The following is a 55,943-nucleotide window of genomic DNA, read 5'->3' as shown; positions in this document are numbered from 1 at the left end:
CCGATTCCAAGCGCACTGACTTCGCTCTCGCCGCCTGAGGCGAGTACCGCGAAGGGTCGGCCTGGGAGCGCCTCCGTCCCAGTCACCGGCCTCAGCTAGGAGGCTTGCTCTGTTAGTCCGGTCGCGGGACTGACAGGGGACATTCACAGCGACTGAGCCTGTCGACGACGTGTTCGTCCGAGCGTCGGGGCTGAGAACACGACATGACGAACTGCGCTCGGAGAAGTCCTGGTCCTGCGCTGGAGGACGCGGGTTCGATTCCCGCCAGCTCCACCATCCGCCGTCGTTCGCGACGGTGCCCCGCACGGTCGACGACGGCCGGTCCGGCTCCCGCCGGGCCGGCCGTCGTCGTGCTCGGGCGAGCGCGGACCGGGGCGAGCATGCCCGCAGCGAGGTCGGCCGAGACACGGCGGTCGCGGTCCTGCGGTGCCTTGACAGCGATCTCTCCTGCTCCCAGAATTGAGCGAGCGCTCAGTCAATCCACCAGAGAGGCCCCCGCCATGCGCCGTGCCGTGATCGTCGACGTCGTCCGAACCGCCTCCGGCAAGGGCAAGCCCGGCGGCGCCCTGTCCGGGGTGCATCCCGCCGAGCTGCTCGCCACCACGCTCACCGCGCTGATCGAGCGCACCGGCGTCGAGGCAGGGAAGGTCGACGACGTGATCGCCGGCTGCGTCGACCAGGCCGGCGACCAGGCACTCAACATCGGCCGCACGGCCCTGCTGACGGCGGGCTTCCCCGAGACCGTCCCCGCGACGACGATCGACCGGCAGTGCGGCTCCAGCCAGCAGGCCGTGCACTTCGCCGCGCAGGGCATCATGGCCGGCGCGTACGACGTGGCCATCGCCTGCGGCGTGGAGTCGATGAGCCGGGTGCCCATGGGCACGCCGACCATGGACGGAGACCCGTTCGGGCCGCTCGCCCAACGTTTCGCCAGCCTGCCCCCGCAGGGGATCGGCGCCGAGCTGATCGCGTCGCGGTGGAAGCTCTCGCGCGGAGAGGTCGACGCCTACGCCGCGCGTTCGCACCGGCTCGCCGCGGAGCACACGACGAGCGGGAGGTTCGCCGACGAGATCGTGCCGGTCACGCTGCCGGACGGCACCGTGCACGCCGCCGACGAGACGGTGCGGGCGAGCACGACGGCCGAGGGCCTCGGCGGCCTGCGTCCCGCGTTCGCGAACGACCGCTACTCCGAGCAGTATCCGGAGATCGACTGGGTGATCACGCCGGGCAACTCCTCGCCGCTGACCGACGGCGCATCGGCCGCGCTGCTGATGGGCGAGGACACGGCCGCGGCCCTCGGGCTGACCCCGCGCGCCGCGCTGCACAGCTTCGCGGTGTGCGGATCGGACCCCGAGATCATGCTCACCGGGCCGATCCCGGCGACCCAGAAGGTGCTCGAGCGGGCCGGGCTGGCGATCGACGACATCGACGCGTACGAGGTGAACGAGGCGTTCGCGCCGGTGCCGCTGGCGTGGGCCCAGGAGCTCAACGCCGACCCGGAGAAGCTGAACCCCCGCGGTGGCGCGATCGCGCTCGGCCACCCGCTCGGGGCCTCGGGGACGCGCCTGCTGGCCACCCTGGTGAACCACCTCGAGGCGACCGGCGGGCGCTACGGTCTCCAGACGATGTGCGAGGGCGGCGGCATGGCCAACGCGACCGTCGTCGAGCGCCTCTGAGGCGCAGCGCCGAGCGAAAGGACACGTCCGCGTACCCCGGCGCGTACCTCGAGACCAATCCTGACCGGCCGCGGCGTGGTTCAAGGACTCCGAGGGGAACGTGCTCTGCCTGCACTCGGTCGGCTGAGAGTCGGCAGCGGCGCGCGGCGAGGCGAGGCGACCCACCGCCCACGGCGCGCCTCACCCGAGGGCGACCGCGAGGGCTCAGCCCGGGTGCCTGGGCTCAGGGGCGAGTCGAGGGCAACGGGTCAGTCGTGGGGCGGGTCGTCGGGCAGGTGTGTTGCTTCGTCCCATGCCGCTCTGGCGTCGGCGTTCTCGTGATCGAGGCGTGCTTGACGGACCATCGAGCACAGCCGTCGCTCGAGCGGTGAGGTCGGGGGTCTTGTCACGATCATCGTTGGTCCGTGACCGTGTGGACCGGGTCGCGTCGAGGTGTAGCGGTGTCCGGTGGGGGTCGTCCAGGTGACCACGCGTGGGGCGTCGGCGACCCCGCCGTGCAGGGAGTCTCGCCTGTTCGGGTCTGGTCTGCTCGGGGCTGGCGTGCTCGGGTCTGGTCTGTTCGGGGCTGGCGTGCTCGGGTCTGGTCTCTTCGGGGTTGGCTTGTCGGGGGTTGGCTGGTCGGGTGGTGGGCCACTGGTCTCGCCGGTGACGCGCCAGCCGTGCGCTTCCTTGGTCTGGTTGCTGCCGCGGCAGGCCGGGTCGGCGTTCGCTCCTGTCGACGGGCCGCCTCGATGGTGGGGCAGGCGGTGGTCGATGTCACGGGCCCGGCAGTCGCACCAGGGCCGCAGGCACTCGGCGTCGACCGAGCGGACGAGCCGTGCGACCGCGGGTGGGAACCGGCGACGTCGTGGATCCGCGTGCGACAGCCGCTGCCCGTCGGCGCGGGTGAACAGGCGGCGGATCCAGGCCGTGGCTCCCGCGTCGGTGACCAGCTCACGGGCCAGCTCGGCCGGGACGGCTCCGTAGCCGTCCAGGACCGCCGGTGTGTCCTCGGTGCCGAAGAGCGTCTCGGGTCGCATGAGGAGGCTGATCTCGGTGCGGATCGGCGCCCGGCCGTCGGTGTCGACCGCGGCACCGGTGAGCCGCTCGAGCGCGGTGTCGGCGAGCAGCTGCGACACGGTGCGGGGATCCCCGTCGGCCCGTCGGGCGCTCGCGTGGTCGTCGAGGGCGTGGTAGGCCGCTGCGAGCTGCTCGGCCGGGCCGTAGACCCGCAGCGTCGCCATCGTGTCGAGCTCGCGGGTCAGGCTCACCTGCCGCTCGCCCCGTGCCCGCATGGTCCGGACGTAGCCCGCGTGCGGATCGAGGGCAAGGGTCAGCCGCCGGGCTGCCTTGCCCGCGCGCTTCGGGGTCAGGGACCCGAGGCTCTCGGCGAGCTCGGAGTCGAGACGCGCACGGTGCTCGGCGGAGAGGAACTGCACCTCACGGCACACCTCCCGCACCACACCGACAGAGATCGCACCCTGCTCGAACAGCGCGGCCGTCGACGGCAGCTCCTGCAGCATCCGCGACTCGAACAGCGACTGGCCCGACGCCGACGCCGAGACCTGGCGTGCCATCGCCACCTCGGTGCGCAGCGACCGCTCGATCGTCTCCTCGTGCTGCGGCACATGCGTGACCGCACGCCGCCGCGCCTCGAGCGCCGCGACCGCGGTCGTCTGCGTCGCCTGCGTCACCCGCACCAGCCGCTCGCACAGCGCGACCACCTCGACCTCCGCGGCCCCCATCGCGACATCACCCGGGTCGAGCGCGGCGATCTGCTCGAGCACCCCGTCGACGGCGTCGACCACCCGGCTGCGCAGAGCCTCCACAACCGTCGAAGGCGACACCGATTCGAACATGTGTACAGACTACGGCGGGACACCGACAGTCTGGATCTGTGATGTCTCGGGACATCAGACCGACAGCTCGGCTCTTCGCGTCGTTCGCCTCCATCGCGCGGGGCGCTTCCTGGACCGCGGCGGGATCGACCACCGAGCCGTCGGGCCGAGCCGCCGGGCCGAGCCGAGCCGAGCCGTCGGGCTCAGCCGCCGTGGCCGACGGTGGCGAGGGACAGCGGCACGTAGCGGGCGGCGATCTCCTCGCCGCTGAGCGTGCCGTCGTCACGGAACCACCGCGCGATCGACTGCCACATCCCGAGCAGGGCCCGAGCCGCCTCGTGCACGTCGGTCGGGTGGAACTGCCCGCTCTCCACCCCGTCGGCAACGACCCGGTCGACCAGCGCGTCGATGCGCCGGCGCGGGGCCGCGTACCGGGCGCGGCTCTCCTGCCCGAGGTAGCGCGCCTCCAGGTCGAGCGCCGCGAGCTTGTGGCGCGTGGTCATGTGCAGCACCACCACCTCGGTCAGGTTGGACAGCGCCTGCACCGCGTCGTCGGCGTCCGCGACTGCAGCCTCGGCACGGTCGGCGACGTCGTCGGTCCCGAGCAGGAGGAGCGTGACGAACAGCGCCTCCTTGCTCGGGTGGTGGTAGTAGAGCGCCGGGACGGTCACGCCGACACGTCGCGCGATGTCGCGGACGGTCGTGCCGTGGTATCCGTGCTCGTAGAACGCCTCCAGGGCACCGGCGAGGATCGGGGTCAACGGCACGGGCTCGAACGTGCGCCAGTCGCGCGACGTCCCTGCTGCGGTCGCGCTCCGGTCCGTCGTCATCCCGCCTCCCTCGGCCTGGCCACATCATAGGGCGCGGGCAGCCGCCGGCCGCGGTGCCCGGCGCCCGCCCCGGTCATCCCGGCTGCGCGGTGTGCGCGGGGTTGGCCACCGCGAGCCGGTCCCGCACGCTCTCCCGCACGACCTCGGCGACCGCCTCCCAGCGGTCGTCGAGCGACCCCGTCACGATGGCGCGGCTCAGCTCGTCGTCGTCGGCGACGCCGAGCCGGTCCAGGCGTACGCGGTGGCGCGCGCGGTGCTCCTCGCCGAGCCGTGCCTCGCGGCGGACGGTGCGCGCCAGGTTCGTGGCGACACGGGCCTGGAAGCCGACGCTCCCGCCCGCCGGCACCACCTCCGTACCGAGGAAGTGGAGCAGCCCGTCGAGCAGGTCGTCGCTCGTCGGGCTCCCGTACGGCCCGGTGGCGGCGGGCGGCGCGTCGTCGAGGACCTCGCGCGTCTCGTGGGGGTGGTCGAGGCCGAGCCCGAGCAGCACGTCGAACTCCTGCTCCGCGGACCGGCGCCCGATCGCGACCATCTCCATCGACCGCTCGGCACCGCTGAGGTGTCGGTCTGCCTGGACGCGGCACATCAGCCCCCACCGCACCGTCGCGTAGCGCTCCCACCACGCCAGCCGCGCGTCGGACGGGCGCCACCCGGCGACCTCGGCGTACGCGTCGAGGAGCTCGTCGCGTGTCCCCAGACCGCCGGCCGGGTGCGGCGAACCGAAGCGCCAGACCTTCGCGCACAACCAGCCGAGATCCTCGACCGGGTCGCCGCGGTGCACCAGCTCCCAGTCGAGCACCGCGCGCAGGCCGTCGGGGCCGACCATCAGGTTGCCCAGGCGGAAGTCGCCGTGCACGAGGCACTCTGCGCCCGGCTCGGGACGCTCGTCGTGCAGAGCGCGCAGGCCGAGTGCGAGCCCCGGCGCTGGTGGGCGAGCCCCGGCGAGGTCGTCGAGCGCGGCGAGCGGCTCCGGCGCAGGAGCGAGCAGGTCGTCACCGACCTCGATCGTGTGCAGGCGGGCGAGGGTGGCGCCGAGCTCACCGACCAGCCCTGTGCGGGCCGCCGCGAAGCGGTCGTCGCGCAGGATGCGGCGTGCGATCGTCTCGCCGTCGATGCGGTCCATCAGCATGTACGCGGCGCCGAGGGCGGGGTCCGTCCCGACGGCGTGGACCCTCGGGACCGCGACCCCGGCGTCGTCGGCGGCACGCATCGCGGCGGCCTCGACCTGCAGGCTGACGCCTCCGAGCCCGCCGGTCTCGTCGATCCGCAGGACGAGCTGCTGCTCGTCGCCGTCGCCCGTGGTCACGGCGAGCGTCTCCCGGCTCGCGCCTCCGGTCAGGCGCTCCAGCAGCACGGGTCCGGCCGTCCCCGTCGCGTCGCGGACGAGCTGCTGGAGGCGCTGCGCACGTTCGTGTGCGGGGTCGCTCGGCGTCGCGGTGCTCATCGTCCGCGCGCTCACAGGTATCCGAACAGGTGACCGGCGACCCGACGCATCTGGATCTCGTCCGACCCTTCGGTGATCCGGTAGCGGCGGTGGTGGCGGTAGATGTGCTCGAACGGCAGGTGGCGGGTGTATCCGAGTCCGCCGTGCACCTGGATCGCGCGGTCGGCGGCATCGCAGACGAGTCGGTTGCCTCGGTAGTTGCACATCGACACGAGGTGGCCGATCTGCACGAGCGGCTCGTCGGCTTCCTTGAGCGCGTCCATCTGCGCGGACACCGAGCGGACGAGCGTGCGGACCATCGCGGCCTCGGTGTGCAGCTCGACCAAGGGCCACTGGATCGCCTGGTTGCGTGCGAGCGACCGCCCGAAGACGGTCCGCTCCTTCGCGTACGCCACCGAGCGGTCGATGCAGTACTGCGCGGCGCCGACGCCCGAGGCGGCCTGGCGGATGCGGTTCTCGTGCACGAACGTCTGGGCGACGGCGAGCCCTTCGCCCTCGGCCCCGAGGATCGACGAGGACGGGACGCGGACGTCGTCCAACCTGAGCTCGACGTGGTCGCTCGGCATGTTGAACGTCCACCAGCGCATCGGGACGTCCAGCCCGGGAGCGTCCATCGGCACGATGAACGCCGTGATGCCGGTGGCGTCGCCGTCGTCACCGGACGTGCGGGCGAAGACCACGTCGTGGGTCGTGCTCGGCCCGAGCGTGTTGAACCGCTTCGCGCCCGAGATCAGCCAGTCGCTGCCGGCGCGCACGGCACGCGTCGTCATCCAGGTCGCGTCGGAGCCGTGGTCGGGCTCGGTGAGCGCGAAGGCGAGGCCGGCCTCGCCGCGGATCGACGGCTCGACGAGCTGCTCGCGCTGCTCGGGCGTCCCGAACCGGTGCAGGAGCTCGACGAAGACGAGGTTGCCGACGATCGAGTGCTCGTTCTGCAGGTCGTTGTGCAGCCCGAGCCCCCGGGCCGCGAGGTGCTCGCGGATGATCGCCATGTCGAGGTTCGTGCCGTCGCGGCCGCCCAGCTCGGACGGGATCCCGTACCGGTAGAAGCCCGCTGCATCGGCCCGCCGGCACGCCTCGGCCAGGAGGTCGAGCCAGTCCTGGCTCGGCGCGCCGTCGCGCTCGAGGTCGGTGCGGGCGAACTCCCGCCGGTGGTCGAAGAACCGGAGGTTGTCGTCGGCTTCCTCGAGCGGGCGGATGTCCTCGTCGATGAACGCGTCCAGCGCGGCGAGCAGGTCCGTCACCCGGCTCGGGGTCTCGTGGTCGGTCACGGACCACATCCTGCTGCTGAGCGAGCGATCAGTCAACGGCGCCGGAGGGGCGACGACGACGGCGGCGCCGGTGCCCGAGCACCGACGCCGCCGTCGATCGTCCGCGTCCGCGTCTGCTAGCGCTTGACGCGCTTCGTCTTCGCGCTGGTCCGCTTCGCCGTCGTGTACGAGGCCTTGCGGCCCGTCACGCTCACCCGGATCTTCTTGCCGACGTCGCGCTTGGTCACCTTGTACTTCGCGCGGGTGGCCTTCTTGATCGCCTTGCCGTTGCGGGTCCAGCGGTACGAGAGCTTCACCGCGCCCGGTCCCCAGGAACCGGCCTTGGCGCGCAGCGTCCTGCCCTTCTTGGCCTTGCCCTTGATCCGCGGCTTGCTGGACTTCAGCGTGCCGACGACCTTGCCGGTCGCCCGCGAGGTCCGCGCGTACCACTGGCGACCCTCGGAGTCCTTCGCGGTCTGGGTGACGCTGATCCGCTTGCCCGCCTGAGCGTTGCTCACCGTGAACGAGCGCTTCGTGGCTCCGGTGATCGCCCGGCCGTCCGCCTTCCAGCGGTACGAGACCGACAGGCCGGCCTTCGACCAGGCGCCGGCGCTCGCCGTGAGCGTGCGGCCGTTGCGCACGGTGCCGGACACGCTCGGCGCGGCCCCGCTCCTCAGACGGACGGTGTGCTTCGCGTGGGTGCCGCCCGTGACGGTGAACGGCGTCGCCTCGCTCGGCTTCGAGCCGGACTGCCAGCAGGTCAGGACCGCAGTCGGCCCGGAGTAGCCGGACGGGACGCCGAAGCAGGCGCGGTACTTCTCGAAGTAGGTGCTCTCGGTGAACCGGTAGCGGCCGTTGCGGTCGGTCTCGTTCGGGCCGTACTGCGGCAGGTCCCACACGCCGTTGCGGAGGACCTCGAAGATCACGGGCGCGCGCACGAGCCTGCGTCCGTCGGGACCGAGCACGGTGAAGTCGGCGGTGGCGAGCTCGGTGAGCGTGAAGTTCTTCGTGTTCGTGCCGGAGGCGAGCGACACCGCCGTGTCGACGTAGCGGTACGGCCAGCCGTTGTTGGTGTGCTCCTCGTCGACGGACACGCTGATCCAGTGCGTCCCGGTGGAGAGGTCCGAGGTCTGGGGCCACGCGCTGCTGTCGTAGCGCCCGTTCGCGTCGGTGTAGATGAACTGGCCGCCGTCGGTCTGGTTCTTGCGGATCAGGACGTTGGCGTGTGCGACGGGGCGTCCGGCTCCGTCGGTGATCGTGCCCACCACGGTCACGCCGGCGGCCTGGGCCGGCGCGGCGACGAGGGTGGAGAGGAGGATCGCGAGGACGGCCGTGAGGCCGATCAGCAGGCGACCGCGCGCACGCGGCCGCGGCGTCGTCGAGGACGTCATGGTCATGCTCCCGGGGGGTGTCCGGGTGCCCGTTGCCCCCGGATGGCGAATTCAGTGTAAGGGGTGCGATCGCGGGCCTCGCCGCGCCCGCGGGGGCTCGTGCGTGCACGTGGTGCCCGGTGACCAGCCCCAGGCTCTAGGGTCGTGCCGTGAACGCGCTCGTCGGCCGGGTGGCCGAACGTGAACGCCTGGCAGCGGTCGCCGCATCGGCGGCCGAGGGCTTCGGCGAGGTCCTGGTCGTCCGGGGTGACCCGGGAGTCGGCAAGACGGCACTGCTGGACGATCTGGCCGACGGTGTCGACGGGCTCCAGGTGGTGCGCCTCCTCGGTGTCGAGACCGAGGCCGGACTCGCCTTCGCCGGACTTCAGCGGCTCCTCCTGAGGTACCGCGCGCTCGGTTCGGCGATGCCGGAGATCCAGCGCGCCGCGCTGCGGGTCGCGCTCGGGCTCGAGGCGGGCCCGCCGCCCGATCGCCACCTGGTCGGCCTGGCGACCCTGACGCTGCTCGCCGAGGCCGGGCACGACCGGCCGATCGTCTGTGTCGTCGACGACGTCCAGTGGCTCGACCAGGAGTCGCTCGACGCGCTCACGTTCGTCGCCCGCCGCATCCACGCCGACCGGGTCTCGATGGTGCTGGCAGCCCGCACGTCGATCGCGGTGGCGGCGCTGGCCGGCCTGCCGGAGCTGCGTCTGGAGGGTCTCGAGCACGCCGCGGCCCACGAGCTCCTGTCGCGCTCGGTCGCCGGCGACCTCGACCCGGTGATCGCCGGCCGCATCGTGGAGGCGACCCGCGGCGTACCGCTGGCGATCCTCGACCTCGGGGACGAGCTCGGCGGTGACCAGCTCTCCGGCGGTGCCACGCTCCCGGACCCGCTGCCGCTCGGGGGCCGGCTGGAGTCGCACTACCTGGAGCGGGTCGGCGAGCTGGGCACGGGCAGCCGGACCTGGCTGCTGCTGGCCGCGGCCGAGCCGAGCGGTGACCTCGCCCGGGTCAGCGCCGCCGCGTCCGCCCTCGGCATCGATCCGTCGGACGTGCGTGCGGCCGAGGAGACCGGCCTGGTCCGCACCCGGGGCCGGGTGCGGTTCCGCCACCCTCTGGTCCGCTCCGCCGTGTACGGCGCCGCCGACACCGAGGACCGGCGTCGGGTCCACGACGCGCTCGCCGCCGTGACCACCGACCCGGTCGACGAGGACAGCAGGGCCTGGCACCTCGGCGCCAGCCGGGTCGAGCCGGACGAGCACGTGGCCGGCGTCCTCGCGCGGGCGGCCGACCGGGCGCGCGACCGGGGCGGCTACTCCGCGCGGGTGTCCTTCCTGGTCCGGGCCGTCGAGCTCACCCCGGCGGGGCCGGCGAGGATCGACCGTACGCTCGCGGCCGCCGAGGCGGCGGCGATCGGTGGGGCGCCGGTGCAGGCGAGCCGGCTGCTCGCGTCGCTCGAGGAGACGGAGCTCGACCCGGTCGGGCTGGGCCGCAGCCTCATGGTCCGCGCTGCCGTGCACGTCTACTCCGGACTCGCGGACGCCAGCGCCGACGTGCCCGCGATGTACCTGCGCGCCGCGCGGGCGTTCGAGGCCTCCGACCCGGTACGGGCACGGGAGGCGCTCGTGCGCTGCGCGTCGAACCTCGGCGGCGCCGAGTGGATGATGCGCGGCTGCTCCGTCGAGGAGGCCGCGACGACGATCCGCGAGATCGTCGGCGAGGAGCCGAGGGACGTCGCGGGGACGGCGCTGGCTGCGCTCGCGTCCTTCGCGCTCGACCCGTACGAGGTCGCAGCACCGCAGATGCGCGCGGCGGTCGACGCGATCGCGTCGGATCGGGTGAGCCCCACCGAGCTGCTCGAGCTCGGCATGCTCGGGATGGTGCTCGCGACCGGGCTGCTCGACGACGACGCGCGGACGACGATCCTGACCCGCAGCGCCGAGGTGGCGCGGGCGGCCGGTGCGCTCTACCCGCTCGACGTCTTCCTGTGGGTGCGCTCCCTGACCGAGGCCGACATCGGGCAGCTGGAGTCGGCCGGGCGTCTGCTCGCCGAGGTCGGCCAGGTCCGCGACGCGATCGGCCTGACCCCCGACCAGCAGGAGATGTTCAAGAACGTCGAGTACCTCGCCTGGTGCGGCCGCGGACCCGATCTCGAGGCTCAGATCGAACGATCCGGGCAGGCGGCGGTGGCGCTCGGCCTCGGCGGGGCGGAGACGATGGCGCGGGCCGCGTCCGCGCTGCTCGCCTCGTGCGCTGGTGACTACGAGACCTCGTACCGCCTGTCCGCCGGCATCGTCGAGCAGAACCATCTCCAGGTCGCGCAGCGCGCCCTCGTGAACCTGGTCGAGGCCGCGGTCTTCACCGGGCGCGACGAGGAGGCCCGGCGCGCGCTCGTGCGGCTCGAGTCCATCGCCGCCGCCTCGCCGACCACCTGGGCCCGCGGGCTCGCCGCGGTCGGTCGGGCGCTGGTCGCGACCGACGACGAGACCGAGGTCGCCTTCCGCGAGGCGGTCCAGATCCTCGAGCCCACGCGGAACCTCGCCGCCCTCGGCCGTGCGAGGCTGCTGTACGGCGAGTGGCTCCTGCGGCGGCGTCGGCGCGCCGACGCCCGGTTCCAGCTACGGGGAGCGCTGGGGGTCTTCGAGCGGATGGGCGCGGTGCGCTTCGCGGAGCGTGCCCGCCGCGAGCTGCTCGCCAGCGGCGGCACCGAGGGCCCGGGAGACGCAGCCGGGCCCACCCGGACCTCGGACCTGACGGCACGGGAGGCCACCGTCGCGGCGATGGCGGCGGCGGGGTCGACCAACGCCGAGATCGCGGCGGCCCTGCTCCTGAGCCCGCACACGGTGGACTTCCACCTGCGCAAGGTCTTCCGCAAGCTCGGCGTCACCAGCCGGCGCGAGCTCGCCGGGACGCTCGACGCGGCCGAGCGGATCTCGTAGCCGCGGACGCAGAGACTACGTGCCGCACGTGATTCCACGGCCGCGTCCGGGCTCCAGACTCGGAACGGGGTGGTTCCGATGGGCACGGTGGTCGCCGACGACGGCGCCGAGATCTCCTACACGGAGCAGGGCGACGGCCGCCCCGTCGTGCTCTCGTACGGGTGGCCGCTGGACGCGGGCCCGTGGGCGGTGCAGCAGCGCGCGCTCGCCGCGCGTGGCTACCGTGCCGTCGCGCACGACCACCGCCGTCCCCGGTCGCGCGCGCCCGGCGCGGCCGGCACCGTCCACGACACCGTCGTGGACGGCCTCGCCCGCCTGATCGGGCTCCTCGACCTGCGCGACGCCACCCTCGTCGGGTACGCCACCGGCGGTGGGGAGGTCGCGCGGCACGTTCGGCGGCACGGCACCGACAGACTCGCCCAGATCGTGCTCGTCTCGGCCGTCCTCTCCTCCCTGGCCGACCTCGATCGTTTCGACGTGCCGACGCTCGTCGTGCACGGCACCGACGACGAGGTGGTGCCGCTCGCGCTCGGCGGCGCGCAGTACGCCGAGCGGATCCCGCGTGCCCGCCTGCTGGTGTACGCCGGCGCGTCGCACCGCCTGCCCGAGACCCATGCCTCCCGCCTCACCACCGACCTGCTCGCGTTTCTCGCCACCTGAGCCGTACGACCGGTACGGCCGACCACGAAGGAGACCGTCATGACCGATCCGACCACCGAACCGCCGACCCCGCTCAGTCCCGACACCGTCGTCCTCGTCCACGGACTGTGGATGACGCCGCGCAGCTGGGAGCACTGGGTGACGCACTACGAGGCGCAGGGGTACCGCGTCCTGACACCCGGCTACCCGGGATTCGAGATCGAGGTCGAGGCGCTGCGGGAGAACCCCGACGTGATCGCCGAGCAGAAGGTGCCCGCGATTGTCGACCACATCGCCGCCATGATCGCCGAGCTCGACGCACCGCCGATCATCATGGGCCACTCGTTCGGCGGCACGCTGACGCAGCTGCTGCTCGCTCGGGGGCTCGGGTGCTCCGCGGTCGTGATCGACTCCGCGCCGACCGAGGGTGTGCGGGTCAACCCGCCGTCGCAGGCCAAGTCGCTGTTCCCGATCCTGAAGAACCCCGCGACCCGGCACCGGGCGGCGGGGTTCACGCCCGCACAGTTCCACTACGCGTTCACGAACACGCTGAGCCGAGAGGAGTCGGACGCGGTCTACGAGCGCTACCACATCCCGGCTCCGGGATCGTTCGTGTGGGACTACGGGCTCTTCGCGAACCTCAAGCCGGGTCACCAGGAGACCTGGGTCGACTACGCGAACGACGACCGGGCGCCGCTGCTGTTCATCGCGGGCGGTCGCGACCACATCATGCCGGCCTCGGTGAACAAGTCGAACGCGAAGCACTACCGCAAGTCCGACGCGGTGACGGAGTTCCACGTGTTCCCCGAGCGGTCGCACTGGACCTGCGGGGAGCCGGGGTGGGAGGAGGTCGCCGACATGGCGCTCTCCTGGGCGGTCGTGCACGCGCGTCGACCTGACGAGACGTGATCGCGAGCGCCGAGGCGTACGGCGCCGAGCCGGGTCAGGAGGACTGGAGCGCGGCGACGAGCGCGCCCTTGTTCATCCGCGAGTAGTTCTTGACGCCCTGCGCCCGTGCGGCCTTGCGCAGCTCGGCGACGGTCATGTCGCCGTACGCGGAGGTCGCCCTGCTGGGCGGCGCCGTCTTGGTCGGTGACGCCTTCTTGGTCGGTGACGCCTTCTTGGTCGGTGACGCCTTCTTGGTCGCGGACGCCTTCTTGGTCGGTGCGGCCTCCGTGGGGGCGGACGCCGTCGCGCTCGCCTCGCTCGCGGCCTGCCTGGCCGAGTCCGCTCGCCGGACCGCTGTCTCGGCCAGCTTGGCGAGCTCGGCGCGGGCCGCCTCGGCGGAGTCCACGATCCGCTTCTGTGCGGACTTCGCGGTCTTGCGGATCGCCTTCTCGGCGTCGGCGCGCGCTGCCTCGGCGTCCTTGCGTGCCTTCTTGAGCCGGCGGGTGGTGTCGTCGAGCGCCTTCTCCAGCTCGGCGATCCGCTCCCGCAGCGCCTCCTCGACCTTGTCGGCAGCGGACTTCTTGGTCTTCTTCGCCTGCTTCTGCTTCTTCGCCACGTGTCCTCCCGGGCGTCGGCTGGTCGTACGGCCCAGCGTACGGCCGCGCGACCGGTCTCGTGGGTCGGCCGCGTCAGTCCCGTGGTGGGGCGGGATCACCCGAGCGGTCACCGGACCGGCGGCGCTCGCGCAGCCACGACCGCAGCTCGTCGGTGATCTCGTCGGCTCCGCCCTCGTCGGTGGGAGCACCGTCGGCCGCTGACGTGCTCGCGGCGTTCGTGGTGCTCGCGTCGGTCGCGTCGGTCGTGTCGTTCGCGTCGGTCGCCAGCCTCCAGCCGCTCCCGGTGGCGCCGTCTCCGGCGATGCTCGAGGCGAACGCGCCCAGGTCGGTGATGGCCTGGTGCCCGGGGTCGCGCGGTGCGCCGGAGGCCCTGACCTGCTCGCGCTCCTGGGCACCCTTGCCGCGGAACACACCCATGGTCGCCTCCTCGCTCGCGCCCGACGCGTCTGCGTACCCTCCAGCGTAGGCGGCGGCGGAACCCGCCACAGCAGGCGGATCGGCCGGTACGCTTCCGGCCCAGGACTCCCGATGCTCGTCCCGGCGGCGCCCGACCGAGAGGACACCCGATGCGGATCACCCCCGGCCCGGTCGCTGCGATCGTGACCTTCGTCCTGTACCTCGCGGTGTTCTACGGGATCTGGATCCTGAACGAGATCGACTACGACCGGATCGGTGAGTCCACCGAGACCGCCCTGGCGTGGTACGTCGCCCCGCTGACCGGGGGAGCGGTGCTGCTGGTCGTCGCCGTCACCGTGCTCGGCTGGTGGCGACCGGTGCTGTTCGAGGCGCAGCGACTGAGGTCGCCGTGGTGGTTGTGGATCGCGCCGGCGGTGATGCTCGCGATCACCGCGGTCTTCCTGCTCACCGAGGACGTCGGTGACGCGACGACCACCTTCGTGCTCGTGGTGGCGCTGGGGAGCCTGGGGGTCGGCTTCTGCGAGGAGGTGGCGACACGGGGGGTCCTGCTCACCGGCTTCCGTGCGCGTCTGACCGAGCCGACGGCGTGGTTCCTCAGCACGCTGCTGTTCGGGCTCCTGCACCTGCCGAACTGGTGGTTCGGCGCCGGTCCCGCCGCGGCCGGCCAGGTGGCGCTCGCCTTCATGACCGGTTCCGTGCTGTACCTGGCGCGCCGGCTGTCTGGCTCGTTGTTCCTCGCGATGGCGCTCCACGGGGTCTGGGACTTCGCGGCGTTCGTCGGCGACGTCCCGACCGCGGTGGGTCTCCTGGTCGTCGTGAACGGTGTGGTCGGGCTGGTGCTCACGATCCTCCTGGTGCGCCGCGAGCGCGGTCGACGCACGGTGCTGGCGGGGTTCGCCCCTCGGGCCTGAGCGTCGGAGCGGCGTTCCGACCCCGTCGACCCCACCCGGAGGGCTAGCCTGAGCCCGTGCTCGCCACCTTGATCAGCCTCGCCGGCCTGGGGCTCGTGATGAGCTTCAGCCCGACCCTGTACGCGCTCGAGGTGACCGTGCTGACCCGCGCCGACCACCCCGTACGCCTGAGTCACGTGATCGTGGCCGGGGTGCTGACGGGCGCGGCCGGGATGGTGCTGCTCCTGCAGGTGTTCAACCCCGACGCGTGGGCCCAGCTGCTCAGCGGGAGGGTCCAGGCGGTCCTGCTCCAGCGGGGGTTCGACATCGTGGTGGGATCGGCGTTCGTGCTCGTCGGGGTGCGGCTGATCGCCCGCCGCCGCGAACCCCGCCCGGAGCGCTCGAAGCCGCGCGGCCGCATCCTCGAGAGCGCGCGAACGCTGTTCGCCTTCACCTCCCTCAACACGCTCGCGAGCGTCGGCGGCGCGGCGAGCACGTACGTGGCGCTGCGACTCATCCGCGAGGCCGACGGGGACCTCCTCCTGCACACCGTGGCGTTCGCCGTGTTCTTCGCTGCGATCATCGCTCCGTACGTCCTCCTGCTGTGGGGCGCGGACCGCCTGCCGTCGCTGCGTGCACGCTCGGAGCCCGCTGCCGAGTGGCTGCGCGCGCAGCCGTGGCACCGGATCGGCGGGATCGCCCTGATCGCCGTCGGCGGCGTGCTGGTCGGGGCCGCGCTCACGGACTGGTACGGCGCCGCCTGAGGCGACGGCGCGACGCTTGCGGTTGCGGGCCCGGTCGGTCGCCGCGAAGGTGGATGCCGATGGCGACGATCGGCGGCGACACGTGGCGCGGAGCCTCCGCGCCCGACCCGCCACGGTCGCGGTCGATGGCTGAGCTGCGCATCGATCCTGCGTACGACGGGCGTCGCCTGGTCGTGTTCTTCGGCGTCACGACGCTGGCGGCGATGTTCGCGGTGTTCGCCACCTCGCCGCAGATCGACGTCGAGCCTCCGCCCGACCTGCTGCTGATGCTGCTCTACGCGCCGGCGGTCGGGGCGGTGGTCGTGGCGTACATCGGTCCGGCGGTGGTGCGGGTCGGCTGGCCCAGCGGATGGGTGCTGGCCGGGCTGGTCCCGCCGGCGGCAGCCTTGATGGTGACGACGATGGCCGGGCTGCTCGGAGTCGTCGGGTTCCATTCCGAGCACCTCGGGCGGATGCTCGCGTACGCCGTGCCGTTCACGTTGATCGGGGCCGCGCTGGCCTTCGGCGAGGAGGTCGGGTGGCGCGGTTTCCTGTGGCCGCTGCTGCGGCGACGCACGAGCTTCTGGATCAGCGCGCTCGTCCTCGCCCCGGCGTGGTGGGCGACCCATGCGCTCCTCGTCCTGGTCGGGTGGTACGGGTCGGTCGACGGGCTGCCGGCCTACACGGTCGGGCTGGTCGGGTTCGTCCTGTTCGCCGGGGTCCTCACCGACCGGTCCCGCTCGATCTGGCCGGCCGTGGTCGCCCACGGCGCGTGGAACGGGACGGTGGCGCTCTCCTTCAGCGCGACCGGTGACGAGGAGAATCTCGTCTTCTCCGGCAGCGACGCCCTGCTGGGCGCGTTCGGGTGGCTCGCCGCCACCAGCATGCTGCTCGTCGGACTGGCATACGCCGGCTGGCACGTCTACGGCCCGGATCCGCGAGGTGGCCGCGAGGAGACCGGACCGCGCTGATCAGGCGCAGGCGACGCAGGTGGTCGCGGACGGACGCACCTCGAGCCGCTCGGTCGGGATCGCGGACCCGCAGCGCTCGCACCGGCCGTACGACCCGTCGCGTGCGCGTCCGAGGGCGGAGCGCAGGGCCTCGCGCTCGGCCTCCGACCGGGCGATCAGGGCGGCGGTGTGCTCGCGCTCCCAGGCCAGCGTCGCGCCCTCCGGGTCGTGCTCGTCGTCGCCGTTGTCGCCCTCGGCCGCCGAGACCAGGTCGGCGTGATCGCGCCGCAGCGCCGCCAGCAGGTCCTCGACCCGGGTCAGGCGTCCCGCGATCCGTTCGACGGCGTCGGTCATGGGGCGTGCAACGTTCACGTGGTGCGGGGCATTCCGCCCGTCCGGCGCGACACCCGCGACGCTCGACGCCGGCCCGAGCACAGTCAGGATCGTGCGGCCTTGAGCCGCAGGATCCGGCCCGCGGACTCGCGCACCCGCGTCCGGAACGCAGGATCGCGCCGGGCCTCGCGCAGCACGGCGGAGGTCATCGCGTCCATCTGGCCGGGATCGATCGCGAGGACGAGGTCGCCACCGGCGCGCACGAACCGCACCGCCCGCTCGGCCGGAGACCAGCGGTCGACCTGCGCGGCCGCCGACATGTCGTCGGAGATCACGACGCCGTCGAAGCCGAGGTCGCCGCGCAGCATCCCGGTGACGATCCGGGGGGAGAACGCCGCCGGCCGGCGTGGGTCGATCCGGTCGTAGACGGCGGAGGACATCATCACCAGCGGTGCGCCGGCGTCGATCGAGGCCGCGAACGGGCGCAGCGACGGGTCGTCGCGGGTCGTGACGGTGTCGCGCACCGACGCCGAGGTGTCGGTGTTGCCGCGGACCCGCCCCAGCCCGGGGAAGTGCTTCGGGACGACGAGGATCCCGGCGCGGGCCATCCCGCGCTGGAACGCCAGTCCGGAACGCGTCACGGCCGCCGGCGTGGACCCGTACTGGCGCCCGAACGCGCCGATCGGCTCGTTCGCGGCGGCGTTGCCCTCCGGGACCGTGTCCAGGACCGGTGCGAGGTTCACGTCGACGCCGGCGTCGACCAGCTCCTGGCCCCACGTGCGCGCGCTGCGCGTCAGCCGCGCGGGGCGGAGCTCGGCCTGCTGGGTCGCGCGGGGGATCGTGGAGAACCCGGGGCCGCTGAGGACCTGGACCAGGCCGCCTTCCTGGTCGGTGGCGACCAGGAGGGCGGTGCCGCCGGTCGAGGCGCGGTCGACCGTCCCGCGCAGGGTGTCGACCACGCGCGCCGTGGCGCCGACGCCCGCGTCGCTGCGGCCGCGCAGCATCACGTTGCCGACGTGGTGGCGGCGGATCGCGTCGATCGTCGCCCGGTCCGCGTTCGCCGCCTCGGTGCCGGTCATGAAGAGCTGGCCGACCTGCTGCGGAAGGCTGAGCCGGTCCACGCGCGCGGCAGGGGTCGGCGTCCCGGACCCTCCGGGTGGTGCGGTCGCCTCGGGGGCGGTGGCGTCGGGTGCCGGACCTGCGCTCGGCGCCGTGGAAGGACCGGACGATTCGCCGGGGGTAGAGGTCGGGGCCGTCCCGGCCGTAGGATCGGCCGCATCCTGGCCGGAGCCGCACGCCACGGTGGCGGCGCCGGCGAGGGCGACGACGAGTCGGATCCGCCAACGGCGCCCGGGTGCTCGGAGGGAGGCGTCCATCGCGCTCAGGGTAGTCCGTGGGGTGAAGCACGCCTGGTCGCGGCCGTACCTGCGATCGGGTCTCAACCGGCCCTGATGGGACAAATCGGGGTGAGTACGGCCCTCGGCGCGCGCATACTGCTGAGGTGCGACGGCGAGGGGCCCGCCTGGTCGCTGGACGAGGGGAGAACGAGGTGACGATCTCGATTCCTCCTGCGCACGCGGGCCGGATCACGACCGCGCTCGCCCTGGTCCGCACCGGTGCGCCGGACGAGGCCGTCGCGTCGCTGAAGGCGCTGCTGCGCGACCTCGGTCGCGCCCCGTCCCACGTGCGCGCGGCGACCGAGTACGTGCTCGCCTACGCGGCGACCGAGGACGGCTCGACCGGTCAGGCGACCCGTGCCGCGGCGGCGTGCCAGGCGATCGGGACGGCCCTCGAGGAACCGGGTTGGGTGGCGCTCGGCTGCGCCGCCCGCGCCACCGCTCTGCTGGGCGACGGTCGCCCGGCGGAGGCCGTCGGGGACCTGGTGCGTGCCGAGTACGAGCTCGAGCAGGCCACGGACGGTCTGCGCTCCTGGGGGCACGGTCACCTCGGCCGCGCCTACGAGCTGTTCGGCCTGTTCGAGCTCGCGGTCCCCCACTACGAGGAGACCCTCGCGTTCACCGAGGACCCGCTGCCGCTGCCCGGGTCGCGCGCCCACGACGCACTCAATCTGGCGCGGGTCAGCTACCACTGGGTCAAGGAGCTCGAGATGGTCGGCGACCCGGCCTGCGACGACGACCTCGTCGAGCGCCGCGGCGCCGTCGTCAGCTGGGCGGAGCGGGCGATGGGGCTCGCCGACGGCGACCCGAGCGCAGCCGGTGCGCAGGCCCTGGCGCGCTACCTGCGCGCCGCGGCGGCCTGGCCGGCCGACCCGGCGCGCTGGATCGGCGAGCTCCACCGCTGCCGCTCCACCCTCGGCTCGTACGGGTACGAGACCTTCGAGCGCGAGGCGACCGCGCTGCTGGCGGTGGCCCACGTGGAGGTCGGAGAGACCGCCGAGGCGCAGCGGGCCGCGCGGCTCGCGCTGATCTCGCTGTCCGAGAACGGCGACCTCAACACGCAGCGGTACGTCCGGTGGGCCACGCTGCGCGTCGCCGAGGCGATGGGGTACCCGTCGGCCAGCGCCGGTCTCGGCTACGGCCGCAGCATCGCGTGGGCGTGGCGCGACCAGCACCGCAGCGACCTCGCGATGATGCGTGCGGCGATCGGGGGGTACGAACGCTCCCGCGCGCACGACGACGCGGTCCGGGCGGCGCGCGAGGATCCGCTCACCGGTCTGGGGAACCGCCGCGCCTTCGACGAGTGGATCCAGAGTGCGGGGGACGAGGCGCTCAACCTCATCCTCGTCGACGTCGACGAGCTCAAGCGGCTCAACGACACGCACGGGCACGTGCTCGGCGACCGCGCGCTCCAGCTCGTCGGTGTGCTGATCGAGCAGAACATCCGCTCGGGAGACCGGGCCGCCCGGGTCGGCGGCGACGAGTTCGCCGTCGTGCTCGCCACGGAGGACACCGCCGAGGTCGAGCTCGTGATGGACCGGCTCCAGCTCGCGGCCGCGGCCGCCGTCGTACCTGGTGATGCCGTGGACTGCCGGGTGGGCCTGAGCGTCGGGATGGCATCGACTACCGAGGGGCTCGCGGCCGACGAGCTCCTGGCCGTCGCGGACCGTCGGATGTACGTCGACAAGCGCAGCGGGCGCGGACCCGAGCCGACCGGCGGCGCCGTCGTCGCCTGATCCGATCCGAGCCCGGCTCGCGGTCGTCGTCCGCGGCCGGGAGGACCCCGCGCTGGTGAGTAAGGGTCGTCATGACTATTATGTGTTCTAGTCATCCCGACACTTACTCATGGGGGTCCGATGGGCGACATCGAGGTCGCCGTCTCGACGGTCATCTTCGCGCTCCGACCTGACCGGTGCGCCCGCGGGACCGCGCTGTGGCTCCCGCTCGTGCGCCGGATCAAGGAGCCGTACGCAGGCCGCTGGGCGCTGCCCGGAGGGCCGGTCCGGCGCGACGAGGACGTCGAGCAGGCTGCGCGCCGGACCCTCCTGGAGACCACCGCGCTCGCCCCGAAGTACCTCGAGCAGCTCTACACCTTCGGACAGGTGGAGCGCGCCGCCGAGCCGGTCCCGGGGCCGCGGGTGATCTCGGTCGTCTACTGGGCCCTGGTCCGCCCGGAGGAGGCCGAGCACGGGATCGAGGACGAGAACGTCGGCTGGCACCTCGCCGACGCTCCGCCGGGCCTCGCCTTCGACCACGCCACGATCGTGCGGTACGCGCTGTGGCGGCTGCGGACCAAGATGGAGTACTCCCGGGTCGCCCAGGCCTTCCTGGGGGACACGTTCACCCTCGCCCAGCTGCGCGAGGTCTACGAGGTCGTGCTCGAACGCACCCTCGACCCGGCGAACTTCCGCCGCCAGATGGAGAGCAGCGGCGCCGTCGAGCCGACCGGCGACTACCTGGTCGGCGGCCGGCATCGTCCGCCGAGGCTCTACCGCCACCGCGAGACGCGTGATCTCGCCGACAACGGACCCCTCACCCGCCGACAGGACGTCGTCGGCTCCCGGCCGACGTCCACGAACCCGACGCCCACGAACCCGACGTCAGGAAGCAGGCAGACACCATGACCTCCGTCGACAGCATCGTCCAGGCAGCACCCGCTGCGACCTGCACCCCGGACCTCGCCGACGGCCCGTGGACCTTCGATCTCCAGCCGCCCGGGTACGGGCCCGGTGCGTCGATGGGCGACACGATCCCCGACGCCGCGCCGCGCCAGGGCGTCCTGCCCGAGGCGTACACCCGGATGAGTCCCGAGGAGCTGGACGCCCGGATCGTCGCCGCGAAACGGACGCTCGGCGACCGGCTCGTCGTGCTGGGGCACTTCTACCAGCGTGACGAGGTCGTCAAGCACGCGGACTTCGTCGGAGACTCCTTCCAGCTCGCGAACGCAGCACTGACGAGACCCGACGCCGAGGCGATCGTGTTCTGCGGCGTGCACTTCATGGCGGAGACCGCCGACATCCTGTCGCGCGACGAGCAGGCCGTGATCCTGCCCAACCTCGCGGCCGGCTGCTCGATGGCCGACATGGCCGACATCGACTCGGTCGAGCAGTGCTGGGCCGAGCTGGAGGCGATCTACGGCACCGAGCCGGACGCGGACGGGCGGGTCCCGGTGATCCCGGTGACCTACATGAACTCCTCGGCCGCGCTCAAGGCGTTCTGCGGGGACCACGGCGGCATCGTCTGCACGTCGTCGAACGCCGCGACCGTGCTCGAGTGGGCCTTCGAGCGGGGGCAGCGGGTGCTGTTCTTCCCCGACCAGCACCTCGGCCGCAACACCGCCAAGGCCATGGGCATCGGGCTGGACGCGATGCCGATGTGGAACCCGCGCAAGCCGCTCGGCGGCAACGACGAGGCGAGCCTGCGCGACGCGAGGGTGCTGCTGTGGCACGGGTTCTGCTCGGTGCACCGCCGCTTCACCGTCGCGCAGGTCGAGCAGGCCCGGGCCGAGCACCCGGACGTCCGCGTCATCGTCCACCCGGAGTGCCCGATGCCGGTCGTCGACGCCGCGGACGAGTCGGGCTCGACCGACTACATCCGCAAGGCGGTCGAGGCGGCGCCCGCCGGCACGACGTTCGCGATCGGGACGGAGATCAACCTGGTCCAGCGGCTCGCCGAGGAGCACCCCGAGCACACGATCTTCTGCCTGGACCCCGTCGTCTGCCCCTGCTCGACGATGTACCGGATCCACCCCGGCTACCTCGCGTGGGTGCTCGACGGACTGCTCGAGGGCCGCGTCGAGAACCGGATCGAGGTCGCACCGGAGGTGGCAGGCTCCGCCCGGGTGGCGCTCGAACGCATGCTGGCGGCGAAGCCATGACCAGGCCCCGGCTGCTCGTCGTCGGCAGCGGCATCGCCGGACTCGTCACGGCGATCGAGGCCGCGGCGACCCACGAGGTCGTGCTGGTGACGAAGGGGACGCTCGGCGACGGATCCACCCGGTACGCCCAGGGCGGCATCGCCGTCGTGCTCGACGAGGCCGCCCGGCACGGGGTCGCGGACTCCGTCGACGCGCACGTCGCGGACACGCTCGCGGCCGGCGCCGGGCTGGTCGACGAGGCGGCTGCACGCGTGGTCTGCGGCGAGGGGCCGGACGCGGTCGCGGCTCTGATGCGCTGGGGGACGCGGTTCGACCGCACCGACGGGCGCCTGGCGCTGGGGCGCGAGGCGGCGCACTCCGCCCACCGGATCCTGCACGCGCAGGGCGACGCGACGGGTGCCGAGATCGTCCGGGCCCTGGTCGCGCGGCTGGCCGACGCCGGCGTGGAGGTGGCCGAGCACAGTCTGGTCACCGAGCTCGTGGTCACCGACGACGCGGTCGTCGGCGCCCGGTGCGTGGACGTCCCGACCGGCCGCCGGTCCGTGGTCGAGGCGGACGCGGTCGTGCTCGCGACCGGGGGCGCCGGGCACCTCTACGCGCACACCACGAACCCGTCGTCGGCGACCGGCGACGGTCTCGCGCTCGCGCTCCGTGCGGGAGCCGTGGTCACGGACGCGGAGATGTACCAGTTCCACCCGACCCGGCTCGCCGTCCCCGGCGGCGGCCTGATCTCCGAGGCCGTCCGCGGGGAGGGAGCCGTACTGCGCGACCGTCGCGGCCGGCGCTTCATGCTCCGCGTCCACCCCGACGCCGAGCTGGCGCCGAGGGACGTCGTCGCCCGCGAGATCGCCCGGGTGATGCTCGAGCAGGACGGCGAGCCGGTGCTGCTCGACACGACCGCGCTCGGGGCCGACTTCCTCCGGCGCCGCTTCCCCGGCCTGGACCGACGGTGCCGCGCGCACGGCATCGCCTGGGACCGCGAGCCGGTGCCGGTCACGCCGGCGGCCCACTACGCGATGGGCGGCGTGCGCACCGATCTCGACGGTCGGACCAGCCTGCCGGGGCTGTGGGCGGTCGGAGAGGTCGCGTGCACGGGTCTGCACGGCGCGAACCGCCTCGCGTCGAACTCCCTGCTCGAGGCCGCGGTGCTCGCGCGGCGCTGCGCCGGTTCGCTGGCGCGACCCGGCGCCGCCGTGCACGCGGGGGAGCCGGTGCCGTTCGCGCCGGAGCTGACCGAGCCGGCCCGGACCGTACGGCGCGAGGACCTCCAGACCACGATGTGGACCGCGGCCGGCCTGGTGCGCGACCGCAGCACGCTCGAGGAGGCGGCGGCGACGCTGGCCGCCTGGCGCTGCCCGGTCGACCAGACCACGCAGCGGTACGAGGACGCGAACCTGCTCGAGGTCGCTCGCCTCGTGGTGGCGGCCGCGCTGGCGCGGGCCGAGTCCCGTGGCGCGCACCACCGCAGCGACGCGCCCGCGACCGACCCGCGGCTGCAGCGGCACCTCAGCTGGGTGCGCAAGGAGGGGTCGACGTGCTGACGCGCGACACGGTCGCAGCCGGCGTCCGCGCCGCGCTGGCCGAGGACGCCCCCTGGGGCGACGTCACGGCCGATGCGCTGCTGCCGCCGGATGCGCGGGCGCACGCGCGGCTGGAGTCCCGGGAGCCGGGGGTGCTGGCCGGGGTCGCGGTCGTCGTGGAGACGTTCGCGCAGGTCGACCCGTCGATCGTCGTCGACGTGCGGATGGCCGACGGTGACGCGGTCGCAGCCGGGTCGGTGGTCGCGGTCGTCGACGGACCGGCGCACGGTGTGCTGAGGGCGGAGCGGATCGCCCTCAACTTCGCCCAGCGGATGTCCGGGATCGCGACGGCGACCCGGCGCTACGTGGACGCCGTCGACGGCACGGGCGTCCGGATCGTCGACACCCGCAAGACGACGCCCGGTCTCCGCGCGTTCGAGCGGCACGCGGTGGTGTGCGGCGGGGGGCACAACCACCGCTTCTCGCTGTCGGACGCCGTCATGGTCAAGGACAACCACCTTGCGCTGCTCGGCGACGACCCCGGTGCGATCACGACCGCGCTGCGGGCTGCGCGGCAGCGGCTCGGGCACACCGTCCACGTCGAGGTCGAGGTGGACCGGGTCGACCAGATCGAGCCCGTGCTCGCCGGTGGTGCCGACACCGTGATGCTGGACAACTTCTCCGAGGACGATCTGCGCCGCGGCGTCGACCTGGTCGCAGGGAGGGCGCTGGTCGAGGCCAGCGGCGGCATCACCCTCGCGTCGGTGCGCGCCGTCGCCGAGTGCGGCGTGGACGTGATCTCGGTGGGTGCCCTGACTCACAGCTCGCCCGCGCTCGACCTGGGACTCGACGTCGCGGTGGTGCGCTGACGTGCGCTATCTCGACGCGGCCGCGACGACTCCGGTCCGGCGTGAGGTGCTCGAGGCGATGTGGCCGTACCTCACCGGCGAGTTCGGCAACCCGTCGAGCCACCACCGGGTCGGGGAGGGGCCCGCGCGGGGTCTCGCGCAGGCGCGGCGGACGGTCGCCGACTGCCTCGGGGCTCGTGCGGGGGAGATCACGTTCACCTCGGGAGGGACCGAGGCGGACAACCTCGCCGTGAAAGGGATCGCGCTGGCGCGGCCGCGAGGTCGTCGCGTGGTCACGAGCGCGGTCGAGCACCCGGCGGTGCTCGAGGCGTGCGCGTACCTCGAGCGCGTCCACGGCTTCGAGGTCGTACGCGTGGGGGTGGACGGCGACGGAGTGGTCGACCTCGACGAGCTTCGCGCCGTGGTCGACGAGCGCACCGCGCTGGTCTCCGTGATGCTCGCGAACAACGAGATCGGGACCGTGCAGCCGGTCGCGCAGGTGGCCGCGATCGCGCACGAGGCGGGGGCCCTGGTGCACACCGACGCCGTCCAGGCGCTCGGCGCGCTCCCGGTGTCCCCGGCCGCCCTGGGCGTCGACGCGCTGTCGCTGTCGGGTCACAAGGCGGGCGCGCCGAAGGGGTCGGGCGTGCTGTGGACCCGCGCCGGCGTCGCCGTCGAGCCCCTCGTGCACGGAGGTGGGCAGGAGCGGGGTCGGCGGTCCGGCACCGAGAACGTCGCCGGGGCGGTGGCGATGGCGGCGGCGATGCGGCTGCTGGAGGGAGAAGGCAGGCTGGGTTCCGACGGTGCGGTGCCGCCGTGGAGCGCCGGGCTGGCTGCGGCGCGGGACGCCTTCGTACGGGCCGTCCTGGCGGGCACGGACGGTGCCCGGCTGACCGGCCACGCGACCGAGCGGCTGCCCGGGCACGCGTCGTTCTGCTTCCCGGGGACGGCGGGGGAGACGGTGCTGCTGACGCTCGAGCAGGACCATCAGGTGATCTGCTCCAGCGGCTCCGCCTGCGCGGCGGGGTCCTCCGACCCCTCACCCGTGCTCCTGGCGCTCGGGATCTCACCGGAGGTGGCCGAGACGGCCGTCCGGTTCACCGCCGGTGGCCCAGGGGACTTCGAGGGGGTCGCGGACGCGGTCGTCGAGGCCGTCCGCCAGGTCGGTTCACTTCGAAACTGATACCGTTCTGTTACGGCCCTGTGATGCTCCTGTGACCAAATGTGAGATGGGTCATGATTTCACCGCGGGATGCCTGAAATCCCAGGGCGGTTTCTCCCACAAAGTGACTTTCTGACGCCTCTGCGGAGGATGTCGCGTTTGCCCCTCATGTCGGGTCTGCCTAGTGTGGCCCGCGGTTCGGCGGACCCCCGCCGCAGACAACTTCATCGGTTCGCCAGGCCCCTGAAGACCTGGTCCACGGAACGTCGGGCGAACAGCATCGTGCACGGGACGCCGAGTCCTGCCCACCCGTCGCACGTCCCCCGTTGCCGAGTGATGAACCCCAGGGCAGGAGCGGAGGAACCAACTTCTGCGTGAACGCCTCACGGCGCTCGCGCTCGGGGTGAAGTCCTCACCAGGACCGGGCCACGTCTCTCGCCCGAACCCGACAGCTCACTTCGCAGGCGTTGCAGGGACACCGAGTGATCATGCTTGCCAACCCCCGTTGGCAGCGCCTCGTCGCGCTGCCCGTCGCGGCTTTTGCCGCTCTTGTCATGGTGTTCGCGACCGTCAGCGTCGTCTCCGCGTCGTCCGCCTCGGCGGCCACCGGGTCGAGCGTCGGCTCGAAGGTCACCGCCAAGAAGAAGCTCACGAAGAAGCAGAAGAAGCGCCTCAAGCGCAAGCGCATCAAGCTGCGTCGGATCAAGAAGATCGACAAGGCCGAGCGCGTCGCCGCACGCCAGAAGGGCGACCCGTACCGCTACGGCGCCTCGGGCCCCGGCTCGTTCGACTGCTCCGGCCTGACGAGCTACTCGTTCAAGAAGGCCGGCATCAAGCTGCCGCGGACCGCGGACTCCCAGTACCACCGCGTGCGCAAGATCAAGAAGCGCAACGCGAAGAAGGGCGACCTGGTGTTCTTCGGCGGCAGCCGCAAGTACCACGTCGGGATCTACTGGGGCAAGAAGCGCATCCTGCACTCGCCCTACTCGGGATCGCGCGTGAAGGTCGAGAAGATCTGGACCCGTTCGTGGTCCGCGGGGACGCTCCGCAAGCGCTTCTGACGCGCTGATCGTCGCGCACCTCCGCGCGACGCGACCGTTCGAAGCAGGGCCGGTGCCGGGTACGGCACCGGCCCTGCTCCACCATAGGGAGCATGCTCGTGACCTCCGACCGCCTGCAGGTGGTGCGCCGCCGCGCCGTCCGCACCACCTCGGCCCTGGCCGGCCTCGTCCTGTCGACCGCGCTGGTCGCCGCCTGCTCGGGCGACGATCCTGAGCCGGAAGCGGCTGCGACGCCGACCCCGACGTCGAGCGGCACCGCCCGCGACGCGGCGACCCTGGTCCGGGCCAACCCGTTCACCGGGGAGGCGGTGCCGGACGGCATCCCGCAGCACCGGGCGTACCTCGTGAAGATCGAGAACACCGACGCCGGTGCCCCGCAGTCCGGCCTGGGCGAGGCCGACCTCGTCGTCGAGGAGCTCGTCGAGGGCGGATTGACCCGGATCGCCGCGTTCTTCTACTCCGACCTCCCCAAGAAGGTCGGACACGTCCGGTCGACCCGGACCACCGACATCGCCCTGGTCTCACCGACCGGCGGCCAGCTCGTCGCCTCCGGCGGGGCCGGCAAGGTCGTCAGCCAGATCCGTGGCGCGGGCGTGAGCTTCGCCAGCGAGGACACCGGCAACCTCGCGCTGACGCGCGACCCCGGCAAGAGCGCGCCGTACGACCGCCTGCTGGACCTGAAGGCGCACGCCGACGCGCAGTCGAGCCCGGGCAAGGCGCCCCAGCCGTACCTGCCGTTCGGCGCGGGTGCGCCCGAGGGCAAGGCGATGCCCAAGGCGTTCGGGGTGCGGTTCTCGCCGACGACCACGACCGCCTGGCGCTGGACCGGCTCGAGGTACACCCGACCCGGCTCGCACGCACCGTCGAGCGACGACTTCAAGCCGGACACCGTGCTCGTGCTCCACACGAAGCAGGCCGACGCCGGCTACCGCGACCCCGCCGGCAACCCCGTGCCCGAGACCGTGCTGACCGGCAACGGCAAGGCGCAGATCATGCACGGCGGCAAGACCTTCACCGCCCGGTGGCACAAGAAGAACGCCAAGGCTCCGTTCCGGTTCACGATCGGGTCGAAGAAACCGCTGCGGCTCCCCGCAGGCAAGGTGTTCATCGAGCTCGTCCCGGTGGGGTCCGGCGGGGTCCGGACACGCTGACCGGAGTCCGATGGGTCCCAGATCACAGGCGACCGCACTCCGGTTCCTGGGTCCGCTGACCTAGGCTGGAACCAGCGACGACCTCACCCGGCGGTCCCTCCCTCCAGCGCCAGGTGGGGTCCGCCGCGTTTCTGGGGCTGGGGTGCTTCTGAGGCCGGAGCCTCGGGATCAGGCGCCCTCGGCCTGCCGGCGCTGGGCGCCCGAGCCCTCGGCCAGCGCCGCGAGCTCCTCGCCGAGTGCGTCGTCGATGACGTGGGCGAGCTCGTCACGGAACACCGCGAGCACCGTCTGCCCGGCGACCGGGAGCAGGTTGGCGATCGTCGAGACGGTCGACTCCCACTCCTCGTCCGGCATGCCGCGGGCGACGAACGGCTGCCAGACCTCGTGCCGGACCTGGTCGACGAGGTCCTCCGCGGTGGTCCGCAGCTGCTCGCTCAGGCGCGGGAGCAGGCCGATCACGGTGTCGACGGACAGCCCGAGCGAGACCGCGGCGGCACCGGAGCGGACGATGCTGGGACGCAGCACCCGCAACGTGTCGTCGTCGACCACCTCGGCCAGGCCGGCCTCGACCAGCCTGTCGACGAGGGCGTCGTTGCGCGAGACTCCCGCGAGCGCCGCGAGCGCGTCGCGCGAGACCAGCTCGGACTCGGGCTCGCGTGCCATCGGCGAGTCCAGCACGTCGATCAGGTCGAGCGCGTAGTCGCTGGTCGCCGCGGACTTGTTCACCAGGGCCTTCTCGACCGCGGCGAGCGTGTAGCCCCGGTCGAGCAGCGTCCGGACGAGCTGGAGCTGACGGACGTGCGCCTCGCCGTAGTAGCCGGTGCGACCCTCGAGCCGCGGGGGGTCGAGCAGCCCGCGGCTGGCGTACGCGCGCACGTTGCGAACGGTCATCCCGACGCGCGCGGCGAGCTGGTCAACGGTGATCTCGTCGGTTCCCTGGTCGGCCACGGTCGCATCCTACGGCGTCGTCCTCCTGTCGGGCAGACGTAGCAGGACGTACGCTCGGATCAGGCAGCCGCGCGCCGCTCGCGCGGATCAGGCGGGAGGTGCGCGCATGACCGAGCCGGAGGCGGCGGGATTCGACGACGAGGCTCGGCTGGGCCCGGACTCCGGCACGGCCCGGTTCCACCGCGGCCGTCTGCTCGTCGCCACGCCCCTGCTCGGCGTCGGGCCGTTCTACCGTTCGGTCGTGCTGCTGCTCGACCACGACGAGGAGGGCGCGCTCGGCGTGGTGATCAACCAGCCGCTGGCGGCCGACGTCGCCGAGGTGCTTCCCGACTGGGGGTCGGTGGCGACCGCGCCGGCGACGGTGTTCTCCGGCGGCCCGGTGTCGCCCGAGTCGGCCCTGGCCGTCGGGGTGCTCGCCTCCAGCCACGGCGTCCCGCCGGGGTGGCGCGAGATGTACGACCGGGTGGGCCTGGTCGATCTCGACCTGCCGGCGGCGGAGGTGGCGGCCGCGGTGCGCGGCATGCGGGTCTTCGCCGGGTACGCCGGCTGGGGCCCGGGTCAGCTCGAGGGCGAGATCGAGGAGGGTTCGTGGGTCGTCGTGGACGCCGACGAGAACGACCTGCTCTCCGCCCGGCCGCAGGACCTGTGGCGCGCCGTGCTGCGCCGACAGAGCGGCGACGCCCGGATGCTCTCGACGTATCCGGACGACCCTCAGCTGAACTGAAGCCGCCCGCGGGGCCCTGCCGAGCCGGTCCCGGTGACTCGATCCGTATGAGAGACTTCCAGGGTGTCCACGACCTTCAGCCCCGGAGCCCAGACGTCGACCGACGTGCGCACCCAGCCGCGGCTCGATGACGGTGACCACGAGCGTTTCTCGCACTACGTCCCGAAGGACAAGCTGACCGAGGCGATGATCGAGGGCACCCCGGTCGTCGCGCTGTGCGGCAAGGTCTGGGTGCCCAGTCGCGACCCGCAGCGCTACCCCGTCTGCCCCGAGTGCAAGGAGATCTGGGACTCCCTGCAGTCCGGCGACGAGGGCGGCGATGAGTGACGCGCGCCGCCTGCTGACCCTGCCCGCGCTCGTCGCCGCACTCGCGATGGCGTCGGCTCTGCTCGCAGCTCCGGCGTCCGCCGGGACGACGTCCGCCGGGACGACGTCCGCCGGGACCACAGGAACGGATGAGGCCGGGGCCCGCGGGACGGTCGCGACGTCGTCGAGCGCGAGCGCGCTGGACGGGCCGGGGAAGGCCGACGACTGCGAGCCGCACGCCGCACGCCTCACCGCTGCCGCGCCGGCAGGGATCGCCCGCCCGGACGGACCGTCCGAGGCCACCGTGCGTGCGTACGAGCGCGACCTCCGGGCCCGCCTCGCGCGCCTGGGCGGACCGACCTCGGCCCGGGGCCTGATCGCCGGGGACGTGCAGCCGAGGACGCGGAAGGTCAAGGTCTTCGTGCACGTCCTCAAGCCGACGCAGAAGGCGAAGCGGGTCAGCGGCCGCAGGATCCGCAAGCAGATCAGGGTCCTCAACCGCGCGTACGCCGGTCGGCAGTGGCGCCGCGCCGAGAACGCCCGCTTCCGGTTCGAGCTGCGCGACGTGGACGTGACCACGAACAAGTCGTGGTACCGCGCCGAGCTCGGCAGCAGGGCGTCGAAGCGCATGCGCCGCCAGCTCCACCGAGGCGGCACCCGCGCGCTCAACCTCTACATCGGCAAGCCCGAGGCCGGCGGCGGCATGATCGTCCTCGGCTACGCGTCGTTCCCGCAGAAGGCGGCCAAGCGGCCGCGGCTCGACGGGGTGGTGATCCACCGCGGCTCGATGCGGGGCGGCGGGATCCGCGGGTACAACCGTGGCGACACGACGGTGCACGAGGTCGGCCACTGGCTCGGCCTGTACCACACGTTCCACGGAGGGTGCAGCAAGCGCAACGACCGCGTCGCCGACACCCCGGCCGAGGCGGTCCCGAGCTTCCGGTGCCCGACGAACCGCGACAGCTGTGCCGCGGAGGGCGACGACCCGGTGCGCAACTTCATGGACTACTCGTTCGACTCCTGCATGCACCACTTCACCGCAGGACAGATCGCCAGGATGCACGACAGCTGGAGGGCATACAGGCGCTGATGTCAGGGGCCGCACATCTGCCGCCGGCCTACCCGGATCGCGCCGCCTGGGGTACCGCCCCGAAGCTGCGCGCCTGGCAGGCCGACGCACTCACCACGTACGCCGAGACCTCCCCGCGCGACTTCCTCACGGTCGCGACCCCCGGGGCGGGCAAGACCACCTTCGCGCTGACCCTCGCCGGACGCCTCCTCGAGGCGCGCGTGATCGAGCGCGTCGTCGTGGTCGCTCCGACCGACCACCTGAAGACGCAGTGGGCCGAGGCGGGCGCGCGCGCCGGGATCCCGCTCGACCCGACGGTGACCGGACGCGGGGGTGCGCTGGCGAAGGACTTCCGCGGCTACGCGCTCACCTACGCCGGGGTGGCGACGAACCCGACGGCTCACCGGCTGCGGACCGAGCGGTTCCGCACCCTGGTGATCCTCGACGAGGTGCACCACGCCGGCGACGCGCTGTCGTGGGGCGAGGCCGTGCGCGAGGCGTTCGAGCCGGCCGTACGGCGGGTCGCGCTGACCGGCACCCCCTTCCGCTCCGACGCCAACCCGATCCCGTTCGTCGGGTACGCCCCGGGCAGCGACGGGATCTCGCGCAGCGTCGCCGACTTCTCCTACGGCTACGCCGAGGCGCTCGCGGACGGTGTCGTACGGCCCGTCCTGTTCATGGCGTACTCCGGCGACCTGCGATGGCGCACCCGCGCCGGCGACGAGGTGGCGGCGCGGCTCGGTGAGCCCATGACGACCGACCTCACCGCCCAGGCGCTGCGCACCGCGCTCGACCCGAAGGGCTCGTGGGTCCCCTCGGTCCTGGCGGCGGCCGACCGGCGCCTCTCGGAGGTTCGGCGGCACGTGCCCGACGCCGGCGGGCTGGTGATCGCGACCGACCAGAACGCCGCCCGTGCGTACGCGAAGATCCTGCGCGAGGTGACCGGGACGTCGCCGACGCTGGTCCTGTCGGACGAGAAGGAGTCGAGCGCACGGATCAGCGCGTTCGCCGAGTCCGACGATCGCTGGATGATCGCGGTCCGGATGGTCAGCGAGGGCGTCGACGTGCCCCGGCTGGCCGTCGGGGTGTACGCGACCACGACGTCGACGCCGCTGTTCTTCGCCCAGGCGGTCGGCCGGTTCGTGCGTGCGAGGCGACGCGGTGAGACCGCGACCGTGTTCGTGCCGAGCGTGCCGCGCCTGCTCGGGCTGGCCTCCGAGCTCGAGGTGCAGCGCGACCACGTCCTCGGGCGGCCGTCGGACGACGACGACCCGGCCGCGCTCGACGACGAGCTGATCGCGGCCGCGCAGGCCACGGAGTCGACGGCCGATCTCGAGGAGTTCGACTTCGAGGCGCTGGACAGCGCGGCGTCGTTCGACCGGGTGCTCTACGACGGCGGCGAGTTCGGTCACGAGGGCGAGGTCGCGGTCGGCTCCGAGGAGGAGATGGACTTCCTCGGGATCCCCGGCCTGCTGGAGCCGGACCAGGTGCGCGAGCTGCTGCGGCACGCGCGGTCACGACGTGCGGCGGAGCGCTCACGCGGCGGTTCCGACGGCGGCGGTTCCGACGGCGGTTCCGAGGGCGGTGGTTCCGGCGGCGGTGGTTCCGACGACGGTGCGGGCGATGGCGCGGGATCGGGTGAGGAGTCGACACACAAGCGCCGGGCCGTGCTGCGACGGGAGCTCAACGCCCTCGTCGGAGCGTGGCACCACCGGACCGGCCAGCCGCACGGGGTGACTCACACGAAGCTGCGCGAGGTCTGCGGCGGGCCTCCCTCCGCGAGCGCCTCGGTGGACGACCTCACGCGGAGGATCGAGACCCTGCGGGACTGGGCGACCCGCCCGTCGGCCTGACGGAGCGGAGCGACGATCGAGACCCGCTGCCTTCGTCGGTCGGGCCCTCGCCTTCGTCGGTCGAGGTGGAGCGGAGCGACGATCGAGACCCGCTGCCTCCCGCGGTGATCTCGACGGGCTCAGTCGCCGCTCGAGCCGGTGTCGCTCTCCGCAGCCGCGACGAGCGGCCCGATCCGGGGTGGGAGCTCGGTCTGGAGCGCGATGACGGTCGCGACCCGGACGACACCGGACGCGGTGACGACGGCGTCGAGGACACGTTGGAGGTCGGCGTTCGAACGTGCGACGACGCGGCACCACAGGTCGCCGCTGCCGGTGATCGTGCACGCCTCGAGGACCTCGGGGATCGCGGCGAGGTCCTCGGCGACCGGGGCGCGACCCTCGCCCTGGCGTACCTCCAGCGTCAGGAACGCGGTCACCGGGTATCCGAGGGCGGCCGGCTCGATCCGGGGGGCCCACGAGGTGATGATCCCGCGCTCGGTCAGCCGGTCGAGGCGCGACTGGACCGTGGCCCGCGCGACGTGCAGGCGTCGGGAGGCCTCCAGCACGCCGATCTTCGGCTCGGCGAGGAAGAGCGCGATGATCCGGCCGTCCAGGTCGTCGATCGGTGCGTCCATCCCGAGCATCGTAGGGCGTGGCGACCCGGCCCGCCCGCACGTACTGTGTGCCCATGAGTGGCCCACGTCACGTCGAGCAGCTCCGCAGCGAGCTGGGTGAGGCGGCGGTGCTCACCGACCCCGACCGGCTCGCTTCGTACCGCACCGATCGCGCGCAGTTCTGCGACGCCGGCACGCCGGACGCGGTCGTCCTCGCACGGAGCACCTCCGACGTGGCGACGGCGCTGCGGATCGCGACCGAGCACCGGGTGCCGGTCGTCGCCCAGGGTGCGCGCTCCGGGCTGTCGGGTGCCGCCAACGCGATCTCCGGCGGCATCGTCGTCGCGCTCGAGAAGATGGACCGCATCCTGGAGATCGACCCGGCGAACCGCCTCGTGGTCACCCAGCCCGGGGTGATGAACGCGACCCTGTCGCGAGCGGTCGAGGACGCCGGGATGTTCTACCCGCCCGACCCGTCGTCGTGGGAGTTCTGCACGATCGGCGGCAACCTCGCGACCAACTCGGGCGGCTTGTGCTGCGTGAAGTACGGCGTCACGACCGACTACGTCCTCGGGCTCGAGGTGGTGCTGGCCGGCGGCGAGGTGCTGCGGACGGGACGGCGTACGGTCAAGGGTGTCGCCGGGTACGACCTGGCGCGCCTGTTCGTCGGGTCCGAGGGCACGCTCGGCGTGATCACCGAGGCGACCCTGCGGCTGCGGGGTGCCGCTGCGCGCCCGGTGACGATGGCCGCGACGTTCGGCGAGGTCCGCCACGCAGCCGACGGCGTCAGCGCCGTGGTCCGGTCGCCCGTCGTGCCCAGTCTGCTCGAGCTGATGGACGCGACCTGCCTGCGGGCCGTCGACGAGGCGTTCGGGCTCGACTTCGGCACCGAGGTCCGGGCGCTCGTGCTGGCCCAGTCCGACGCGGGCGGAGCGGCCGGTGCCGCCGAGATCGCGGAGATCGAGCAGGTCCTGCGTGCAGCGGGCGCGCTCGACGTCGTCGTCGCCGACAACCCTGCCGAGGCCGACGCCCTGCTCGCCGCGCGGCGCGGGGTCCTCACGGCGTTCGAGCGGATCGGCACCACGATGATCGACGACGTGTGCGTCCCGCGGGACCGGATCGCCGCCCTGGTCGAGGGGATCGAGGTGATCGCGGCGAAGCGCGACGTCCTGGTCGGTGTGGTCGGCCACGCGGGCGACGGCAACTTCCACCCGACGGTGATCTTCGACGAGCACGATCCCGAGGAGACCGAGCGCGCCCAGGAGGCGTTCCGCGACATCATGCTGCTCGGTCTCGATGTCGGCGGCACGATCACCGGTGAGCACGGGGTCGGGGTGCTCAAGCGCGACCTGCTGGCCCGCGAGATCGGTCCGGTGGGTCTCGCGGTCCACCGGTCGTTGAAGGAGGCGCTCGATCCCCTCGGGCTGCTGAACCCGGGCAAGGTCTTCTAGTCTGTCGCCCATGGCCGATCGCCTTCCCCTGAGGACCCGCCTGTTCGCCCGCATCGAGGGCCGCCTCTCGACGCCGATCCACGAGGTGCCGCACGCCGAGATCGCGGCGCGGCGCGGCAAGAGGGCAGCCCTGCTCTCGACCCCGCTCGCCCGTCGCCTGGTCTCCGGCCGCCCCCACCCGCAGGCGCGGATCCATGACGTCCACGTCGACCTGCCGCCGGTCAAGGTGCCGGGCGGCTCGGGTCTGGAGGCGACGACGACCGAGGCGGTGTCGCTTCGGCTGCGCGTCTACCAACCGTCCGGCCCGCGCAGGATGCCCCTCGGCGTCGTCCTCATGCTGCACGGCGGCGGGTGGGTGATGGGGGACCCGGAGCAGTCCGAGTGGTGGTCCTCGCACCTGGCGGTGGAGGCCGGCTGCGTGGTGGTGTCGGTCGCCTACAGGCTCGCGCCCGAGCACCCGTACCCCGCGGCGGTGCTGGACGCCTGGGCCGCGCTGGACTGGGTGTCGACCCACGCCGCCGAGGTGGGTGGGGACCCGGACCGGATCGTCGTCGCGGGGGACAGCGCCGGCGGCAATCTCGCGGCGGTCGTCGCCGAGCTCGCCGGGCGGTCCGGTGGGCCGACGCTCCAGGGCCAGGTGCTGGTCTACCCGGCAGCGGAGATGGAGGAGAAGTACCCGTCGGAGGTCGAGTTCGCCGACGCCCCGGTGCTCACGTCGACGAGCATGCGTGCGTACTCCGCGCTCTACCTCGCGGGCGCCGACCCGCAGGCCTCGGCCGCGTCGCCGATCCGCGGCGACCTCGCGGGAGCAGCGGTGCCGGCGCTCGTCCAGATCGCGGGACACGATCCGCTGCGCGACAACGGGACCCTGTACGCCGAGGCGCTGCGACGCAGCGGCGGCTCGGCCACGCTCACCGACTACCCGAACGCCGTCCACGGCTACCTGAGCCTGCCGGGGATCTCGCCTGCCGCCGGGCGTGCGCACCGCGAGATCGTGGGTTTCGTCACCGACGCCTTGCGCGCCGGCTGAGCCCGCGACCCGGTCAGCCGCCCAGGCCGACGGCGGCCAGGTCGGCGACCGTGGCGTCCACGTCGACCGACGAGAAGCCGCTGAACCACCGCGCGGCGGAGCCGACACCGGCCGCGCCGATCGCGTCGAGCTCGGCGCGCGTGCTCTCGAGCGTGCGTTGCTCGGTCAGCCGCGCCGCGACCTCGTCCGGAGCAGCACCGTCCAGGCTCGCCCGGGTCGCGAGCAGCACGTCCGCGAAGCCGTACCCGGCTCCCGGGCCGGACGTCCCGACCGCCCCTTCGAGGCCTCCGTGGCAGACGAAGGCGATCTCGCGGTCCAGGGCCTCGCCGATCGCGGCGGCCAGGGTGGTCGGGTCGGGTGCCTCGGACCAGGCCCCGCCCGTCCGCAGCGCCAGCCGCAGGTCCTCGAGGGCGAGGGTGTCGAGGGCGTGCTCCCAGCGTGCGCCGGCCGGTCCTCGTGCGTCCAGGGGCAGCGCGACCTCGACGACCACGTCGTCGTCGATCACCGCGTCGGCCCCGAGCATCTGCACCATCGCCGCGATCCGGTGGGCACCGCGTGCCAGGTCGTCGAGGTCGCGGACGCTCGCGAGCAGACCACGCAGCCGCAGGCCGGAGGCACGCTCGGCCCAGCGTGCGGCGGGCTCGATCGCGCCGGCGCCACCGCTCACGACGACGGTGACGTCGAGCGGAGCAGCGTCGTCGTCAGGGTCTGCCTCGGGCAGCGCTCGTACGAGGGCCGGGACGTCGGCGTCGCGGACCGCGAGCGGCCCGAGCGGCCCGAACGCGGCGAACGGTCCGTGCTGCGCTGCCGCGCGTACGCGGTGGGCCTCGGCGCGCCGGGCGAGCAGGCTCGGTGCCTGAGGTCCGGGATCGGTCGTGTCGAGACTCGTGGCGTCGTCGACGACGTGCAGCGACGGCAGTGCGGACATCACCCCTCCGACGGTAGTGCAGGCGCGGGCCGGGCGACGGAGACCGGTCCCGCCGACGGAAGGATGGTGACAGTGTCGGTGTCACGGTGGTAGCGTCCCGGCATGAGCGCCACCGCAGAAGCGCGGCCGACCCTCTCGCGACGCGACGCCCGCCGCCGGGACGCCTGGCAGCGGGTGATCGCGACGATGGACCCCGAGACGCAGTACGAAGAGATCAGCCGGATCGTGGCCCGCTACGAGTTCCCGTGGGACCTCCAGCAGTCGCTGAGCTTCGCGCTGTTCCGGACGTTCGCGGTGCCGTCGATCGGACGTCTGCTCGCCGAGACGCGCGAGTTCACCGCGGCGACCCAGAAGCGGCACGACGACACCGTCCTCATCCTCGACGCGATCGTCGAGGACGGGCTCGAGTCGCCCGACGGGCGCACCGCCGTCCGCCGGATGAACCGCATGCACGGCTCGTACGACATCAGCAACGACGACATGCGGTACGTGCTCTCGACCTTCGTGGTCACGCCGATCCGGTGGATCCGCGACTACGGCTACCGCGACTCGACCCGGACCGAGATCGACGCCGCGGTGCTGTCGTACCGCCGGATGGGCGAGCTGATGGGGATCCGCGACATCCCGGAGACGTACGAGGACTTCGAGGCGCTGCTCGACGACTACGAGCGGGAGCGGTTCGGGTACGACCCGGGCGCCCGCGCGGTTGCGGACGCGACGCTCGAGCTGTTCTGCTCGTTCTACCCGAAGGCGCTGCGGCGAGGTGTCGAGATCTTCAGCCGAGCGGTGATGGACGACCACGTCCGCGCGGCGTTCCGCTACGACGACCCGCCGCGGGTCGTGATCGCGCTCTCGCGGGGCGCGCTGCGGCTGCGCGGGCGGCTCCTACGGCACGCGCCCGCGCGGCGTCGTCCCAAGCGGCCGATCGACACGGGCTCGGTCCGGACCTACCTGCCGGGCGGCTACCGCCTCGACGACCTCGGGACGCACCTCGAGTGACGGGCTCGGACGCCCCGCTCGACCTGGCCCGGACCTGGTGGGTGAAGCACCGGTGGTACGGGCGGGCACGCCGACCGTGGAACCGCCTGAGGCTGACCGCCGAGCTGGCCCGCAGGCGCGCGTACGCCCGCGGCCCGGTGCTGGGCGAGGCGCTCGAGATGCTGCGCGACGGACGGCTCGAGCTCGGCCCGGACGTCCTGCTCGAGCCGTGGGTGTGGATCACCGGCGGACCCGACGCGCGGATCACCGTGGGGGAGGGTTCGTTCCTCAACGTCGGCGTGATGCTGGCAGCGTCGCACCGCGTCGAGATCGGCCCGCACTGCATGCTCGCGAACGGCTGTCTCGTGACCGACTCCGACCACCGCTTCGACGACCCCGAGCTGCCGGTGCCGTGGCAGGGATTCACCTCGCGCGGGCCGACGATCGTCGGTGACAACACCTGGCTGGGCGCGAACGTCGTCGTCACCAGCGGCGTGACGATCGGGCGGCGGTGCGTCGTGGGTGCGAACTCCGTGGTGACCCGTGACCTGCCGGCGTTCTCCGTCGCCGCCGGCGCACCGGCACGCGTGATCCGGACGGTCAGGCCGGCAGGCCAACCGGACGGCCCGTGAGGAGCAGCAGGATCTGCTCGATCGGCGCCCGCAGGTCGGGGCCCTGACCCGCGGACCAGTCGACGTCGGTGGCGACCAGGCGGCGGCCGTCGGCGAACGAGCGCGGCTGGGCCCGGAACGCCGAGGACATCCGGCGTCCGAACGACCACACGCGGGTCGCCGCGACGGCGGCTGCGTCGGGGGCCATCGGCAGCGCGCGTCCGAGCGGGACGGCGATGTCGGCGCCGTGGACGAGCGCGTCGAGCAGCGGCTCCTGGTCGGTGACGCCGATCGCGTGCCGGTGCGTGCCGATCGTCGCCTCGACGGCGTCGATCACCGCGGAGTCGGACCACGTCGCGGCGCGGCGTACGGCGGTGTCGTGGATCATCCGGTTGAGGCTTCCTCGGGCACGGACGATCTCGATCGCGGCGCGTCCGGCAGCGGTCTCGGCGAGCGACAGGTGGGCGGCCACGTCACGGACCGTCCACCCCTCGCACAGCGACGGGCGGTCCCACTCCTCGGGCCGCAGGTCGCGCAGCAGGGTGACGATCTCGTGCCGGCGCTGGTCGGTGTGCTTCCAGAGGGTGTCGGTGTCCACGGCTGTCACTCCGTTCGGTCGGGTGGATCGGCAAGGACGGCGGCGACCACGGCCGCGATCCGCGGCTGCGGGTCGAACGCGGGATCAGGATGGGCGAGCTCGTGCAGCACCAGGCCGTCGAGGTGCGCGCCGACGATCCGGGCCGCCTGGACGGGGTCGCTCGCACCGAGCGCGCGCATCCACTGCGAGGCCCACTGCCGGACGCGCATGCCGGTCGCGGCGACCTCCGCACGGATGGACTCGTCGAGACCGGCCTCCACCATGAGGGCGAACCGGGTCAGCGTGACCGCGCGGTGCTCGCGGACCCCGGCTCGGGCGAACGCGGTCAGCGTCGCGACGAGGTCGCCGGGTGTCATCGGCGAGGAGCCGGCCGCCAGCTCGTCCCACCACGCGCGCTCGCGCAGCGCGAACCGGTCGACGACGCCGGCGACGAGCGCCTGCTTCGTACGGAAGTGGTTGGAGGTGGATCCGGCGGCGAGTCCCGCCGCGTCGTCGACGGCACGGTGGGTCAGGCGCGAGAACCCGCGCGTCCCCACGAGGTCGATCGCGGCGTCCAGGATCTCGTCTCGGCGGGAGGGCACGGCACGACGTTACTACGAATGTAGTCATAGCAACAACATCTGTAGTGTCACGCGCCGTGGGCGACTCGCGACCGCGCCGTGGGCGACTCGCGACCGCGCCGTGGGTGACTCGTCAGGCGAGGGTGACGCCGGCCTCGGCGAACTCGGCGCGCACCCGCGGCAGGTTGTCCGGCGACACCGGCGCGGTCAGGTCCATCAGCACGGTCGTGGCGAACCCGTGCGCGGCCGCGTCGAGCGCGGTGGCGCGGACGCAGTAGTCCGTGGCGATCCCGACGACGTCGACGCGGTCCACGTCGTTCGCGCGCAGCCACTCGACGAGCGCGTCGCCGTGCTCGGAGCTCCCCTCGAAACCGGAGTACGCGGCGTCGAACTCGCCCTTGCGGAACACCGCGGCGAACATGTCCTCGCGCAACGGGGCGCGCAGGTCGTTGCCGGGGGTGCCGACGACGCAGTGCGGCGGCCACGAGTCCACGAAGTCGGGCTCGTCGCTGAAGTGCGACCCGGGATCGATGTGGTGGTCCTTGGTCGCGACGACGACGTCGTAGCCACCGCCTGCGACCAGCGACGCGACACGCTCGGCGACCGACGTCCCTCCGTCGACGCCGAGGGAGCCGCCCTCGCAGAAGTCGTTCTGCACGTCGACGACGACGAGTGCGCCTGCCATGGGGATCAGTCCTCCTGCTCGTAGACCGTCGGGATCGCGGGCTCCCCCCGCGACAGCTGCTTCGCCTGCAACGGTAGCTCCTCGAGCGCCGTACGCAGACGGTCGCGGGACACCGTCAGCGGCTCGTCGTGCACCCGCTCGCCGTCGACGACGAGAGGGGCGGCGAGGGGCCGGTCGTCGCCGTCGTCGTGGGGGGAACCGCCGACGGCGATCACCTCCGCGGTCGCCGTCCCCGACGGGTCGCGTCGGCGCAGTGCGGTCTTGCGGCCGCCGACCGACGCCTTGTCCTGGCTCTTCTTCGCCACCGGGACGAGGGTGCCGTCCGCCCCTGCGCGCGCCACGAGCTTGTACACGAACCCGCAGGTCGGGTGGCCGGACCCGGTGACGAGCGCGGTCCCGACGCCGTACCCGTCCACAGGCGCCGCCGCGAGCCCGGCGATCGCGTACTCGTCCAGGTCGCTGGTCACGATGATCCGCGTGCCCGTCGCACCCAGACCGTCGAGCTGGCGGCGGACCTGTCCCGCCAGCACGGGCAGGTCGCCGGAGTCGAGGCGGACGGCGCCGAGCCCGGGTCCTGCGACCTCGACCGCCGTCTCCACCGCGGCGGCGACGTCGTACGTGTCGACGAGCAGCGTGGTCCCGGGCCCCAGCGCGGCGACCTGTGCGGCGAACGCGTCGTGCTCGGTGTCGTGGAGCATCGTGAACGCGTGGGCGGCGGTGCCCGCGGTCGGGATGCCGTGCCGGCGTCCCGCCTCGAGGTTCGAGGTCGAGGCGAACCCCGCCACGTACGCCGCGCGCGCCGCGGCGACCGCGGCCTGCTCGTGCGTCCGCCGGGATCCCATCTCGATGCACGGGCGGTCGCCGGCGGCGACCGTCATCCGTGCTGCAGCCGAGGCGATCGCCGCGTCGTGGTTGAGGATCGACAGCACGAGCGTCTCGAGGAGCACGGCCTCGGCGAAGGTCGACTCGACCACGAGCACCGGCGAGCCCGGGAAGTACAGCTCACCGTCCCGATAGCCGTGCACGTCACCGGTGAAACGGAACCCGGCGAGCCAGTCGAGGGTCGGCGCGTCCACGACGCCGCGCTCCTGCAGGTGCGTCAGGGTGGCGTCCCCGAACCGGAAGTCCTCGATCGCGTCGAGGACCCGTCCGACCCCGCACACCACCCCGTACCGGCGCCCGTCGGGGAGCCGTCGGGCGAACAGCTCGAAGACCGATCGACGGTGGGCCGTCCCGTCGGCCAGCGACGCCTGGAGCATCGTGAGCTCGTAGTGGTCCGTCAGCAGCGCTGTCGTGGTCACGGCGCCAGCGTAGACGCCGATCAGGGGGACGACCCGGGGCGCGCACGGGCCCCGCGGAAGCGAACTTCGGCGGTGGGCAACAATGGACCGGTGAGCGCGCCGTCCCCGACCGAGCTCGACCAGCCCGACGTCGATGCAGTCGTCGAGCTGGACCGGCCGTGGGTCACCATCGTCTGGAACGACCCGGTCAACCTGATGTCGTACGTCGCCTACGTCTTCCGGAACTACTTCGGCTACTCCGAGGCGAAGGCCCACGACCTGATGATGAAGGTGCACAGCGACGGCAAGGCGGTCGTCTCGACCGGCACCCGCGAGGAGATGGAACGGCACGTGCAGGCGATGCACGAGTACGGCCTGTGGGCGACGCTGCAGCGGGCGGACGCATGAGGGTCGACACATGAGGGCGTTCGAGCAGCGCAAGCGCGGGCGTGTCCGGGCGGAGTTCGAGGTCGCCGAGGCGGCCCTGCTGGTCAACCTGCTCAGCCAGATCGTCGAGCTCCTGCTGGACCGCAACGGGCCCGAGGAGTCGTCCCCGGACCCGTTGTTCGCCCAGCTGGGGCCGAGCGGGTCCCACCTGCCGCCCGACGACCCGGTGCTCAAACGGCTCCTGCCCGACGCCTACTCCGACGACGACGACGCGTCGGGCGACTTCCGCCGTTTCACGGAGCGCTCGCTGAGCGAGGCGAAGGTGAGCAACGCCCGCGCCGTGGTGGCGTCCCTCGCCGCCGGCGGGCTCGACGTCGAGGACCCCGAGTCGTCGACGGACGAGACGATCGAGGTCGAGCTCGGGCCGCAGGGCGCCCAGGCCTGGTTGCGTGCGCTGACCGATGTCCGGCTCGCGCTCGCGACCCGGCTCGGGATCGAGTCCGAGGACGACGCCGAGCGGGTGGCCGCGAGCGAGGAGGAGTCGGTCGCACTCGTCGCCGACATCTACGAGTGGCTCGGCTTCGTCCAGGAGACGCTGGTGCAGTCCCTGGACTGACCCGGTGCCGGGTCCCGCCTAGGGTCGGACCGTGGACCGTCTGGTCGTCGTCTCGTTCCTCGCGGAGCAGCCGCCGGGGCAGACCTTCGCGCCCTCGCGGTGGCCGCTGCACGTCACGCTCGTGCCGCCGTTCAGCGTCGAGGCCGGTACGTCGGTGGTCGCCGACGTCGTCGCCGAGACCGCCGCGTCGCACCGCCGGACCGAGGTCCGGGCGCGGGAGACGGCGATGTTCGGGCGTCGCCGGGACGTCGAGGTCACCGTGCTCGAGCTGTCCGACGAGCTCGCCGCGCTCCACGACGACCTGGTCGTCGAGCTCGACGCGCTCGGGGCCGGGGTCCGCGAGCGACCGCACACGGCACGCGGGTTCCGCCCCCACGTCACGGTGCGGGGCGCGGACCGGGTGGCAGTCGGGGACACGGTGGAGATCGGCTCGGTCTCGCTGGTCGACCAGCGTCCCGACGGACGGCAGGACGCCCGCCGGGTGCTCGGAACCTGGGCGATCGGCTGAGCGCGGACCCACCCGTACGCCGGCCGCAAGCCGGGCGTCTCGACGGGTGGTCACGCGCTTGACGCCATGGTCCGGCCGGTATCGTTGATCCACGTGTTGACCATCGACTCCGCGACGTACGACGCGATCGTCGCCCACGCCCGTCGGGACCACCCCGACGAGGCCTGCGGCGTCGTCGCGGGTGCTGAGGGATCCGACCTGCCGACCCGGTTCGTCCCGATGGTCAACGCCGCGATGTCGCCCACGTTCTACGAGTTCGACTCGACGGACCTGCTGCGGCTGTACCGCGAGATGGACGACAACGACGAGGAGCCGGTGGTCGTCTACCACTCCCACACGGCGACCGAGGCCTACCCGTCGCGCACCGACGTGAACCTCGCGGGCGAGCCGGGTGCGCACTACGTGCTGGTCTCGACCCGGGAGTGCGGCAACGGCGAGGGCCCGGTCGAGTTCCGCTCGTACCGCATCGTCGACGGCGAGGTCACCGAGGAAGAAGTTCGCGTCGTCGAGCGTTATGACGACGTCCCCACGAACGCACAGGAAGTTTGATCGCAGATGGCCATCGAGGTCCGAGTCCCCACCATCCTCCGCACCTACACCGACGGTGAGAAGAAGGTTCCTGCCGCCGGCGACACGGTGATCGGCGTCATCGACGACCTGGAGGCGAACCACGCGGGGATCAAGGAGCGGCTCGTCGACGACGGCGAGGTGCGTCGCTTCGTGAACATCTACGTCAACGACGAGGACATCCGCTTCTCCGGCGGCCTCGACACCGAGCTGTCCGACGGCGACGTCGTCGTGATCCTGCCCGCCGTCGCGGGCGGCGCTCGCTGAGCGAAGCACGGCACCCGAGGCGATGCGCCACGACTCGCTGATCGACTCCGTCGGCAACACCCCGCTGGTGGGGTTGCCGCGGCTGTCGCCGAGCCCCGACGTACGGCTGTGGGCGAAGCTCGAGGACCGCAACCCGACCGGCTCCATCAAGGACCGGCCGGCGCTGCGGATGATCGAGCGCGCCGAGTCCGACGGGCGGCTGCGGCCCGGCTGCACGATCCTCGAGCCGACGTCCGGCAACACCGGGATCTCGCTCGCGATGGCGGCCAAGATGCGCGGCTACCGGATGGTCTGCGTGATGCCGGAGAACACCTCGGAGGAGCGGCGTCAGCTGCTGCGGATGTGGGGCGCGGAGATCGTCTCCTCCCCGGCTGCCGGCGGCTCGAACGAAGCCGTGCGGGTGGCCAAGCGGATCGCCGAGGAGCACCCCGACTGGGTGATGCTCTACCAGTACGGCAACGACGCCAACGCCGAGGCGCACGAGCTCGGGACCGGCCCGGAGATCCTCGCGGACCTGCCGGAGGTGACGCACTTCGTCGGCGGTCTCGGCACGACCGGCACGTTGATGGGCGTCGGGCGGTTCTTCCGCACGGCCAAGCCGGAGGTGCGGATCGTCGCCGCGGAGCCGCGCTACGGCGAGCTCGTGTACGGGCTGCGGAACCTCGACGAGGGGTTCGTCCCGGAGCTGTACGACCCCCAGTTCATCGACGCGCGCTTCTCGGTCGGGCCGCGCGACGCCGTACGCCGGGTGCGGGAGCTGCTGGAGTCGGAGGGGATCTTCGCCGGGATCTCGACCGGCGCGATCCTGCACGCGGCCCTGGCGCAGGCCGCGAAGGCGATCAAGGCGGGCGAGCCCGCCGACATCGCGTTCGTGGTCGCCGACGGCGGCTGGAAGTACCTCTCGACCGGTGCGTACGAAGGCACGATCGACGACGCCGAGGAGGCCCTCGAGGGCCAGCTCTGGGCCTGAGGCCGGCAGGACGTGAGATCGTCGGAGCATGAGCTCGTCGGCGCGGGACCGTGCGACCACCCGGCCGATCCTGCCGAGCTCCGACCTCGAGCGGACCTCGGTCTTCTACGCGGACCTCGGGTTCACCGAGCTCGGCCGGTGGGCAGGTGAGTACCTCATCGTCCGCGACGACTGCGACATCGAGCTGCACTTCTGGTACGACCTGCGGGTGTCGCGGTGGGACAACGACGTCGCCTGCTGGATCGGGTTCGAGTCGCCCGATGCGGTGAGGCGTCTGCACGCGCGGTGGTCGAGGACGGACCTGTCCCAGCCGGCGCAGCTGCGCGCCCCGGAGACCAGCGACGCCCTCGTGGAGTTCCAGCTCATCGACCTCGACGGGAACCTGCTGCGGGTGGGCGCGCCCCGCGCGACACGCTGACGCTCACCGTACGGTGCGGTCCCGGTGACGGGCCTCCCGAAGGTAGCGGTGGGCGCGAGCCACGGACAGCGGGAAGCCGAGACGCTGACCCGCCTCACGCTGCGGCGCGAGCGCATCGTCACGCTCCAGGTCCTGGAGCACCGGCTCGTACGCGCGTGCGAACAGCGGGCCGAGGTAGGCGCGCGCGGTCGCGAGGTTCCCGGCCACGCTCCCGAACAGCCGCGCGGCGTCGTCACGGTCCCCCCGCGCGTGCGCGACGGCGACGGTACCCAGCAGGCACAGGACGATCCCGTGCCAGAAGTGCGCGCGTCGGGTCGTGGCCATCGCCGCGTCGAGGTGTCCGACGGCTGCCTCGACGTCGCCGTCGAGGAGCGCCTGGGCGCCCAGGCTCGCCATCAGCCAGACGTCCGACCTCGTGTCGCCCGCCTCGCGCGACATCGCGAGCAGGGTCTCGAGGTCCGGGACGCTCCCCACGTCGATGCGGGCCTCCTCAGGGAGCGTGCTCAGCCAGTACCAGATGGTCAGCTCGACCCGCCGGTGGCCGATCCGGCGGGCCTCGGGCAGCGCCTCGCTGAGCGTTGCGGCGGTCGCGGCGGGGTCGGACGGGAAGGACGCGAGCGCCATCACCACGCGGCTCGACAGCCGCCACCGCGGCGTGCCGCTGAGCTCCTCGAGGGAGCGCGCCAGCTTCTCCGACAGCGGCAGGTCGCCGATCGCGATCCCGGCGTTGATCGCCTCGCCCAACGCGTTCGCTCGCTGCGTCGTGCCGCTCTGGCGCAGCACGATCGGAAGCCCGGCTTCGAGGTCGTCCCTCACGGACGAGCCGGCACCACTCATCCCGAGCTCGGCCCGCAGGCTCGCGCGAGCGACGCGACACTCGGCGCGGACGACCTCGGTCTCCGGGGTCGCCGGCACACAGAGCGCGGCGTCGAGGGCGGCGACGCCCTCGGCCAGGGCACCGGCCTCCCGGTACCACGGACCCAACCGGGCGAGCGCACCGAGCACCCGGGCGTCGTGGCCGTGGTCCTGTCCCCACCGCAGTGCGGCACGCAGGTTCGGGAGGTCCGCGCGGAAGCGGCGAGCCAGCGCCACGAAGTCCGGGACGGCCTCGTCGTCGACGTCACCGAGCACGCGGTCGGGCCACGCCAGGAAGTGGTCGGCGTGCCGCGCGGCGAGGTCGGCGCGGTCGTCGGCGCCGACCAGCTGCCGTCCGAACGCGCGCGTCGACACGAGCTGCCGGAACCTCACGGTGCCGCCGGGCTGCGGGACCCGGACGAGCAGATGGCGGCCGACGAGCTCGGTGACCTCGTCCAGGACCGCGTACGGGTCGCCGCTCCCGCACACCGCCGCGATCGCGCTCAGGTCGTACGACCCGCGCAGGACCGACAGCTGCGCGAGCATCTCGATCGTCGGCGGGTCGAGGTCCCGCGTCGCCGAGCGGAGCGCTGCGCGCATCCCGCGCCCGCCGATGCGGTCGGTCCCGCGTGACGGTGACAGCACGCCGAGGTAGGCGTCGCTGTCGCTCGACAGCGCCTCGAGCAGACCGGCCAGGCCGAGGACGGGCAGGCGTGCTGCCGCGAGCTCGATCGCGAGCGGAAGGCCGTCCACGCGTCGGCAGACCTGCGCGACGTCGGCGATCTGCTCGGCCGACCTGTCGATCCGTGCGCCCGAGCGGTCGGCGGCGCTCAGGAAGAGCCGTACGGCCGGCGACCGCGCCGCGTGCGGGCCCCTCTGCGGGGCCGGGAACGGCGGGAGCTCGTGCACGTGCTCGACCTCGAGCCGCAGGGCCGTGCGCGCCGTGACGACGAGGACGAGCAGCGGGCACCGGTCGTGCAGCGCGGCGACGACCTCGGCGGCACCGGGGGCGTGGTCGGCGTCGTCCAGCACGAGCAACGCGGAGCGCCCGGCGAGGCGTGCGAGGAGCGCCTCGAGGGTCAGGACGTCCGGCGGCCCGTCCCGGAACGAGGTCGCGAGCCGGACCAGGACCTCCTCGTGGGACTCGGTGTCCTGGAGATCCGCGATCACGACCGGGGAGGTCGAGGTCGCCTCGACACGCTCCGACAGCGCCCACGCGAGGGTGGACTTCCCGACCCCGGTGGGGCCCGTGATCGTGATCAGACGACAGCCGGACGCCAGCGTCCGGCTCAGGACGTCGAGATCGTGGTGGCGACCGACGAACGTACGTCGCGGGGCGGAGACGGCGCCACCGCCTTCGGCCTCGAGCGGCGCGCCGCGTCCCCCGCCGGCGCGGATCTCGTCCACGAGGACGCCGATCTCGTCGGACGGGTCGAGATCGAGCTGCTCGCGGAGCCTGCGGACCCAGCCGTCGTGCGCCGCGAGCGCCTGCTCGCGGTTGCCCAGGCTCGCCTCGCTGCGCAGCAGGAGCGCGTGCACGACCTCCGACAGCGGGTCTGCTGCGGCCAGCCGACGCGCACGGCGCAGCGTGTCCTCGGTCGCGCCCTCGGCGAGGTCGGCCTCGATCCGTGCGACACCCACCCGTTGCGCGAGCGCCGCGAGCCGTTCGCGCTCCACCTCCAGCCACTCCTCGTACGCGGGGCTGGCCGGCCAGGACAGCCCGGCGAGCAGCACCCCGCCGTACGCCCGCTCGGCCGCCGCGAGCAACGAGCCGCGCTCGCCGCTGGCCGCGACGACAGCGGACAGCGCGCGCGTCGCCGCGTCCTCGAACTGGTGCAGGTCGATCCGTCCGCGGTGCGCTGCCGCGATGCCGACGTGGTCGCGGTCGGCGTCGAGCAGGTCCGGTAGCTGGGCACGGACCTGGTTGAGGACGACCCTCAGGTTGGCGCGGGCGACCTTGTCGGTCGCGTCGGGCCACAGCAGCCGTGCCAGCTCGTCCCGTCCGGTGCGCTGCGGCGTGCTCGCCAGGTAGGCGATCACCAGCCACGACCTCCGGGGAAGTGCGCCGCCGTCCGTGTGGTCGAGCCCCGGCTCGCCGAGAACCCGGATCGACGGGCCCCCCTCGTCTTCTCCCATGGAGGAAATCTAAGGATCTCCACGGAGGCGTGCGCGGCGTTTGCGGCAGACAGAACGCGGACGGAACGCACGGCGCCTAGGTTCGCGTGCGGCTGTATCGGATGACGGGGGAGATGCCATGACCAACCCACGACGGCCACGATCGGTCCTCGGAGGCCTCGCGGCGGCAGCGCTCGCACTCACGCTCGCGACCGCGGGCCTCGCAGCAGTCGCACCGCCGGCGGCGGCGGCGCCGGAGGACATCGCGGGCTGCGATGCGGCGCTGGACTGCCTGTACCCGATCACGATGGCGGATCTCACGTCACTCGTCCCGGAGCGGACCTACGACTTCCGCTTCGTCGACGGCGACCCCATGATCGGCGGGGCGTTCCAGATCGCGGTGCACGCGTCGGGGACGCGCCAGTGCCTGTACAACCTCGCAGGGACGGGACCGGCGTCGTTCCTCCCGTGCAACAGCGCGGACCCGCGCAACCTCTGGCACGTCCGGCCGAGCTCGGGCGGCCCGGCGGGGGAGTACGAGGCGATCGACCCCGGCACCTGGAACCCGTGGCTGCCCGCGTGGGTCGGCCGCCACACCTTCTCCATCATCTCCGCGCACCAGGCGCTCACGGCGCCCGTCACGTGTCTGACCGGCCGCATCGCGAACCCGGTCGTGCTCCCGTGCGCAGCGGAGCCGCGGTTCCGCTGGACGCTGCCGACGTTCGACTCCGTGCCCAGCCGGGCACAGAAGACGCAGGCGCAGCAGGCCGAGGCCGCCCGGTCCCTGCTGACCGCCGCGTTCCACTTCTCCTTGGTCCGATGCTCGATCCCGCCGGGGACACGGTGTCTCGTGCAGCTCGTCGAGAAGCTCACCGACGCCGACCTGACCGGCTGGAGCCCGTTGGGCTACCTGACGATCACCCGGCGGCCGACGCCGGCGGCGCGGGTCGTGGGATGCCGCGGCGGTGTCGGGGACGAGGCGATCTACAACGACACCGGTCGGGCGGCGGAGGAGCCGCTGGGCGTCACGACGACGAGCAGGGTCCGGGCCACGGTGTCGCCGGGGCTGTCCGACGTCGTGGAGGACGACGTGGCGCCGCTGCTGATCGCGAGCGGCGCCCTGGGCTCCGGGAACCTCCTCGGGAAGGCCTGGACCGCCGCGGCGCCGATCGCCCAGAGCACCCCGTACACCCTGCCGCCGCGCAAGTACGCCCAGGCGGTGCTGTCGGCAGCCACGGTGTCGGTCACCTCCTCCTGGCGGTTCGACTCGGGCTCGTTCCGCCCGTGGAGCCTCGCGGACGCCGCCGGCCTGGACCTGCCGTACTCGGCGTCTCCGACGGCGTCCGGCCCGGACACGACGCTCGCGGTCCGCGACAGCTGGTCGCCCAAGACGTGCACGGCTGCCTCGCCGAGCACCCTGGGCGAGGGCTACGCCGTCACCGTCGCCAACTCGACCGCACCCGACCAGGACGCTCTCGTCGGCGACGTCCTGGAGGCGGACGCCGAGCCGTGGTGGTGGGACACCGGCGCCTCGACCGACCCGGTGACGCTGCGGTACCAGTGGTACCGGCAGCGCGGCGCCGACGAGCCGGTCGCGATCGAGGGTGCGAACGGGCCGACGTACCGGGTCGCTGCGTCCGACGTCGCAGCGTCGGCGACCACGCCGTACGAGCTGTCCGTCGGCGTGACCGACGTGGCCACGGCGAACAGGTGGGACAGCGACGAGACGCTCTCCGACCTGAACGTCCTCACCGAGGCTCGGAGGGCGACGCGGACGACGCTCGCCAGCAGCGTGTCGGGATCGATCGTCGCGGGCAGGACCATCGCGCTGACGGCGAAGGTCACCGCCGCGGATCGAACCAGGGTCGGTGGCACGGTGCGGTTCTACGCCGGCAGCAGGCTCCTCGGCACACGTCCGGTCAGCTCTGCGGGGACGGCGACGCTCGCAGGTGTACGGCTGCCCGGTGGAGTCGCGCGCCTCGTCGCGCGGTTCGCCCCGGCGGAGCGTGTCTACGCGGCGTCGGCCTCGCCGACGCGGCTCCAGACGGTGCTGCACCGCAGCACCGTCGCAGCGACGGCGCGTCCCGCGACGATCCGGGCCGGTACGAAGCTGACGGTCGCCGGACGGGTCCGCGTGCCCACGAAGCCGCACGCCAACCTGCGGAAGCACACGGTGGTCGTGCAGGTCGACGGCAGGAACGTCACGCGCGCGTCGCTGCGTGCCGACGGGACGTTCTCGGTCAAGATCCGGGCCGGCGCGCTGAAGCGCGGCCGGCACCGCGTTCGCGTCTCGTACCTCGGCTCGCGTGCGGACCTGGTGGCGCCGAGCGTCTCGAAGGCGGTCACCGTACGCCGTCGCTGACGAGCCGGCGGGTGCGGCTCAGCCGGGGTAGTCCTCGAACGACCCGGTGCGCCCGTCGAGCAGCTCGCGGATGATGTCCGCGTGCCCGGCGTGGCGGCAGACCTCCTCGACCATGTGGATCAGCACCCAGCGCAGCGTCACGGTCGGGCCGTACCACGCGGTGCCGGTGTCGGTCAGGTCCAGCTCGTCGATCACCGCGTCCGCGTCCCTGCGGGCCATCGCGTAGTACTCCAGCACACCCTCGGTCGTCTCCCACGGCTCGATCCGCCAGTCGGAGTCCCAGTCGTCGTCGGAGTACGGAACCTCCAGCGACTCGCGGCCGAAGGTTCCGCAGAACCAGTTGTACTCGACCGACGCCAGGTGCTTGAGCATGCCGAGCAAGGACGTCCCCGACGGTACGACGGACCGCCGCAGGTCGTCCTCGGACAACCCCTCGAGCTTCCACAGCAGCGCGTCGCGGTGCCGGTCGAGCGCCACGTACAGGCTCTGCTTCTCGTCACCGGTGAACGGGACACGTCTCATCCGCACAGAGTGGCACGGTCGGGGGTCTCGAGCATCGCGCGCGCTCGCGCGGACTCGTCGAGCAACGTCCTTGCCAGGGCCGACGGCCGGGGTGACCGTGAAGGAGGGCGGATCGAGGGGGCGAAACCGTGTCCGAGCGTGACAGCGACGCACCAGGACCGGCAGGCGCGGGCGGTCCGCGCCGACCCGGAACGCGGCTGGTCGCCCTCCTGAGTGCGGCCGGCACCGCAGCCGCCGTGATCCTCGGGACCCTGATCGTCCAGCGCGTCGGGGACGAGGCCGCCGACGAAGGCGTCGCGAAGGCCGACGCGGCCCGCTTCGACGTCGACGTCTCCTTCCCCGGCAACGGCTGCTCGTACCGAGGCGCCGTCGGCTGGACGGACCCGGCGGACGCGTCGTCATTCGAGAGTGGTCTCGACCCGGTCGCGGACGCCGTCGAGGCGTCGATGCAGATGGCGGAGTTCGGGACCGTCCGCCTGCATCTCGCGTTGCCGACGACCGCGGAGCTGACCGCGATCGACGTCCGCACGATCGAGGTGCGCAACGAGTCCCGCGACGACCCGCCGGTCTGGCATCTGGCGCCGCAGGGCTGCGGCGCCGGCCAGTACTGGCGGCACTACCTCGTTCTCCTCGGTGACTCCACCACCGAGACCCTGCTCGTCGCGGAGGGGCCGGACGACGCGCCGGTCCCGACGACGTTCGAGCCGTTCACCGTGGCGCCGGGCGAGGCGGTGTTCATGGACTTCGAGCTCGTCGCCTGCGAGCCGCTCACGCACGCGGTGGCGTTCGAGGTCGGCTACAAGGCCGACTCCGGGCTCGAGAAGACCCTCGTCGTCCCCGAGGAAGGCGTCGTCGTCTCCGCCCAGGCAGCGGAGCATCCGTTCATGGCAGTCGTCGAGGACGTCGTCGAGCACCCGGACCCGATGGACCTGAAGACGTTCGAGCCGCCGGCGACCTGTGAGGTCCGCTGACGGCCCGGAGGTGAACACGCGGTTGTGGGATGGGACGCATTGTGTTTCGTACGTGTGAATCCGCCACTAGGCTCGCTCGGGTGAACGACGCGCCCATCGGCATCTTCGACTCCGGCTTCGGTGGCCTCACCGTGGCCCGCGCCGTGATCGACCAGCTGCCCGACGAGCGCGTCCTCTACCTCGGCGACACCGCGCGCCAGCCGTACGGCCCGAAGCCGATCGGCGAGGTGCGCGAGTATGCGCTGGAGTGTCTCGACCACCTCGTCGCCCAGGGCGTCAAGGCGCTCGTGATCGCGTGCAACTCGGCGAGCGCGGCCGTGCTGCGCGACGCTCGGGAGCGCTACGAGGTGCCGGTCGTCGAGGTGATCGTGCCGGCGACCCGCCGTGCCGTGGCAGCGACCCGCAACGGCCACGTCGGCGTGATCTGCACACGCGCGACGAAGGCCTCGATGGCCTACGACGACGCGTTCGCCGCGAACCCGGCGGTCGATCTCGTGGTGCAGGCCTGTCCGCGGTTCGTCGAGTTCGTCGAACGCGGCATCACGTCGGGCCCCGAGCTGCTGGACGTGGCACGCTCGTACCTGCAACCGTTGCAGGCAGCCGGCGTCGACACGCTGGTGCTCGGATGTACCCACTACCCGCTGCTGACCGGGGTGATCTCGTACGTGATGGGCGACGACGTGACGCTGGTCAGCAGTGCGGAGGAGACGGCGAAGGACGTCTACGCCCTCCTGGTCAAGCACGGCCTGGAGCGTGACTTGCGGGCTCCGCATCCTGGGCACCGATTCCTGACGACCGGGCAGCCCGAGGAGTTCCGGACCCTCGGCCAGCGCTTCCTCGGACCCGAGATCGAGCAGGTGGACCAGTTCGCGTGGCTGGCTCCGGTGGAGGTCGCACGGTGAGGATGACCGTCGTCGGCTGCGCCGGCTCGTACCCGTCGGCCGACTCGGCCGCCAGCTGCTACCTGTTCGAGGCGCCGTACGAAGGCGGGACGTACCGCCTGGTCGTCGACCTCGGGAACGGTGCGCTGACACCGCTCCAGCAGCTGGTCGACCTGCGCGACGTCGATGCGATCGTGATCTCGCACCTGCATCCCGACCACTACATGGACATCTGCGGAACGTACGTGTACCGCAAGTACCACCCCGAGGGTCCGTTGGCGCGCATCCCGCTCTGGGGGCCCGCCGGATGTGCCGACCGGTTCGCGGACGCGTACGACCTGCCGCACGATCCCGGGATGCACGAGGAGTTCGCGATCCACGAGTGGGCCGACCACGAGATCGTGACGCTCGGCCCGTTCACCATCCTCCCGCGCGAGCTGGTCCACCCGGTCGAGGCGTACGGCCTGCGGATCAGCGACGGCTCCGGGACCGTGGCGTACTCCGGCGACACCGGCCCGACCCAGGCCCTGGTGGAGCTGGCGGCGGGCGCCGACCTGTTCCTGTGCGAGGCGTCCTTCGTGGACCGTCCCAACAACCCGCCGGAGCTCCATCTGACGGGCTCCGACGCGGGTGAGGCCGCCGCGGCGGCGGAGGTCGGTCGTCTGCTGCTCACGCACGTGCCGTCGTGGACGGATCACGACGCGGTCGCAGCCGAGGCGAAGGCGACGTTCGACGGTCCGAGCGAGCTGGTCGAACCGGGCGGGGTCTACGTCCTCTGACGCCGTTAGTCTCGGGGGCATGACCACGTCTGCTGAGACCTCCCGAGTCGACGGGCGCGCGCTCGACGAGCTGCGCCCCGTCACGATCACCCGCAACTGGCTGGACCACGCCGAGGGGTCGGTGCTCGTCGAGTTCGGACGGACCCGGGTGCTGTGCGCGGCCAGCGCGACCGAAGGGGTCCCCCGGTGGCGGCGCGACTCCGGCCTCGGCTGGGTCACGGCGGAGTACGCGATGCTCCCGCGCGCGACCAACACGCGCTCGGACCGCGAGTCCGTCAAGGGCCGCATCGGTGGGCGTACGCACGAGATCTCGCGCCTGATCGGGCGGTCGCTGCGCGCCGTCGTCGACTACAAGGCGCTCGGCGAGAACACGATCGTGATCGACTGCGACGTCCTCCAGGCCGACGGCGGTACGCGGACCGCGGCGATCACGGGCGCGTACGTCGCGCTGGCGGACGCGGTCGCCACTCTGCGGGAGCGCGGTGCGCTGGTCGGCGATCCGCTGACCGGCTCGGTCGCAGCCGTGTCGGTCGGGATCATCGACGGAACCCCGATGCTCGACCTCCCGTACTCCGAGGACGTGCGCGCCGAGACCGACATGAACGTCGTGATGACGGGTGCGGGGTCATTCGTCGAGGTCCAGGGCACGGCGGAGGGCGCGCCGTTCGACCGGGCCGAGCTGGATGCGTTGCTGGGCCTCGCGGAGAAGGGGTGCGCCGACCTGACGGCGTTGCAGATCCAGTCGCTCGAGACGCACGGCGCGGACGCAGGCGGGCCGGGCGCGTGAGCGACCGCACGGTCGTCCTGGCGAGCCACAACCAGGGCAAGCTGGTCGAGCTGCGCCGGATCCTCGAACCGCAGGTCGGGGGCGTCAAGGTCCTCGGGCTGGACGACATCGGTGATTTCGAGGAGCCGGTGGAGGACCAGCCCACCTTCGAGGGCAATGCCCTCCTGAAGGCGCGCGCCGCCGCGGTCGCCACGGGTCTGCCGTCGCTCGCGGACGACTCCGGGCTGTGCGTGGACGCGTTGAACGGCATGCCAGGCGTGCTCTCGGCGCGCTGGGGAGGACGGCCGAAGTCCGACGAACGCAACAACGCTCTTCTCCTGGACCAGCTTGCCGATGTCCCGGACGAGCGTCGGACGGCGCAGTTCCGGTGCGCGATGGCCCTGGTGCTGCCGGGGGGCGCCGAAGTGGTCGAGCTCGGCGTCATGCCGGGGCGGGTCCAGCGGGGCCCGACGGGTGACGGTGGCTTCGGCTACGACCCGCTCTTCGTCGCGGAGGGGTACGAGGTGTCGACCGCGGAGCTCAGTGCGTCCGACAAGGACGCGATCAGCCACCGCGGCCGGGCCCTGCGGGCGATGGTCCCGCACCTGGTGGAGCTGCTGGTCTGAGCTGCTGGCCTGAGCTGCTGGCCTGAGCTGCTGGTCTGAGCTGCTGGCCTGAGCTGCTGGCCGGTCGCCGTCGCGAGAACACTGCCGGGTCGCACGCGCCACGAGGTGCTGAGAGGGCGGCAGCGTGTGGGCGTGCGAACGGGCCCGTCGGTGTTCTCCGGCGGGCTGTTCGGTCGTGTTGCAGAGGGTCTCGGTCTTGTCGAGCGTGGTCTAGGTGCGGGCGTGGATGCGGGGGCGGAGCTGCAGGGTCTTCGGCCTGGGCGGTGGTTCGGTGCTGGTTTGGCCGGACGTCCTCGGTGGCGGTGTCTGGTCTTCGCCTGCTCGTGGCGGCGTCCCCGTTCCGTCGGGGCGCGTGGCCCTGGTGGCGGCGGGGCTCGGAGACCCAGTCCACTCCTCGAACCTCGGCGTCGTGCTCACCTTCGGGCCAGGGTTGGCGCCAGGGCTGACACCGGTGCCGGTGGTCGGCCGCGTGGGGGTGAGGCCGGCGTCGCGGGTGAGGCGGCGGAGGAAGGTGCGGAGCTTCTCGCGCTGGATGCGTGCGTGGTCTTCGAGTCGGCGTTTGTGCTGGGCGCGGTTGGTGGTGGTGAAGGTGAACCCGCGGTGGCCGTCAGGTTCGATGGTGAGGGTGCCGGTGTGGACCCGGGCGTGGCAGCGGGGGCAGAGGCCGATGATGTTGTGCAGGTCGGTGGGGCCGCCGTCGCGGGTCCACCAGGCGACGTGGTGGAACTCCAGGACGGTGTGCGAGCAGCCGGGGTTGGCGCAGCGGCCGTGTTGGCGGGCGCGGACGGCGCGGCGTTGTTTCTTGGTCGCGAGGCGTTGGGTGCGTCCGACGTTGAGGACGTCGGCGATCGGGGTGGGGCCGGTGGTGGTGCCGTTCAGCAGCAGGGCGGTGCGGTCGGCGTC

The 55,943-nt window shown here is 72.9% G+C and carries 55 protein-coding genes, 1 other RNA gene and 1 riboswitch (1 of these 57 running past the window's edge); of the genes, 37 read left to right on the top strand and 19 right to left on the bottom strand.

Annotated features, from left to right (window positions below):
• Together ssrA and CLV56_RS20190 are read left to right on the top strand one after the other, a co-directional pair.
• Positions 1-276: a transfer-messenger RNA gene (gene ssrA, locus CLV56_RS20195) on the top strand (it extends 96 nt beyond the left edge of the window).
• Between the two features lie 224 nt (positions 277-500).
• A complete protein-coding gene (locus CLV56_RS20190; protein ID WP_039339427.1) occupies positions 501-1,676 on the top strand; it encodes a thiolase family protein in 1,176 nt (391 codons plus the stop codon).
• 248 nt (positions 1,677-1,924) lie between these two features.
• Here the strand turns inward: CLV56_RS20190 and CLV56_RS20185 are convergent, their stop codons facing one another.
• From CLV56_RS20185 to CLV56_RS20165, 5 genes are all read right to left on the bottom strand, one after another.
• A complete protein-coding gene (locus CLV56_RS20185; RefSeq protein ID WP_039339429.1) occupies positions 1,925-3,514 on the bottom strand; it encodes a DUF222 domain-containing protein in 1,590 nt (529 codons plus the stop codon).
• Between the two features lie 182 nt (positions 3,515-3,696).
• Complete coding sequence (locus tag CLV56_RS20180; RefSeq protein ID WP_100415594.1) at positions 3,697-4,323, bottom strand: TetR/AcrR family transcriptional regulator; 627 nt, start codon at positions 4,321-4,323, stop codon at positions 3,697-3,699.
• Between the two features lie 73 nt (positions 4,324-4,396).
• On the bottom strand, positions 4,397-5,767 hold the full coding sequence (locus CLV56_RS20175; protein ID WP_039339459.1) for a phosphotransferase family protein: 1,371 nt from the start codon (positions 5,765-5,767) through the stop codon (positions 4,397-4,399).
• An 11-nt stretch (positions 5,768-5,778) separates the two neighbouring features.
• On the bottom strand, positions 5,779-7,035 hold the full coding sequence (locus CLV56_RS20170) for an acyl-CoA dehydrogenase family protein (protein ID WP_245858012.1): 1,257 nt from the start codon (positions 7,033-7,035) through the stop codon (positions 5,779-5,781).
• Between the two features lie 116 nt (positions 7,036-7,151).
• Entirely contained in the window at positions 7,152-8,405 is a 1,254-nt protein-coding gene (locus CLV56_RS20165) for a carboxypeptidase-like regulatory domain-containing protein (protein WP_039339431.1), read from the bottom strand.
• A 149-nt stretch (positions 8,406-8,554) separates the two neighbouring features.
• On the opposite strand from CLV56_RS20165, the gene CLV56_RS20160 reads away from it, so the two are divergent.
• The 3 genes from CLV56_RS20160 to CLV56_RS20150 all read left to right on the top strand — a co-directional run bounded on the left by CLV56_RS20160 (position 8,555) and on the right by CLV56_RS20150 (position 12,871).
• Positions 8,555-11,323 carry an AAA family ATPase gene (locus CLV56_RS20160; RefSeq protein WP_039339433.1) on the top strand — a complete coding sequence of 923 codons (2,769 nt, stop codon included), beginning with the start codon at positions 8,555-8,557 and terminating at the stop codon, positions 11,321-11,323.
• 78 nt (positions 11,324-11,401) lie between these two features.
• Entirely contained in the window at positions 11,402-11,983 is a 582-nt protein-coding gene (locus CLV56_RS20155; RefSeq protein ID WP_039339436.1) for an alpha/beta fold hydrolase, read from the top strand.
• A 39-nt stretch (positions 11,984-12,022) separates the two neighbouring features.
• Positions 12,023-12,871, top strand: a complete 849-nt coding sequence (locus CLV56_RS20150; RefSeq protein ID WP_039339439.1) for an alpha/beta hydrolase — start codon at positions 12,023-12,025, stop codon at positions 12,869-12,871.
• A 34-nt stretch (positions 12,872-12,905) separates the two neighbouring features.
• Here the strand turns inward: CLV56_RS20150 and CLV56_RS20745 are convergent, their stop codons facing one another.
• Positions 12,906-13,466 carry a Rho termination factor N-terminal domain-containing protein gene (locus CLV56_RS20745; protein WP_157805240.1) on the bottom strand — a complete coding sequence of 187 codons (561 nt, stop codon included), beginning with the start codon at positions 13,464-13,466 and terminating at the stop codon, positions 12,906-12,908.
• 73 nt (positions 13,467-13,539) lie between these two features.
• Positions 13,540-13,884 (bottom strand): hypothetical protein, encoded by a 345-nt coding sequence (locus CLV56_RS20140; protein ID WP_039339440.1) that lies wholly within the window; start codon positions 13,882-13,884, stop codon positions 13,540-13,542.
• Between the two features lie 149 nt (positions 13,885-14,033).
• On the opposite strand from CLV56_RS20140, the gene CLV56_RS20135 reads away from it, so the two are divergent.
• From CLV56_RS20135 to CLV56_RS20125, 3 genes are all read left to right on the top strand, one after another.
• Positions 14,034-14,795 (top strand): CPBP family intramembrane glutamic endopeptidase, encoded by a 762-nt coding sequence (locus tag CLV56_RS20135; RefSeq protein ID WP_100415590.1) that lies wholly within the window; start codon positions 14,034-14,036, stop codon positions 14,793-14,795.
• Between the two features lie 56 nt (positions 14,796-14,851).
• Positions 14,852-15,538: a hypothetical protein gene (locus CLV56_RS20130; protein ID WP_039339442.1), complete on the top strand. Its 687-nt coding sequence runs from the start codon at positions 14,852-14,854 to the stop codon at positions 15,536-15,538.
• Between the two features lie 125 nt (positions 15,539-15,663).
• Positions 15,664-16,488, top strand: a complete 825-nt coding sequence (locus CLV56_RS20125; RefSeq protein ID WP_157805239.1) for a CPBP family intramembrane glutamic endopeptidase — start codon at positions 15,664-15,666, stop codon at positions 16,486-16,488.
• Here CLV56_RS20125 and CLV56_RS20120 read toward each other — a convergent pair whose 3' ends face one another.
• The gene (locus tag CLV56_RS20120; protein ID WP_039339466.1) at positions 16,489-16,821 is read right to left on the bottom strand and encodes a TraR/DksA family transcriptional regulator; all 333 of its coding nucleotides are present in this window, start codon (positions 16,819-16,821) and stop codon (positions 16,489-16,491) included.
• An 83-nt stretch (positions 16,822-16,904) separates the two neighbouring features.
• Positions 16,905-17,921 (bottom strand): glycoside hydrolase family 3 N-terminal domain-containing protein, encoded by a 1,017-nt coding sequence (locus CLV56_RS20115; RefSeq protein ID WP_211288242.1) that lies wholly within the window; start codon positions 17,919-17,921, stop codon positions 16,905-16,907.
• Positions 17,922-18,349: 428 nt separating this feature from the next.
• Here CLV56_RS20115 and CLV56_RS20110 point away from each other — a divergent pair, with 428 nt between their 5' ends.
• The 8 genes from CLV56_RS20110 (at position 18,350) to CLV56_RS20075 (ending at position 27,816) form a co-directional block, all read left to right on the top strand.
• Entirely contained in the window at positions 18,350-19,933 is a 1,584-nt protein-coding gene (locus CLV56_RS20110; protein WP_100415588.1) for a GGDEF domain-containing protein, read from the top strand.
• 120 nt (positions 19,934-20,053) lie between these two features.
• Positions 20,054-20,821, top strand: coding sequence for an NUDIX hydrolase (locus tag CLV56_RS20105; protein ID WP_100415587.1), 768 nt, complete (start codon positions 20,054-20,056; stop codon positions 20,819-20,821).
• Positions 20,818-22,074, top strand: coding sequence for a quinolinate synthase NadA (gene nadA, locus CLV56_RS20100; RefSeq protein WP_039370781.1), 1,257 nt, complete (start codon positions 20,818-20,820; stop codon positions 22,072-22,074). The genes CLV56_RS20105 and nadA overlap by 4 nt, the downstream gene beginning before the upstream one ends.
• Positions 22,071-23,615 carry an L-aspartate oxidase gene (gene nadB, locus CLV56_RS20095; RefSeq protein WP_039370778.1) on the top strand — a complete coding sequence of 515 codons (1,545 nt, stop codon included), beginning with the start codon at positions 22,071-22,073 and terminating at the stop codon, positions 23,613-23,615. Before nadA ends, nadB begins: the two co-directional genes overlap by 4 nt.
• A complete protein-coding gene (gene nadC, locus CLV56_RS20090) occupies positions 23,609-24,463 on the top strand; it encodes a carboxylating nicotinate-nucleotide diphosphorylase (protein ID WP_039370773.1) in 855 nt (284 codons plus the stop codon). The genes nadB and nadC overlap by 7 nt, the downstream gene beginning before the upstream one ends.
• Before the next feature lies 1 nt (position 24,464).
• Positions 24,465-25,625, top strand: coding sequence for a cysteine desulfurase family protein (locus CLV56_RS20085; RefSeq protein WP_039370770.1), 1,161 nt, complete (start codon positions 24,465-24,467; stop codon positions 25,623-25,625).
• Between the two features lie 296 nt (positions 25,626-25,921).
• Positions 25,922-26,086: riboswitch (cyclic di-AMP (ydaO/yuaA leader) on the top strand.
• A 72-nt stretch (positions 26,087-26,158) separates the two neighbouring features.
• The gene (locus CLV56_RS20080) at positions 26,159-26,665 is read left to right on the top strand and encodes a C40 family peptidase (RefSeq protein ID WP_039370797.1); all 507 of its coding nucleotides are present in this window, start codon (positions 26,159-26,161) and stop codon (positions 26,663-26,665) included.
• Between the two features lie 92 nt (positions 26,666-26,757).
• Positions 26,758-27,816: a DUF3048 domain-containing protein gene (locus tag CLV56_RS20075; protein WP_039370767.1), complete on the top strand. Its 1,059-nt coding sequence runs from the start codon at positions 26,758-26,760 to the stop codon at positions 27,814-27,816.
• 168 nt (positions 27,817-27,984) lie between these two features.
• On the opposite strand, the gene CLV56_RS20070 is transcribed toward CLV56_RS20075, so the two are convergent.
• The gene (locus tag CLV56_RS20070) at positions 27,985-28,764 is read right to left on the bottom strand and encodes a MerR family transcriptional regulator (RefSeq protein WP_100415586.1); all 780 of its coding nucleotides are present in this window, start codon (positions 28,762-28,764) and stop codon (positions 27,985-27,987) included.
• 106 nt (positions 28,765-28,870) lie between these two features.
• Between CLV56_RS20070 and CLV56_RS20065 the strand changes: the two genes are divergently transcribed.
• The 4 genes from CLV56_RS20065 (at position 28,871) to CLV56_RS20050 (ending at position 32,716) form a co-directional block, all read left to right on the top strand.
• Positions 28,871-29,488: a YqgE/AlgH family protein gene (locus CLV56_RS20065; protein ID WP_100415585.1), complete on the top strand. Its 618-nt coding sequence runs from the start codon at positions 28,871-28,873 to the stop codon at positions 29,486-29,488.
• 63 nt (positions 29,489-29,551) lie between these two features.
• Positions 29,552-29,815 (top strand): DUF3039 domain-containing protein, encoded by a 264-nt coding sequence (locus tag CLV56_RS20060; protein ID WP_039370764.1) that lies wholly within the window; start codon positions 29,552-29,554, stop codon positions 29,813-29,815.
• Positions 29,808-30,884, top strand: a complete 1,077-nt coding sequence (locus CLV56_RS20055; protein WP_100415584.1) for a zinc metalloprotease — start codon at positions 29,808-29,810, stop codon at positions 30,882-30,884. Before CLV56_RS20060 ends, CLV56_RS20055 begins: the two co-directional genes overlap by 8 nt.
• Positions 30,884-32,716, top strand: coding sequence for a DEAD/DEAH box helicase (locus CLV56_RS20050; protein WP_039370762.1), 1,833 nt, complete (start codon positions 30,884-30,886; stop codon positions 32,714-32,716). The genes CLV56_RS20055 and CLV56_RS20050 overlap by 1 nt, the downstream gene beginning before the upstream one ends.
• Before the next feature lie 119 nt (positions 32,717-32,835).
• Here CLV56_RS20050 and CLV56_RS20045 read toward each other — a convergent pair whose 3' ends face one another.
• On the bottom strand, positions 32,836-33,330 hold the full coding sequence (locus CLV56_RS20045) for an Lrp/AsnC family transcriptional regulator (RefSeq protein ID WP_100415583.1): 495 nt from the start codon (positions 33,328-33,330) through the stop codon (positions 32,836-32,838).
• Positions 33,331-33,383: 53 nt separating this feature from the next.
• Between CLV56_RS20045 and CLV56_RS20040 the strand changes: the two genes are divergently transcribed.
• On the top strand, positions 33,384-34,760 hold the full coding sequence (locus CLV56_RS20040; protein ID WP_039370755.1) for an FAD-binding oxidoreductase: 1,377 nt from the start codon (positions 33,384-33,386) through the stop codon (positions 34,758-34,760).
• Positions 34,761-34,770: 10 nt separating this feature from the next.
• The gene (locus tag CLV56_RS20035) at positions 34,771-35,790 is read left to right on the top strand and encodes an alpha/beta hydrolase (RefSeq protein ID WP_039370752.1); all 1,020 of its coding nucleotides are present in this window, start codon (positions 34,771-34,773) and stop codon (positions 35,788-35,790) included.
• A gap of 13 nt (positions 35,791-35,803) precedes the next feature.
• On the opposite strand, the gene CLV56_RS20030 is transcribed toward CLV56_RS20035, so the two are convergent.
• Positions 35,804-36,718 carry a hypothetical protein gene (locus CLV56_RS20030; RefSeq protein ID WP_039370749.1) on the bottom strand — a complete coding sequence of 305 codons (915 nt, stop codon included), beginning with the start codon at positions 36,716-36,718 and terminating at the stop codon, positions 35,804-35,806.
• Between the two features lie 102 nt (positions 36,719-36,820).
• Between CLV56_RS20030 and CLV56_RS20025 the strand changes: the two genes are divergently transcribed.
• Together CLV56_RS20025 and CLV56_RS20020 are read left to right on the top strand one after the other, a co-directional pair.
• Complete coding sequence (locus tag CLV56_RS20025) at positions 36,821-37,717, top strand: oxygenase MpaB family protein (protein WP_211288241.1); 897 nt, start codon at positions 36,821-36,823, stop codon at positions 37,715-37,717.
• Entirely contained in the window at positions 37,714-38,328 is a 615-nt protein-coding gene (locus CLV56_RS20020; protein WP_039370747.1) for an acyltransferase, read from the top strand. Before CLV56_RS20025 ends, CLV56_RS20020 begins: the two co-directional genes overlap by 4 nt.
• Here the strand turns inward: CLV56_RS20020 and CLV56_RS20015 are convergent.
• The 4 genes from CLV56_RS20015 to CLV56_RS20000 all read right to left on the bottom strand — a co-directional run bounded on the left by CLV56_RS20015 (position 38,297) and on the right by CLV56_RS20000 (position 41,451).
• A complete protein-coding gene (locus CLV56_RS20015; protein ID WP_039370742.1) occupies positions 38,297-38,905 on the bottom strand; it encodes a maleylpyruvate isomerase family mycothiol-dependent enzyme in 609 nt (202 codons plus the stop codon). The two genes, CLV56_RS20020 and CLV56_RS20015, sit on opposite strands and share 32 nt — an antisense overlap.
• A 5-nt stretch (positions 38,906-38,910) precedes the next feature.
• The gene (locus CLV56_RS20010; protein WP_039370739.1) at positions 38,911-39,486 is read right to left on the bottom strand and encodes a TetR/AcrR family transcriptional regulator; all 576 of its coding nucleotides are present in this window, start codon (positions 39,484-39,486) and stop codon (positions 38,911-38,913) included.
• 112 nt (positions 39,487-39,598) lie between these two features.
• On the bottom strand, positions 39,599-40,150 hold the full coding sequence (locus CLV56_RS20005; RefSeq protein WP_039370736.1) for an isochorismatase family protein: 552 nt from the start codon (positions 40,148-40,150) through the stop codon (positions 39,599-39,601).
• 5 nt (positions 40,151-40,155) lie between these two features.
• Positions 40,156-41,451: a nicotinate phosphoribosyltransferase gene (locus CLV56_RS20000; RefSeq protein ID WP_281254285.1), complete on the bottom strand. Its 1,296-nt coding sequence runs from the start codon at positions 41,449-41,451 to the stop codon at positions 40,156-40,158.
• 90 nt (positions 41,452-41,541) lie between these two features.
• Here CLV56_RS20000 and clpS point away from each other — a divergent pair, with 90 nt between their 5' ends.
• From clpS to CLV56_RS19970, 7 genes are all read left to right on the top strand, one after another.
• Positions 41,542-41,838: an ATP-dependent Clp protease adapter ClpS gene (gene clpS / locus CLV56_RS21100; protein WP_039370788.1), complete on the top strand. Its 297-nt coding sequence runs from the start codon at positions 41,542-41,544 to the stop codon at positions 41,836-41,838.
• A 10-nt stretch (positions 41,839-41,848) separates the two neighbouring features.
• A complete protein-coding gene (locus tag CLV56_RS19995; protein WP_039370733.1) occupies positions 41,849-42,433 on the top strand; it encodes a DUF2017 domain-containing protein in 585 nt (194 codons plus the stop codon).
• Positions 42,434-42,464: 31 nt separating this feature from the next.
• The gene (locus tag CLV56_RS19990) at positions 42,465-42,941 is read left to right on the top strand and encodes a 2'-5' RNA ligase family protein (RefSeq protein ID WP_039370730.1); all 477 of its coding nucleotides are present in this window, start codon (positions 42,465-42,467) and stop codon (positions 42,939-42,941) included.
• Positions 42,942-43,034: 93 nt separating this feature from the next.
• Positions 43,035-43,490, top strand: coding sequence for a M67 family metallopeptidase (locus CLV56_RS19985; protein WP_039370786.1), 456 nt, complete (start codon positions 43,035-43,037; stop codon positions 43,488-43,490).
• Between the two features lie 6 nt (positions 43,491-43,496).
• The gene (locus CLV56_RS19980) at positions 43,497-43,775 is read left to right on the top strand and encodes a MoaD family protein (protein WP_039370727.1); all 279 of its coding nucleotides are present in this window, start codon (positions 43,497-43,499) and stop codon (positions 43,773-43,775) included.
• A gap of 22 nt (positions 43,776-43,797) precedes the next feature.
• Positions 43,798-44,745, top strand: a complete 948-nt coding sequence (locus CLV56_RS19975) for a PLP-dependent cysteine synthase family protein (RefSeq protein ID WP_039370724.1) — start codon at positions 43,798-43,800, stop codon at positions 44,743-44,745.
• A gap of 28 nt (positions 44,746-44,773) precedes the next feature.
• Complete coding sequence (locus tag CLV56_RS19970) at positions 44,774-45,163, top strand: VOC family protein (protein WP_100415580.1); 390 nt, start codon at positions 44,774-44,776, stop codon at positions 45,161-45,163.
• A gap of 3 nt (positions 45,164-45,166) precedes the next feature.
• Here CLV56_RS19970 and CLV56_RS19965 read toward each other — a convergent pair whose 3' ends face one another.
• The gene (locus tag CLV56_RS19965; RefSeq protein ID WP_039370723.1) at positions 45,167-48,154 is read right to left on the bottom strand and encodes an ATP-binding protein; all 2,988 of its coding nucleotides are present in this window, start codon (positions 48,152-48,154) and stop codon (positions 45,167-45,169) included.
• Positions 48,155-48,272: 118 nt separating this feature from the next.
• Here CLV56_RS19965 and CLV56_RS19960 point away from each other — a divergent pair, with 118 nt between their 5' ends.
• Positions 48,273-50,495 carry an Ig-like domain-containing protein gene (locus CLV56_RS19960; RefSeq protein ID WP_039370719.1) on the top strand — a complete coding sequence of 741 codons (2,223 nt, stop codon included), beginning with the start codon at positions 48,273-48,275 and terminating at the stop codon, positions 50,493-50,495.
• A gap of 18 nt (positions 50,496-50,513) precedes the next feature.
• On the opposite strand, the gene CLV56_RS19955 is transcribed toward CLV56_RS19960, so the two are convergent.
• Positions 50,514-51,017 (bottom strand): DinB family protein, encoded by a 504-nt coding sequence (locus tag CLV56_RS19955; RefSeq protein WP_039370717.1) that lies wholly within the window; start codon positions 51,015-51,017, stop codon positions 50,514-50,516.
• Positions 51,018-51,145: 128 nt separating this feature from the next.
• Here CLV56_RS19955 and CLV56_RS19950 point away from each other — a divergent pair, with 128 nt between their 5' ends.
• The 5 genes from CLV56_RS19950 to rdgB are packed head-to-tail and all read left to right on the top strand — an operon-like array spanning position 51,146 to position 55,040.
• Complete coding sequence (locus CLV56_RS19950; RefSeq protein ID WP_039370714.1) at positions 51,146-51,988, top strand: hypothetical protein; 843 nt, start codon at positions 51,146-51,148, stop codon at positions 51,986-51,988.
• Positions 51,989-52,017: 29 nt separating this feature from the next.
• Entirely contained in the window at positions 52,018-52,890 is an 873-nt protein-coding gene (murI, locus tag CLV56_RS19945; protein WP_100415579.1) for a glutamate racemase, read from the top strand.
• Positions 52,891-52,892: 2 nt separating this feature from the next.
• A complete protein-coding gene (locus tag CLV56_RS19940; RefSeq protein WP_245858013.1) occupies positions 52,893-53,648 on the top strand; it encodes an MBL fold metallo-hydrolase in 756 nt (251 codons plus the stop codon).
• A gap of 19 nt (positions 53,649-53,667) precedes the next feature.
• The gene (rph, locus tag CLV56_RS19935; protein WP_039370703.1) at positions 53,668-54,435 is read left to right on the top strand and encodes a ribonuclease PH; all 768 of its coding nucleotides are present in this window, start codon (positions 53,668-53,670) and stop codon (positions 54,433-54,435) included.
• Positions 54,432-55,040, top strand: coding sequence for an RdgB/HAM1 family non-canonical purine NTP pyrophosphatase (gene rdgB / locus CLV56_RS19930; RefSeq protein WP_039370701.1), 609 nt, complete (start codon positions 54,432-54,434; stop codon positions 55,038-55,040). Before rph ends, rdgB begins: the two co-directional genes overlap by 4 nt.
• Before the next feature lie 210 nt (positions 55,041-55,250).
• On the opposite strand, the gene CLV56_RS19925 is transcribed toward rdgB, so the two are convergent.
• A partial coding sequence (locus CLV56_RS19925) for an HNH endonuclease (RefSeq protein WP_211288239.1) occupies positions 55,251-55,943 on the bottom strand: 693 nt, incomplete at its 5' end.

The sequence above is a fragment of the Mumia flava genome, assembly GCF_002797495.1.
GTDB classification, from domain to species: Bacteria; Actinomycetota; Actinomycetes; order Propionibacteriales; family Nocardioidaceae; genus Mumia; species Mumia flava.
Note: the sequence above shows the minus strand (reverse complement) of the source record. Positions and strands in the feature narration are given on the sequence as shown.

What these genes read in the sequence shown, in the direction of transcription:
- CLV56_RS20190 (WP_039339427.1), top strand. Translation starts at nt 501, where the DNA reads ATGCGCCGTGCCGTGATCGTCGACGTCGTCCGAACCGCCTCCGGCAAG.
- CLV56_RS20185 (WP_039339429.1), bottom strand. Translation starts at nt 3,514, where the DNA reads ATGTTCGAATCGGTGTCGCCTTCGACGGTTGTGGAGGCTCTGCGCAGC.
- CLV56_RS20180 (WP_100415594.1), bottom strand. Translation starts at nt 4,323, where the DNA reads ATGACGACGGACCGGAGCGCGACCGCAGCAGGGACGTCGCGCGACTGG.
- CLV56_RS20175 (WP_039339459.1), bottom strand. Translation starts at nt 5,767, where the DNA reads ATGAGCACCGCGACGCCGAGCGACCCCGCACACGAACGTGCGCAGCGC.
- CLV56_RS20165 (WP_039339431.1), bottom strand. Translation starts at nt 8,405, where the DNA reads ATGACGTCCTCGACGACGCCGCGGCCGCGTGCGCGCGGTCGCCTGCTG.
- CLV56_RS20155 (WP_039339436.1), top strand. Translation starts at nt 11,402, where the DNA reads ATGGGCACGGTGGTCGCCGACGACGGCGCCGAGATCTCCTACACGGAG.
- CLV56_RS20150 (WP_039339439.1), top strand. Translation starts at nt 12,023, where the DNA reads ATGACCGATCCGACCACCGAACCGCCGACCCCGCTCAGTCCCGACACC.
- CLV56_RS20140 (WP_039339440.1), bottom strand. Translation starts at nt 13,884, where the DNA reads ATGGGTGTGTTCCGCGGCAAGGGTGCCCAGGAGCGCGAGCAGGTCAGG.
- CLV56_RS20135 (WP_100415590.1), top strand. Translation starts at nt 14,034, where the DNA reads ATGCGGATCACCCCCGGCCCGGTCGCTGCGATCGTGACCTTCGTCCTG.
- CLV56_RS20125 (WP_157805239.1), top strand. Translation starts at nt 15,664, where the DNA reads ATGGCTGAGCTGCGCATCGATCCTGCGTACGACGGGCGTCGCCTGGTC.
- CLV56_RS20120 (WP_039339466.1), bottom strand. Translation starts at nt 16,821, where the DNA reads ATGACCGACGCCGTCGAACGGATCGCGGGACGCCTGACCCGGGTCGAG.
- CLV56_RS20105 (WP_100415587.1), top strand. Translation starts at nt 20,054, where the DNA reads ATGGGCGACATCGAGGTCGCCGTCTCGACGGTCATCTTCGCGCTCCGA.
- nadA (WP_039370781.1), top strand. Translation starts at nt 20,818, where the DNA reads ATGACCTCCGTCGACAGCATCGTCCAGGCAGCACCCGCTGCGACCTGC.
- nadB (WP_039370778.1), top strand. Translation starts at nt 22,071, where the DNA reads ATGACCAGGCCCCGGCTGCTCGTCGTCGGCAGCGGCATCGCCGGACTC.
- CLV56_RS20080 (WP_039370797.1), top strand. Translation starts at nt 26,159, where the DNA reads ATGGTGTTCGCGACCGTCAGCGTCGTCTCCGCGTCGTCCGCCTCGGCG.
- CLV56_RS20075 (WP_039370767.1), top strand. Translation starts at nt 26,758, where the DNA reads ATGCTCGTGACCTCCGACCGCCTGCAGGTGGTGCGCCGCCGCGCCGTC.
- CLV56_RS20065 (WP_100415585.1), top strand. Translation starts at nt 28,871, where the DNA reads ATGACCGAGCCGGAGGCGGCGGGATTCGACGACGAGGCTCGGCTGGGC.
- CLV56_RS20055 (WP_100415584.1), top strand. Translation starts at nt 29,808, where the DNA reads ATGAGTGACGCGCGCCGCCTGCTGACCCTGCCCGCGCTCGTCGCCGCA.
- CLV56_RS20050 (WP_039370762.1), top strand. Translation starts at nt 30,884, where the DNA reads ATGTCAGGGGCCGCACATCTGCCGCCGGCCTACCCGGATCGCGCCGCC.
- CLV56_RS20045 (WP_100415583.1), bottom strand. Translation starts at nt 33,330, where the DNA reads ATGGACGCACCGATCGACGACCTGGACGGCCGGATCATCGCGCTCTTC.
- CLV56_RS20040 (WP_039370755.1), top strand. Translation starts at nt 33,384, where the DNA reads ATGAGTGGCCCACGTCACGTCGAGCAGCTCCGCAGCGAGCTGGGTGAG.
- CLV56_RS20035 (WP_039370752.1), top strand. Translation starts at nt 34,771, where the DNA reads ATGGCCGATCGCCTTCCCCTGAGGACCCGCCTGTTCGCCCGCATCGAG.
- CLV56_RS20030 (WP_039370749.1), bottom strand. Translation starts at nt 36,718, where the DNA reads ATGTCCGCACTGCCGTCGCTGCACGTCGTCGACGACGCCACGAGTCTC.
- CLV56_RS20025 (WP_211288241.1), top strand. Translation starts at nt 36,821, where the DNA reads ATGAGCGCCACCGCAGAAGCGCGGCCGACCCTCTCGCGACGCGACGCC.
- CLV56_RS20005 (WP_039370736.1), bottom strand. Translation starts at nt 40,150, where the DNA reads ATGGCAGGCGCACTCGTCGTCGTCGACGTGCAGAACGACTTCTGCGAG.
- CLV56_RS19995 (WP_039370733.1), top strand. Translation starts at nt 41,849, where the DNA reads ATGAGGGCGTTCGAGCAGCGCAAGCGCGGGCGTGTCCGGGCGGAGTTC.
- CLV56_RS19980 (WP_039370727.1), top strand. Translation starts at nt 43,497, where the DNA reads ATGGCCATCGAGGTCCGAGTCCCCACCATCCTCCGCACCTACACCGAC.
- CLV56_RS19975 (WP_039370724.1), top strand. Translation starts at nt 43,798, where the DNA reads ATGCGCCACGACTCGCTGATCGACTCCGTCGGCAACACCCCGCTGGTG.
- CLV56_RS19970 (WP_100415580.1), top strand. Translation starts at nt 44,774, where the DNA reads ATGAGCTCGTCGGCGCGGGACCGTGCGACCACCCGGCCGATCCTGCCG.
- CLV56_RS19965 (WP_039370723.1), bottom strand. Translation starts at nt 48,154, where the DNA reads ATGGGAGAAGACGAGGGGGGCCCGTCGATCCGGGTTCTCGGCGAGCCG.
- CLV56_RS19960 (WP_039370719.1), top strand. Translation starts at nt 48,273, where the DNA reads ATGACCAACCCACGACGGCCACGATCGGTCCTCGGAGGCCTCGCGGCG.
- CLV56_RS19955 (WP_039370717.1), bottom strand. Translation starts at nt 51,017, where the DNA reads ATGAGACGTGTCCCGTTCACCGGTGACGAGAAGCAGAGCCTGTACGTG.
- murI (WP_100415579.1), top strand. Translation starts at nt 52,018, where the DNA reads ATGGGACGCATTGTGTTTCGTACGTGTGAATCCGCCACTAGGCTCGCT.
- CLV56_RS19940 (WP_245858013.1), top strand. Translation starts at nt 52,893, where the DNA reads ATGACCGTCGTCGGCTGCGCCGGCTCGTACCCGTCGGCCGACTCGGCC.
- rph (WP_039370703.1), top strand. Translation starts at nt 53,668, where the DNA reads ATGACCACGTCTGCTGAGACCTCCCGAGTCGACGGGCGCGCGCTCGAC.